59 protein-coding genes (2 of these 59 only partly in view) are annotated in these 56,867 nt (G+C 47.3%); 25 read left to right on the top strand and 34 right to left on the bottom strand.

Going from position 1 to position 56,867, the window contains the following annotated elements; translation table 11 throughout:
- From ACMXI2_RS12810 to ACMXI2_RS12820, 3 genes are all read right to left on the bottom strand, one after another.
- A protein-coding gene (locus ACMXI2_RS12810) for an RNA polymerase sigma-70 factor (RefSeq protein ID WP_483781960.1) crosses the window boundary here: on the bottom strand, window positions 1–511 show its 5' portion. It extends 56 nt beyond the left edge of the window; the window shows 511 of its 567 coding nt (coding positions 1–511); its start codon is at window positions 509–511; its stop codon lies beyond the left edge, outside the window.
- Window positions 512–646: 135 nt separating this feature from the next.
- Complete coding sequence (locus ACMXI2_RS12815; protein WP_106531455.1) at window positions 647–976, bottom strand: DMT family protein; 330 nt, start codon at window positions 974–976, stop codon at window positions 647–649.
- Window positions 977–1,457: 481 nt separating this feature from the next.
- Window positions 1,458–2,129 carry a peptidase associated/transthyretin-like domain-containing protein gene (locus ACMXI2_RS12820; protein ID WP_133256188.1) on the bottom strand — a complete coding sequence of 224 codons (672 nt, stop codon included), beginning with the start codon at window positions 2,127–2,129 and terminating at the stop codon, window positions 1,458–1,460.
- Window positions 2,130–2,380: 251 nt separating this feature from the next.
- Between ACMXI2_RS12820 and ACMXI2_RS12825 the strand changes: the two genes are divergently transcribed.
- The 3 genes from ACMXI2_RS12825 to ACMXI2_RS12835 all read left to right on the top strand — a co-directional run bounded on the left by ACMXI2_RS12825 (window position 2,381) and on the right by ACMXI2_RS12835 (window position 7,390).
- The gene (locus tag ACMXI2_RS12825) at window positions 2,381–2,923 is read left to right on the top strand and encodes an RNA polymerase sigma-70 factor (protein WP_079471963.1); all 543 of its coding nucleotides are present in this window, start codon (window positions 2,381–2,383) and stop codon (window positions 2,921–2,923) included.
- Window positions 2,924–2,995: 72 nt separating this feature from the next.
- Complete coding sequence (locus ACMXI2_RS12830) at window positions 2,996–3,982, top strand: FecR family protein (protein WP_483781961.1); 987 nt, start codon at window positions 2,996–2,998, stop codon at window positions 3,980–3,982.
- 21 nt (window positions 3,983–4,003) lie between these two features.
- Window positions 4,004–7,390 (top strand): SusC/RagA family TonB-linked outer membrane protein, encoded by a 3,387-nt coding sequence (locus ACMXI2_RS12835; protein WP_483781962.1) that lies wholly within the window; start codon window positions 4,004–4,006, stop codon window positions 7,388–7,390.
- Between the two features lie 29 nt (window positions 7,391–7,419).
- Here ACMXI2_RS12835 and ACMXI2_RS12840 read toward each other — a convergent pair whose 3' ends face one another.
- Together ACMXI2_RS12840 and pyrR are read right to left on the bottom strand one after the other, a co-directional pair.
- The gene (locus ACMXI2_RS12840) at window positions 7,420–8,349 is read right to left on the bottom strand and encodes an aspartate carbamoyltransferase catalytic subunit (RefSeq protein ID WP_483781963.1); all 930 of its coding nucleotides are present in this window, start codon (window positions 8,347–8,349) and stop codon (window positions 7,420–7,422) included.
- 51 nt (window positions 8,350–8,400) lie between these two features.
- Window positions 8,401–8,931, bottom strand: coding sequence for a bifunctional pyr operon transcriptional regulator/uracil phosphoribosyltransferase PyrR (pyrR, locus tag ACMXI2_RS12845; RefSeq protein WP_483781964.1), 531 nt, complete (start codon window positions 8,929–8,931; stop codon window positions 8,401–8,403).
- Between the two features lie 105 nt (window positions 8,932–9,036).
- Between pyrR and ACMXI2_RS12850 the strand changes: the two genes are divergently transcribed.
- The gene (locus ACMXI2_RS12850; RefSeq protein ID WP_483781965.1) at window positions 9,037–9,555 is read left to right on the top strand and encodes a peroxiredoxin; all 519 of its coding nucleotides are present in this window, start codon (window positions 9,037–9,039) and stop codon (window positions 9,553–9,555) included.
- 1 nt (window position 9,556) lies between these two features.
- On the opposite strand, the gene ACMXI2_RS12855 is transcribed toward ACMXI2_RS12850, so the two are convergent.
- From ACMXI2_RS12855 to prfB, 3 genes are all read right to left on the bottom strand, one after another.
- Window positions 9,557–10,015, bottom strand: a complete 459-nt coding sequence (locus ACMXI2_RS12855; RefSeq protein WP_483781966.1) for a hypothetical protein — start codon at window positions 10,013–10,015, stop codon at window positions 9,557–9,559.
- A gap of 3 nt (window positions 10,016–10,018) precedes the next feature.
- Window positions 10,019–11,650, bottom strand: coding sequence for an L-glutamate gamma-semialdehyde dehydrogenase (gene pruA / locus ACMXI2_RS12860; protein ID WP_483781967.1), 1,632 nt, complete (start codon window positions 11,648–11,650; stop codon window positions 10,019–10,021).
- 151 nt (window positions 11,651–11,801) lie between these two features.
- Window positions 11,802–12,897 (bottom strand): peptide chain release factor 2 gene (gene prfB, locus ACMXI2_RS12865; protein WP_143313671.1). Its coding sequence is split into 2 segments (ribosomal slippage): window positions 11,802–12,836 and window positions 12,838–12,897, totalling 1,095 coding nucleotides; the frame shifts between segments, so codons are not numbered across the junction.
- A gap of 137 nt (window positions 12,898–13,034) precedes the next feature.
- On the opposite strand from prfB, the gene ACMXI2_RS12870 reads away from it, so the two are divergent.
- Both ACMXI2_RS12870 and pgi read left to right on the top strand, forming a co-directional pair.
- Window positions 13,035–13,838, top strand: coding sequence for a hypothetical protein (locus ACMXI2_RS12870; RefSeq protein ID WP_483781968.1), 804 nt, complete (start codon window positions 13,035–13,037; stop codon window positions 13,836–13,838).
- 44 nt (window positions 13,839–13,882) lie between these two features.
- A complete protein-coding gene (gene pgi / locus ACMXI2_RS12875; protein WP_483781969.1) occupies window positions 13,883–15,538 on the top strand; it encodes a glucose-6-phosphate isomerase in 1,656 nt (551 codons plus the stop codon).
- A gap of 294 nt (window positions 15,539–15,832) precedes the next feature.
- On the opposite strand, the gene ACMXI2_RS12880 is transcribed toward pgi, so the two are convergent.
- From ACMXI2_RS12880 to ACMXI2_RS12920, 9 genes are all read right to left on the bottom strand, one after another.
- Window positions 15,833–16,273 (bottom strand): DUF3276 family protein, encoded by a 441-nt coding sequence (locus ACMXI2_RS12880; protein WP_079471974.1) that lies wholly within the window; start codon window positions 16,271–16,273, stop codon window positions 15,833–15,835.
- 157 nt (window positions 16,274–16,430) lie between these two features.
- A complete protein-coding gene (locus ACMXI2_RS12885) occupies window positions 16,431–18,227 on the bottom strand; it encodes an ABC transporter ATP-binding protein (RefSeq protein WP_483781970.1) in 1,797 nt (598 codons plus the stop codon).
- Window positions 18,228–18,337: 110 nt separating this feature from the next.
- The gene (locus ACMXI2_RS12890; protein WP_483781971.1) at window positions 18,338–18,913 is read right to left on the bottom strand and encodes an LpqN/LpqT family lipoprotein; all 576 of its coding nucleotides are present in this window, start codon (window positions 18,911–18,913) and stop codon (window positions 18,338–18,340) included.
- Window positions 18,914–18,966: 53 nt separating this feature from the next.
- Entirely contained in the window at window positions 18,967–19,896 is a 930-nt protein-coding gene (locus tag ACMXI2_RS12895) for a phosphoribosylaminoimidazolesuccinocarboxamide synthase (RefSeq protein WP_483781972.1), read from the bottom strand.
- A 297-nt stretch (window positions 19,897–20,193) separates the two neighbouring features.
- Window positions 20,194–21,549, bottom strand: a complete 1,356-nt coding sequence (locus tag ACMXI2_RS12900; RefSeq protein WP_483781973.1) for an exonuclease domain-containing protein — start codon at window positions 21,547–21,549, stop codon at window positions 20,194–20,196.
- Window positions 21,550–21,570: 21 nt separating this feature from the next.
- Complete coding sequence (locus tag ACMXI2_RS12905) at window positions 21,571–22,728, bottom strand: ABC transporter permease (protein WP_483781974.1); 1,158 nt, start codon at window positions 22,726–22,728, stop codon at window positions 21,571–21,573.
- Complete coding sequence (locus tag ACMXI2_RS12910) at window positions 22,721–23,887, bottom strand: ABC transporter permease (protein ID WP_483781975.1); 1,167 nt, start codon at window positions 23,885–23,887, stop codon at window positions 22,721–22,723. Before ACMXI2_RS12910 ends, ACMXI2_RS12905 begins: the two co-directional genes overlap by 8 nt.
- Window positions 23,887–24,876 carry an HlyD family secretion protein gene (locus ACMXI2_RS12915; protein ID WP_483781976.1) on the bottom strand — a complete coding sequence of 330 codons (990 nt, stop codon included), beginning with the start codon at window positions 24,874–24,876 and terminating at the stop codon, window positions 23,887–23,889. The genes ACMXI2_RS12910 and ACMXI2_RS12915 overlap by 1 nt, the downstream gene beginning before the upstream one ends.
- Window positions 24,877–24,888: 12 nt before the next feature.
- Complete coding sequence (locus ACMXI2_RS12920) at window positions 24,889–26,343, bottom strand: TolC family protein (RefSeq protein ID WP_483781977.1); 1,455 nt, start codon at window positions 26,341–26,343, stop codon at window positions 24,889–24,891.
- A gap of 319 nt (window positions 26,344–26,662) precedes the next feature.
- Between ACMXI2_RS12920 and ACMXI2_RS12925 the strand changes: the two genes are divergently transcribed.
- The 8 genes from ACMXI2_RS12925 (at window position 26,663) to ACMXI2_RS12960 (ending at window position 30,815) form a co-directional block, all read left to right on the top strand.
- The gene (locus tag ACMXI2_RS12925) at window positions 26,663–27,199 is read left to right on the top strand and encodes a YceI family protein (protein ID WP_483781978.1); all 537 of its coding nucleotides are present in this window, start codon (window positions 26,663–26,665) and stop codon (window positions 27,197–27,199) included.
- A gap of 64 nt (window positions 27,200–27,263) precedes the next feature.
- Window positions 27,264–28,196: a ring-cleaving dioxygenase gene (locus tag ACMXI2_RS12930; protein ID WP_483781979.1), complete on the top strand. Its 933-nt coding sequence runs from the start codon at window positions 27,264–27,266 to the stop codon at window positions 28,194–28,196.
- Window position 28,197: 1 nt separating this feature from the next.
- Window positions 28,198–28,827: an alpha/beta hydrolase gene (locus tag ACMXI2_RS12935; protein WP_483781980.1), complete on the top strand. Its 630-nt coding sequence runs from the start codon at window positions 28,198–28,200 to the stop codon at window positions 28,825–28,827.
- 9 nt (window positions 28,828–28,836) lie between these two features.
- A complete protein-coding gene (locus tag ACMXI2_RS12940; protein WP_483781981.1) occupies window positions 28,837–29,238 on the top strand; it encodes an OsmC family protein in 402 nt (133 codons plus the stop codon).
- A 2-nt stretch (window positions 29,239–29,240) separates the two neighbouring features.
- Window positions 29,241–29,471, top strand: coding sequence for a (4Fe-4S)-binding protein (locus ACMXI2_RS12945; RefSeq protein ID WP_483781982.1), 231 nt, complete (start codon window positions 29,241–29,243; stop codon window positions 29,469–29,471).
- Window positions 29,472–29,524: 53 nt separating this feature from the next.
- On the top strand, window positions 29,525–29,797 hold the full coding sequence (locus ACMXI2_RS12950; RefSeq protein ID WP_363436219.1) for a GNAT family N-acetyltransferase: 273 nt from the start codon (window positions 29,525–29,527) through the stop codon (window positions 29,795–29,797).
- A gap of 30 nt (window positions 29,798–29,827) precedes the next feature.
- Window positions 29,828–30,403, top strand: a complete 576-nt coding sequence (locus tag ACMXI2_RS12955; protein WP_483781983.1) for a YeeE/YedE family protein — start codon at window positions 29,828–29,830, stop codon at window positions 30,401–30,403.
- A 1-nt stretch (window position 30,404) separates the two neighbouring features.
- Window positions 30,405–30,815 (top strand): DUF6691 family protein, encoded by a 411-nt coding sequence (locus tag ACMXI2_RS12960; protein WP_483781984.1) that lies wholly within the window; start codon window positions 30,405–30,407, stop codon window positions 30,813–30,815.
- A gap of 62 nt (window positions 30,816–30,877) precedes the next feature.
- Here ACMXI2_RS12960 and ACMXI2_RS12965 read toward each other — a convergent pair whose 3' ends face one another.
- The 7 genes from ACMXI2_RS12965 to ACMXI2_RS12995 all read right to left on the bottom strand — a co-directional run bounded on the left by ACMXI2_RS12965 (window position 30,878) and on the right by ACMXI2_RS12995 (window position 37,888).
- Window positions 30,878–31,450, bottom strand: a complete 573-nt coding sequence (locus ACMXI2_RS12965; protein WP_483781985.1) for a DUF4142 domain-containing protein — start codon at window positions 31,448–31,450, stop codon at window positions 30,878–30,880.
- 231 nt (window positions 31,451–31,681) lie between these two features.
- On the bottom strand, window positions 31,682–32,806 hold the full coding sequence (locus ACMXI2_RS12970; RefSeq protein WP_483781986.1) for a TFIIB-type zinc ribbon-containing protein: 1,125 nt from the start codon (window positions 32,804–32,806) through the stop codon (window positions 31,682–31,684).
- A gap of 60 nt (window positions 32,807–32,866) precedes the next feature.
- Window positions 32,867–33,976 carry an SPFH domain-containing protein gene (locus ACMXI2_RS12975; RefSeq protein WP_483781987.1) on the bottom strand — a complete coding sequence of 370 codons (1,110 nt, stop codon included), beginning with the start codon at window positions 33,974–33,976 and terminating at the stop codon, window positions 32,867–32,869.
- Between the two features lie 83 nt (window positions 33,977–34,059).
- Window positions 34,060–34,905, bottom strand: coding sequence for an alpha/beta hydrolase (locus ACMXI2_RS12980; RefSeq protein ID WP_483781988.1), 846 nt, complete (start codon window positions 34,903–34,905; stop codon window positions 34,060–34,062).
- Window positions 34,906–35,087: 182 nt separating this feature from the next.
- A complete protein-coding gene (locus tag ACMXI2_RS12985) occupies window positions 35,088–35,585 on the bottom strand; it encodes a lipocalin family protein (protein WP_483781989.1) in 498 nt (165 codons plus the stop codon).
- A gap of 114 nt (window positions 35,586–35,699) precedes the next feature.
- Window positions 35,700–36,455 (bottom strand): SGNH/GDSL hydrolase family protein, encoded by a 756-nt coding sequence (locus ACMXI2_RS12990; protein ID WP_483781990.1) that lies wholly within the window; start codon window positions 36,453–36,455, stop codon window positions 35,700–35,702.
- A gap of 74 nt (window positions 36,456–36,529) precedes the next feature.
- A complete protein-coding gene (locus ACMXI2_RS12995) occupies window positions 36,530–37,888 on the bottom strand; it encodes an acyl-CoA dehydrogenase family protein (RefSeq protein WP_483781991.1) in 1,359 nt (452 codons plus the stop codon).
- A 581-nt stretch (window positions 37,889–38,469) separates the two neighbouring features.
- Here ACMXI2_RS12995 and ACMXI2_RS13000 point away from each other — a divergent pair.
- From ACMXI2_RS13000 to ACMXI2_RS13015, 4 genes are read left to right on the top strand one after another with little or no spacing between them, the layout of a single operon-like run.
- Window positions 38,470–39,033, top strand: coding sequence for an RNA polymerase sigma-70 factor (locus tag ACMXI2_RS13000; protein WP_483781992.1), 564 nt, complete (start codon window positions 38,470–38,472; stop codon window positions 39,031–39,033).
- A gap of 47 nt (window positions 39,034–39,080) precedes the next feature.
- The gene (locus tag ACMXI2_RS13005; protein ID WP_483781993.1) at window positions 39,081–40,058 is read left to right on the top strand and encodes a FecR family protein; all 978 of its coding nucleotides are present in this window, start codon (window positions 39,081–39,083) and stop codon (window positions 40,056–40,058) included.
- A 31-nt stretch (window positions 40,059–40,089) separates the two neighbouring features.
- Window positions 40,090–42,696, top strand: coding sequence for a carboxypeptidase-like regulatory domain-containing protein (locus ACMXI2_RS13010; RefSeq protein ID WP_483781994.1), 2,607 nt, complete (start codon window positions 40,090–40,092; stop codon window positions 42,694–42,696).
- 2 nt (window positions 42,697–42,698) lie between these two features.
- Window positions 42,699–43,724 carry a DUF4249 family protein gene (locus ACMXI2_RS13015; RefSeq protein ID WP_483781995.1) on the top strand — a complete coding sequence of 342 codons (1,026 nt, stop codon included), beginning with the start codon at window positions 42,699–42,701 and terminating at the stop codon, window positions 43,722–43,724.
- A 4-nt stretch (window positions 43,725–43,728) separates the two neighbouring features.
- On the opposite strand, the gene ACMXI2_RS13020 is transcribed toward ACMXI2_RS13015, so the two are convergent.
- A complete protein-coding gene (locus tag ACMXI2_RS13020) occupies window positions 43,729–45,588 on the bottom strand; it encodes a M1 family metallopeptidase (protein ID WP_483781996.1) in 1,860 nt (619 codons plus the stop codon).
- A 68-nt stretch (window positions 45,589–45,656) separates the two neighbouring features.
- Window positions 45,657–46,019, bottom strand: a complete 363-nt coding sequence (locus ACMXI2_RS13025; protein WP_483781997.1) for a hypothetical protein — start codon at window positions 46,017–46,019, stop codon at window positions 45,657–45,659.
- Between the two features lie 273 nt (window positions 46,020–46,292).
- On the opposite strand from ACMXI2_RS13025, the gene ACMXI2_RS13030 reads away from it, so the two are divergent.
- Complete coding sequence (locus ACMXI2_RS13030; RefSeq protein WP_483781998.1) at window positions 46,293–47,363, top strand: ParM/StbA family protein; 1,071 nt, start codon at window positions 46,293–46,295, stop codon at window positions 47,361–47,363.
- Window positions 47,364–47,372: 9 nt separating this feature from the next.
- Window positions 47,373–47,846 carry a bactofilin family protein gene (locus tag ACMXI2_RS13035; RefSeq protein WP_483781999.1) on the top strand — a complete coding sequence of 158 codons (474 nt, stop codon included), beginning with the start codon at window positions 47,373–47,375 and terminating at the stop codon, window positions 47,844–47,846.
- A 66-nt stretch (window positions 47,847–47,912) separates the two neighbouring features.
- Here the strand turns inward: ACMXI2_RS13035 and ACMXI2_RS13040 are convergent, their stop codons facing one another.
- On the bottom strand, window positions 47,913–48,146 hold the full coding sequence (locus ACMXI2_RS13040) for a DUF3820 family protein (protein ID WP_483782000.1): 234 nt from the start codon (window positions 48,144–48,146) through the stop codon (window positions 47,913–47,915).
- 96 nt (window positions 48,147–48,242) lie between these two features.
- Here ACMXI2_RS13040 and ACMXI2_RS13045 point away from each other — a divergent pair, with 96 nt between their 5' ends.
- The gene (locus ACMXI2_RS13045; protein ID WP_483782001.1) at window positions 48,243–48,680 is read left to right on the top strand and encodes a nuclear transport factor 2 family protein; all 438 of its coding nucleotides are present in this window, start codon (window positions 48,243–48,245) and stop codon (window positions 48,678–48,680) included.
- Here the strand turns inward: ACMXI2_RS13045 and ACMXI2_RS13050 are convergent, their stop codons facing one another.
- Window positions 48,681–49,325 (bottom strand): DUF4136 domain-containing protein, encoded by a 645-nt coding sequence (locus ACMXI2_RS13050; protein WP_483782002.1) that lies wholly within the window; start codon window positions 49,323–49,325, stop codon window positions 48,681–48,683. It abuts the gene before it with no gap.
- 142 nt (window positions 49,326–49,467) lie between these two features.
- Between ACMXI2_RS13050 and ACMXI2_RS13055 the strand changes: the two genes are divergently transcribed.
- Entirely contained in the window at window positions 49,468–49,887 is a 420-nt protein-coding gene (locus tag ACMXI2_RS13055) for a response regulator (RefSeq protein WP_483782003.1), read from the top strand.
- Between the two features lie 4 nt (window positions 49,888–49,891).
- Here the strand turns inward: ACMXI2_RS13055 and ACMXI2_RS13060 are convergent, their stop codons facing one another.
- Window positions 49,892–50,764, bottom strand: a complete 873-nt coding sequence (locus ACMXI2_RS13060) for a class I SAM-dependent methyltransferase (protein WP_079472009.1) — start codon at window positions 50,762–50,764, stop codon at window positions 49,892–49,894.
- 166 nt (window positions 50,765–50,930) lie between these two features.
- Between ACMXI2_RS13060 and ACMXI2_RS13065 the strand changes: the two genes are divergently transcribed.
- Entirely contained in the window at window positions 50,931–51,404 is a 474-nt protein-coding gene (locus ACMXI2_RS13065; protein ID WP_483782004.1) for an Lrp/AsnC ligand binding domain-containing protein, read from the top strand.
- A gap of 116 nt (window positions 51,405–51,520) precedes the next feature.
- On the opposite strand, the gene ACMXI2_RS13070 is transcribed toward ACMXI2_RS13065, so the two are convergent.
- Window positions 51,521–52,693 carry a THUMP domain-containing class I SAM-dependent RNA methyltransferase gene (locus tag ACMXI2_RS13070; protein ID WP_483782005.1) on the bottom strand — a complete coding sequence of 391 codons (1,173 nt, stop codon included), beginning with the start codon at window positions 52,691–52,693 and terminating at the stop codon, window positions 51,521–51,523.
- Window positions 52,694–52,771: 78 nt separating this feature from the next.
- On the opposite strand from ACMXI2_RS13070, the gene ACMXI2_RS13075 reads away from it, so the two are divergent.
- Entirely contained in the window at window positions 52,772–53,803 is a 1,032-nt protein-coding gene (locus ACMXI2_RS13075; protein WP_483782006.1) for a sialidase family protein, read from the top strand.
- A gap of 2 nt (window positions 53,804–53,805) precedes the next feature.
- Here ACMXI2_RS13075 and map read toward each other — a convergent pair whose 3' ends face one another.
- The 4 genes from map to ACMXI2_RS13095 form a co-directional block, all read right to left on the bottom strand.
- Window positions 53,806–54,570: a type I methionyl aminopeptidase gene (gene map, locus ACMXI2_RS13080; protein WP_483782007.1), complete on the bottom strand. Its 765-nt coding sequence runs from the start codon at window positions 54,568–54,570 to the stop codon at window positions 53,806–53,808.
- A 180-nt stretch (window positions 54,571–54,750) separates the two neighbouring features.
- Window positions 54,751–55,281, bottom strand: a complete 531-nt coding sequence (locus ACMXI2_RS13085) for an RNA 2'-phosphotransferase (RefSeq protein ID WP_483782008.1) — start codon at window positions 55,279–55,281, stop codon at window positions 54,751–54,753.
- Window position 55,282: 1 nt separating this feature from the next.
- Window positions 55,283–55,828: an NADAR family protein gene (locus ACMXI2_RS13090; protein WP_483782009.1), complete on the bottom strand. Its 546-nt coding sequence runs from the start codon at window positions 55,826–55,828 to the stop codon at window positions 55,283–55,285.
- The gene (locus ACMXI2_RS13095; RefSeq protein ID WP_483782010.1) at window positions 55,815–56,282 is read right to left on the bottom strand and encodes a TIGR02452 family protein; all 468 of its coding nucleotides are present in this window, start codon (window positions 56,280–56,282) and stop codon (window positions 55,815–55,817) included. The genes ACMXI2_RS13090 and ACMXI2_RS13095 overlap by 14 nt, the downstream gene beginning before the upstream one ends.
- Before the next feature lie 283 nt (window positions 56,283–56,565).
- Between ACMXI2_RS13095 and ACMXI2_RS13100 the strand changes: the two genes are divergently transcribed.
- Window positions 56,566–56,867: the 5' portion of an organic hydroperoxide resistance protein gene (locus tag ACMXI2_RS13100; protein WP_483782011.1), read on the top strand. 124 nt of this gene lie beyond the right edge of the window; only the first 302 of its 426 coding nucleotides appear in the window; the start codon lies at window positions 56,566–56,568; its stop codon lies beyond the right edge, outside the window.

A 56,867-nucleotide genomic window follows, 5' to 3' on the forward strand; every position in this document is an offset into this window, starting at 1 on the left:
GGGCCATGTGAACATCGATGGTGTTCACAGAAATATCGAGGATCTGGGCTACCTCTTTATATTTAAGACCATCTTCGCGGATCAGTTTAAAAATCATCTTCCTTTTGGGTGGGAGTGCATTTACGGCGGCTTCTATCCTTTTCACCATTTCCCCGGAAATGAAGATCTGCTCCGGCGTAGCGTAGCTAACGCTAATGTCTACCGTTACTTCATCGAGACTGAAATGCTGGGTACGGGCTTCCTTATTTAAGTAGTTAAGGGCTATATTTTTTGTAGATACATAGAGGTATACCCGGAGATTCTCTACCTGGAGCAGGCGTTCCCGCTGCTTCCAGACATTCATAAACACATCTGACGCAATTTCTTCCGCAGACTCCCAGGACTTCACAATGGAAAAGGCAAACTGACTCAGCGGTTTGTAAAACAACCTGAACAATGCTTTATAAGCCTGTTCATCCCCTAAAGATGCCACCCGTTCCACCAGTAGCTGTATATTAGCTTCTTCCCTCAATGATTTGGTTTTTGGTTGAAAGTTGATCCCTAAAGATAATACAGATTTTTTTTTAATTTGATCTTGTCTTACATCTTTTTTTGTATAATATGAATTGATTCTAAAGTATATAGACTTTACTGCTTTATTACCGCACTACTTTTTAAACATAAAATATACCGCGCCGATGAGGAAAAAAAACGAAACCAGGTAATTCCATCTCAGGGGTTCTTTGAGGAAAGTGACTGCAAAAATGCTGAAAACGGTGAGGGTGATCACTTCCTGGATAGTTTTGAGCTGGAAGCCGCTAAAACCCTCCTGGGCGCCGTAGCGGTTGGCAGGCACCATAAAGCAGTATTCAAAGAAGGCAATACCCCAGCTGATGAGGATCACTTTCCAGAGGGCAACATCCTGGTGTTTGAGGTGGCCGTACCAGGCGAAAGTCATGAAGGTATTAGAGATAGTGAGCAGAATGATGGTGCGCATGTGTGATTAAAAGTTTGCCCAAAACTATTATTTTTCTGGTTTCCAGGGAGAGATAGTGCATGGGGAGTGCATTAACAGTGCATCAATAGTGCATGAGGAGTGCATTGGAACAGTATTGATAGTGCATGGATAGTCCATGAGATACCCAAGTCCGAAGTATTGCAGAAGCATCCGGGAAGTAACTGGGATAGCACCCTGAGTGAGCGAATGAAAGTGCTGTCCTGCTTTACAGCGTTATACCGGTTAATAGAGGCCGCGTTTGTCATCTCCCAGAAAAAATAAGCACCCACCTGCAGCTAACCCAATCAATGCTCCAAAAATCAAAAGTAAAATCAGTATAATCAGCGTAATCCTGAGAAAGACAACATCCGCGCGCGCAAAAAAAAAGAGGGACCGTAAGAGGCCCCCCTGCATCAAACCAAAATGGGTTTTCCATCATGGACTGATTTTGTGTTGTTGGTTGCTATTTCATTATTAAAGACTATTGTTCTAATTTGATTTCGCCCAGATCGGTAGCTTTACCGTCTTCAACTTTTACATCTTTGATTACGGCATTTTTGTAAGGGCTTTTACCGAGAATAGTGATAGTATAAGCACCTGCTTTTGCAGCCGGGATGGTGAATGCACCCTGGGAGATAGCGCCTTTCAGCTTATCTGTGCCATTGTCTGCTTCTACTTCGGTAGCACTGTCGGCAGGCGTGATTTTACCAGTGATAGAACCACCTTCTACAGCCAGTACTTTCAGGGAATCTTTACCTTGTAAAGAGTCTACCTTCTGTAATGAGTCGATTCCGGTTAAAGAATCTACCTGCAAGGAATCCATTCCACTCAGGGAATCTACCTGTAAGGAGTCCATTCTCTGCAATGAGTCAATTCCGCTCAGGGAATCTACTTTCTGGAGAGAATCGATTCCCATTAAGGAATCTACTGTCATTAAGGAATCAAATCCTTTTAAAGAATCCAGGCGCTGTAATGAATCAACACTGAAAACCTTTACTGAATCGAGGCTAACAAGGGAATCTGTTGCAATTGAATCTACCATTGCAGCAGTGCTGTCTACAGATTTTACTGCGGTTACATCAGCACTTTTAAAAGCAGACATTCCGATTACCATTGTTGCTAAAGCGAGCGTTCCTACAATTGATTTTTTCATGGCATCAATTTTTTGTATGGTTAATATTTATGATGAATATCCCCGGCCCGGATGAATGTGCATGGTTTTTGTTATATGCCCTCATCGTTGGCTACCGTATATTAACAATACATCCGACAATTCACTTACCATTAGTCAAAGAAATGTTAAAGTGAAAAAAAGAATTATGAGACAGTATACTGGCTGCTTTCGTAATTAGTAATTTTAAAAATTATCTTCGCACTACGGAAACAAGACAAAAGATCAAAAGCATGTTGCAATTGAGTAACGACGAAATAGTAAAAGGCATCCGGAGCAGAAACAAAGATGTATTCGAAGCTGTTTTTAAACAGTTCGCCCCTTCTATGTATAATATAGCGGTCCGGTATGTAAAAGATGAAGACGACGCGAATGATATGGTACAGGATGTTTTCCTCAACTTGTGGAAAGGTGCGGAAAACCTGGATGAAAGAGCCCCTATTAATCATTATCTCGCAAGAGCTACTGTTAACACCTGTTTAAACCGCATAAAAAAAGAACAACGGAAAGAAGTATACGCAAAGGAGCAAATGCAAACCGCCAGCCCGTCAGAAAACAATCATTCCCTGCTGGAACACAAGGAGCTGGAAGCCAAATACCGCTCTGCCCTGGAGAAATTACCGGAACAATGCCGCCGTGTTTTTGAAATGAGCCGCCTGAAAGGCTTGTCGCCAGCCGAAATCGCCGAACAACTGAATATCTCTATCAATACAGTATACGCCCATTTGACCACTGCTTTAAAACGATTGCGGGTAGACCTTATTAATAAGTCGTAGAATGCGCCCGAAATTTTTTTTATTATCGCTTAATGGTATAACGTTCTCTGGTTGTATTACTAATAAGAAGCCATGAATAATCAAACAGACATAGATATAGTGATCCGTTACCTGGAAGATCCGGACAATGAGCAGCACAAAATGCAGCTCAACGAATGGATTCAACAGGATGCTGGTAACCTGGACATCTTCCTGGATATGAAAGGCATGTGGCACGGCGATCCGCTCCCTGCTGCCTCTGCTTTCGACACCCAGGGACAATGGCAGGCACTGGATACCATGCTGGATAAGGTTCCTGTAGTAGCTGCTGCGCTTCCTGCACAAAAGAAAAATACCCGCGTAATCAGGATGAACCACAGGTACTGGTGGGCCGCCGCCGCTGTGCTGCTCATTGCCGGCACCTGGACCTGGCTGGGGCCCGGCGGGTATAAAACCTACGCCACCGCCCGGCAACAGGATAGTTTGCGCCTGCCCGACGGTTCTATGCTGTACCTCAACGCTCATACACAGGTACGCTACGCCCGCGGATTTGGAAAAGATAACAGACAGATTAAAATAGATAAAGGAGAAGCCTTTTTTGATGTTACCAAAAACGATGCCCTCCCCTTCATTGTAAATGCCCCCGAAGTAGAAGTACAGGTACTGGGTACGGCCTTCAACGTAAAAGCCGCCAATAGTGGCGTTAAAGTATTCGTGCAGTCTGGAAAAGTAAGCGCCGCCTACAAAGGCACAGAGAAAAAGGTAATCCTTACCCCCGGTGTGGAAGCTTCTCTGAAACATAATGCCCGCGAAATAGATACCCGTATCCATAAAAAGAACAACAATATTCTGGCCTGGAAAACCCGGACCTTAACGTTCGACGATACCCCGCTCACAGAAGTGGCGGATGCCCTCGAAGATTTTTATAATGTACAGATCAACATCAGCAATCAGCAACTGGCTGATAAAAAACTGCTGGCTACCTTCCCCAACATGTCGCTGGATGAGGTACTGGACATTATGAGAAAAACCCTTCAAATTAACATTTCGCATAAAAACGACCTGGTAGACATCTACTAATGCGCGCCTGACCTTTTATTTATGCAGCAATTATTGCTACAGGCGCGTATCTCCAATTCCAGGTTTGGATGCGTGCCTGATTTTATTTTCGTTGTTATCCTGGTATTAGCCAATGCTGTAGCTATGGCGCAGAATCCTAATGCCCCTCCCAAAAAGATTTCCCTTCAGTTTACAAATGCCAGCCTGAAAACCGTGATCCGGGAAATAGAAAAACAAACAAAGTATACCTTTGCTATTTCTTCCGGAGAACTGGAAACCCGCCAGGGCGTTAGCTTACACGTTCACAACAGCCCCCTCCGGGAAGTACTGCCCAAGATATTTCCTCCTGCAAAATATAAAGTAGAGATAAAAGACGGACAAATCATCGTTATCCCGCTCAACGCCACTGCGGCTGATCTGACACCTCCCCGTAATAACAATTCCGATACTAATAAGTGGATCATTACCGGCTCCGTTTCAGATGGTATGCAGCCTTTAAGCGGCGTATCTATCCGGGAAAAAGGCACTACTAACGGTACCGCCACTACGGAAAATGGCAGCTTCAAAGTAGACCTGGCCAGCGGGCAGGCCATCCTCCAGGTATCCCTGATTGGCTTTGAAACCAAAGAGATTGCCGTGAGAGACAGAAGGAATATATCAGTATTGCTGCAACCCGATCTGCGCAAGCTCAACGAGCTGGTGGTACTGGGTTATGGCCTGCAGAAACGCGCCAACATCACCGGCGCCATTGCGCAGGTAGACGGCGTACGGCTTAGAAGTCGTCCGGTGGCCAACGTCATGGCGGCTTTACAGGGCACTGCCACCGGGCTGGTGGTAACGCGCAGTAACGGTCAGCCTGGCCGCGAAGGATTTAACATACAGGTACGCGGCGTGGGTTCTTCCTCCGGCAGCAATACCCCCGTGATCATCGACGGCGTACCCGGCTCCCTCGCCGTACTCAACCCCGACGATATAGAATCGGTATCCATCCTGAAAGATGCGGCTGCCGCCTCTATTTATGGCGCCCGCGGCGCAGGCGGCGTAGTGCTGGTTACCACCCGCACCGGGAAACCCGGCAAGCTGAAAGTGGATTTCAATACCCTCGGCGGATTTGAAACCCCTATCCGGTTGCCAAACCGGCTACCCTCCTGGCAATCGGCCGCCATGCAGAATACGGCCGCCGAAAATGCCGGTCAAACCGCCCCCTGGGACCCCCTGGAAATAGATTTGATGAAGAAAGGGAACCATTATGCGATCGACTATCAAAATCCTGACTACTACAAATACTATTACAACTACAATCCTTTACCGGTGCTTACCAAAAGCAGAACCGGTATCGAAAACTATAACCTGTCGGTAAAAGGCGGCGACAGCGCCAACCAGTTCTCCGCATCACTGGGCTATTTCGGCCGACAGGGACTATTTGCCGTTGGCCCGGACCGTACCCACCGCGTGAATGCCCGGGTGAACATGAACAACCGCTTCAGTAAACACTTCAGCCTGGAAACACGGCTGTCGTATGCGCAAACCAATACCTTCTCCCCTTCCCAGCCGGTAGAAGGCCCTAACGGCTTGCTGGCAGGCATTTTCCGCGGACCAGGGAATGTGCCGGTGTATGTACCCAACACCAGCAACTACGCCTATGGCGGCGCGTCGGGATACGCTGTTTTAGAAGATGGCGGCGAACGTGATGAAAAGAATAATTATATCGACGCAGTATTTACGTTGCGGGCCGACAGCCTCGCAAAAGGACTCACCCTCCGGCTTATTTACAGCCCGCAAAAACACACCCTGCAGGACAACCTGGGCCGCAACACCATTGCCCTATGGAACCGTGTGGATACCGCCATGCTGATACAGCCGCATAATATGCTGCAGAAGAGCAAGCTGGAGGCAAAAGGCGGCAATCTCCAGCTGCTGGCCGATTACGATATAAAAGAAGATAAACATAATATCCACCTGCTCGGCGGCGCCACACAGGAAACATATAACACCACGCAGAACACAGCAGCATCTTACAATATCACTCAGGCTGAAGTCAATTCCAATCACTTTAATAACGCGCCCGAATACACGCAGCTACTGGCCGCCAGCGGTTCTTTACTGTCGATATTTGGTAAGATGAGCTATAACTACGACAACCGCTACCTGCTGGAAGCAAACCTCATCGCATCGCGCTTATCACAGTACAGTACTTCCTTTATCGGCGGCGAACAGTGGCAGGCATTCCCGTCGTTCTCCGCCGGCTGGCGCCTGAATAACGAAACATGGTTTAACCGCGCGTTGCCTTTTTTCAATGAGTTCAAACTGAGGTGGTCATGGGGCAGATTGGGGAATATCAACAGCTGGAACAGTATCCCCAATGATGAACGGTTACAAACTTTCAGCTTTAATACCCTTCCGCGTTTTCTGCCCTTTGTATATAAGAACCCCATCATCCAGGCACAGGGATGGGAAAACATTTCTACCAACAACTACGGCTGGGATGCTACCTTATTCAGGGGCAGGCTGACTATCGCAGCAGATTACTTTATCAAACATAACCGGGACATGCAGATCCCGGTACTCACCGCCTCCACAGACGGCGCCTGGCCGCTGGATTTTCACCGTGGTGAAATGAAAACCTGGGGCTGGGAAATAAATATAGGCTGGCGGGACGACCAGGGCCCCTTTACCTGGTATATCAACGGGAACCTCTTTAACAGCCGGAATAAAGTACTAAGGAATGATAATGTGGCGCCACAGGCAGGCTGGAACCAGGGCATTGCCGGGTATCCTTACTCCTCCCTGTTTGGCTACGAGTCTGATGGCTACTTCCAGTCGGCTGCTGAAGTGAGCGCGCACGCCTTTCAGCATGAAAACACCGGTCCGGGCGATCTTCGCTACAAGGACATCAACGGCGACAACAAAATAGACAATGCCGACCTGGTATACCTGGGCAGCACCGATCCGCAACTCTCCTACGGTATCGACGCGGGTTTTGCCTGGAAAGGGTTCGACTTCTCTGTTTTCTTCCAGGGGGTGGCTCACCGCAAGGTGATGCCCGATCCGCGCTATAATCTTCCTTTTACCAGCAACTGGCAGCAGCCCTGGGATATCAACCAGGACTACTGGACGCCGGAAAACCCTCATGCGTTATTTCCACGGCTGTATCTCAACGACCAGCAGAATACCGCCCCTTCCTCCCACTGGGTGATGAACGGCGCCTATATCCGGCTGAAAAACCTGCAGTTAGGCTATACCTTACCTGCCAGCTGGCTGAAGAAAATATGGATTACTAACCTGCGTATTTATTTCTCCGGGCAGGATTTGTGGGAAACCACTAAAATGAAGATTAAATATTATGATCCGGAACAGGCGGGAGGTTATAACGGGAACGTATATCCGTTTTTCAGATCATATACACTGGGGTTGACTGTTGGCTTCTGATAATCAGAAGCCAACAGGGAATATTTTTACTACTCTGTTTTCTTTCCTGCGAGGAGGTACAATGCCGCCATACGTATAGCCACACCGTTTTCCACCTGGTCGAGGATGATGGACTGACCGGAATCCGCCACATCAGAATTTATTTCCACACCGCGGTTAATGGGTCCGGGGTGCATGATCACAATTTCTTTATTCAGACTATCGAGCAACTCGCGGTTTACACCGTATGCGAGGGAGTATTCGCGGAGAGAAGAAAACAGCGGGGTGTTTTGTCTTTCCAGCTGAATACGCAGCACATTCGCTACATCGCACCATTGCAGGGCTTCGCGGATATTGTAGCTCACATTTACGCCAAGTGCGGCGGCCATGTATTTCGGAATCAGTGTGGGCGGGCCGACCACCGTTACTTCTGCGCCCAGTTTTTTGAGGCAGTAGATATTGGAGAGGGCAACCCTGGAGTGCATGATATCGCCACAAATGGCCACCTTCCTGCCTTCCACGCTACCGAGCCTTTCCCGGATGGAGAAGGCATCGAGCAATGCCTGGGTGGGATGTTCATTGATGCCGTCGCCTGCATTGAGGATGGGCACGTTGATGTGCCTGGCCAGGAAATGCGGCGCACCGCTGGCAGAGTGGCGCATCACCACCATATCCACTTTCATGGACAGGATGTTGTTCACCGTATCTATCAGCGTTTCTCCTTTGGATACGGAAGATCCGGAGGCAGAAAAGTTAACCGTATCTGCACCCAGGCGCTTTTCCGCTAACTCAAAAGAGATGCGTGTGCGGGTAGAGTTCTCAAAAAATAAATTTACAATTGTTGTATCGCGTAGCGTAGGCACCTTTTTAATAGGTCTTTGTAAAACCTCCTTAAACTGGTCGGCTGTTTGAAAAATAAGCTCTATATCCTGGCGCTGCAGATCGCGAATTCCGAGTAAGTGTTTTACAGAAAGTGACATTAATGTGCAAATATAAAGGGTGAAATCTGAATTCTGAAATCCGGATTCATATTAGTCAATCAAAACTACTTCGTCTTTACCATCTCTTTCGTTCCACAACACCCTTACTTTCTGGGAAATGAGGGCATCAATGGTACGTCCGGTATAGTCCGGCTGAATAGGCAGCTGCCTGCTGAAGCGGCGATCGATCAGCGTGAGCAGCTCTACAGCCGCAGGGCGGCCAAAATCCAGCATCGCATCCAGCGCCGAACGGATTGTACGGCCGGTATACAATACATCATCTATCAACACTACCTTTTTATTTTCTATGGAAAAATCAATACTCGTTTCGTTGGGTACATGCAGGGTTTTACTCTGGTTAAAATCGTCCCGGTAAAAAGTAATATCCAGCTTACCGTAGTCGATACGCGCTCCTGGTAGCAATTTCAGCAAGGTCTGATGAATTCTGCCGGATAAATAAATTCCCCGGGGCTGTAATCCAATCAGCACGGTTTGCTCAAACTGTAAGTTATTTTCTATCAACTGATGACAAAGCCTGTCTATTGTAATAGCCATTTGCCTGCCGTTTAGTATGGTTTTCAAAACACAACGTTTTAGGGGCCAAAAATAATGATTAAATGCTACAGATAAAAATATGACAGGTTGCTGCCCTTCTCTTCGTACTTTAGTAGTATCAATAATCGGGGTATGAAACTTTTAAAGATCATTTTCGCTATGACCGCCTTTCTGCAATTATGGGGATGTAAATCCCAGGGACAACTGAAAACAGGAGATAAAATTCCGGCCTTCTCCTTACAGGATCAGAACGGGAAAACTTTTGATATCAATACAGTACTCGGTAAACAACCATTGGTCATTTACTTCTATCCAAAAGACGAAACCAGTGTATGTACAAAAGAAGCCTGTTCTTTCCGTGATTCGTACCAGGACTTCCAGAAATACGGCGCAATGGTAATTGGTATCAGTGCGGATAACGTGGCTTCGCACCGCAGTTTTGCCACGCATCATAACCTTCCCTTCACTTTGCTCAGTGATCCGAAAAATGAAGTGCGCAAATTATTTGGCGTGCCTAAAACCTTTGTGATACCGGGCCGGGTAACTTATATTGTAGATAAGAATGGCGTGATTGTGCATGAATTTAATTCGCTGCGCGATGGAGAGAAACATGTAACAGAGTCGCTGGCGGCGTTGCAGAAGTTGCAGTAAACTACAATTTCCTCATATCCTTAAACGTAGAAATCTCTTCTTTAAGCGCAAACAGCTGCATGCCCCATATGATCCCAAGTACCAGCGCAAAAGCTACCAGCGCCAGGGATAAAGATACCTGCATAAAGCTACCTTCTTCGCGGTTTGTAAGGGTAATAACGCGGATAAGGGCAATGAGGCCCACGCCAAAAAAGATGGCTGCTTTAGTGCCTTTCTTACGGAGTTGTTTCTTAAAATACTCATCAAAAGCGCCGGCGGCAGCGATACTGGCGTCGGGTTGCGGCGTTCCGTCGGCAAGCAGTAATTGTTCGAGGTCTGCTACGCGGTAGTGCTCATGGTGTTCTGAGAAGTATTTTTGTAAGATATCTGCCTGCATAATTTCCTGGATACTGAATGAAGATGCAAGGTACAAAAAAGGCGATGGATATAAATCCACCGCCTGCATATAAATCATGAACATTTACTAAGCTTCTTTCAGGAACGGGTACCGGTAATCGGTAGCCGGTACAAAAGTTTCTTTGATGCTTCTGGCGCTTAACCAGCGATAGAGGTTCAGCATGGAGCCGGCTTTATCGTTGGTTCCGGAAGCGCGGGCGCCGCCAAATGGCTGCTGTCCTACTACTGCGCCGGTTGGTTTGTCGTTGATGTAGAAGTTACCGGCACTATTTACGAGTGTGCGGGTGGCCAGTTCTACTGCGTAACGGTCCTGTGCAATAACTGCGCCGGTTAAAGCGTACCCGGAAGTACTGTCTACCACCTGCATGATTTCTTCAAATTTCTCTGCGTCATACACGTGGATCGTTAATACTGGTCCGAAGATTTCCTCACACATGGTGATGTATTTCGGATCGGTAGCTTCGATGACGGTTGGCTCAATAAAGTAACCTTCCCCTTTGTTGTAATTACCGCCGGCAATGATTTTTACGGCCGGATCTTTCTTCGCATTGTCGATGTATTGGGCGATCTTATCAAAAGAGCGTTCATCGATCACTGCGTTGATGAAGTTGCTGAAATCTTCTGTGGTTCCCATTTTCATGGTTTTCAGTTCCGCAACCAGTTTGGATTTTATATCGTCAGCAAGATTGTTTGGTATGTATGCGCGGGAAGCGGCAGAGCATTTCTGACCCTGGTATTCAAAAGCGCCGCGGGCGAGAGCGGTAACGGCAATATCAACGTCCGCTGATTTGTGGATCAGTACGAAGTCTTTACCACCTGTTTCACCAACGATGCGTGGGTATGCTTTGTATTTGTGAATGTTTTCGCCGATGGTTTTCCACATGGTCTGGAATACGCCGGTAGAGCCGGTGAAGTGGATACCTGCGAAGTGAGGATCTGCGAAGCAAACGTCGCCTACAACGGGGCCATTAGCATACACAAGGTTGATAACGCCACCGGGCAGCCCTGCTTCTATCAATACCTTCATGATCACCTGTGCTGCAAACACCTGTGTATTGGCTGGTTTCCATACTACTACGTTACCGCACATAGCGGCAGAAGCAGGCAGGTTACCGGCAATAGCGGTGAAGTTGAAAGGAGTAACGGCGAGTACAAACCCTTCCAGCGGGCGGTATTCTACCCTGTTATGGATGCCTGGAGCGCAAACCGGTTGCTGGCGGTAAATTTCACTCAGGAAGTGTACGTTGTAGCGGAGAAAGTCGATCAGTTCACATGCGCTGTCAATTTCAGCCTGGTAAGGATTCTTACTCTGGCCCAGCATGGTGGCGGCATTGATATGATAGCGGTATTTGGTGGCCAGGAGTTCGGCAGCGCGCAGGAAGATGCCGGCGCGTTGTTCCCAGTCCATATTGGCCCATTTTTCACGTGCCTCCAGCGCTGCTGCGATGGCGGATTTCACATGAGAAGCGTCGCCCATATGGAAGTGACCTAATTTGTGTTTGATTTCGTGTGGTGGGCGCAGATCAACGGTGTTTCCGGTGCGGATTTCCTTACCACCGATATACATAGGTATATCTGCTACTTCGCTTTTAAAGGCGGCTAATTGTTTCTTTAATGCAATTCTCTCAGCAGAACCGGGTGCATAAGATAACACAGGCTCATTAGCAGGCGCTGCGTACTCAAAGTATCCTGTATTCATGGTATCCTAATTTTTATATTTGTTTATTTGATCATTTGTAAACCCGGAGGCAAACAAACAATCAAATAAACAAATGACTACGAGTATTGTTTCCGCAGCAAAATTAAGTGATACAACGCCTACGCGCTTATTAATAATTAGTCGATACTTATTAATTATTGTCCTCTTCCTTCTGCATCATCAGGTATGCTTTCACAAATCCGTTCAGATCGCCGTCCATTACAGGTCCTACATTGCCTACTTCAAAGTCGGTGCGGTGGTCTTTGATCATCTTATACGGATGGAATACGTATGATCTGATTTGTGATCCCCATTCGATTTTACGTTTGTTGGCGTTGGCTGCATTTTTCAGTTCTTCCCTTTTGCGGATCTCTTCTTCATACAGGCGTGATTTCAGCATGGTGAGCGCTTTTTCGCGGTTCTCCCCCTGCGTACGTGCCTGCTGACATTCGATGATGATACCGGATGGGATATGTTTCAAACGTACGGCTGTTTCCACCTTGTTTACGTTCTGTCCGCCCTTACCGCCTGAACGATAAAATTCCCATTCCAGGTCTGCCGGGTTTACTGCAATCTCGATAGTATTGTCTACTAACGGATAAACATATACGGAGGCGAAAGAAGTATGTCTGCGTGCATTGGAATCGAAAGGTGAAATACGAACCAGGCGGTGTACGCCGCTTTCCGCTTTCAGGTGGCCATATGCAAAGTCGCCATCAAATTCCAGCGTAGCGGATTTGATACCGGCGCCGTCACCATACTGCGTATCAATTTCTGATACTTTCCATCCCTGCTTTTCACCATACATGCGGTACATACGCAGCAGCATTTCGGCCCAATCCTGGCTTTCCGTGCCGCCTGCACCGGAGTTAATGGTTAATACAGCGGGCATTTCATCTTCCGGCTGGTTGAGGGTAGATTTAAATTCCAGGTCGTCCAGCGCTGCTACTGCAGCATTGTAAGCCTGTTCTACCTCTTCTTCCGTAGCTTCTCCTTCTTTGAAAAAATCGTTCAGTACAGCGCTGTCGTCAATAGCAGCGTTTACCTGATCGTAAAGGTCTACCCAATATTTGTTCACCTTTATTTCCTTCAGAATCGAAGTGGCCCTTACGTTGTCGTCCCAGAAACCAGGCGCCAGGCTTAATTGTTTGTCGTTTTCTATTTTTGCTAATCGGTCAGGTACGTTAAAGAAAACCTCCCAGGACATATAAACGGTCCCTCATAGCTTTAAGTTGCTCAGCTGTCATAGCTGGCAAAAGTATGGAAAAAATGGAGATATATACTAACGGCCTTCAAACTTTGTTTTGATTGTTTACTTTAGCATAATTTTTGTGTTGTAACATGGTAACCATGTCAATAATATTATAAAAAGCACCCATCTGTTATGGTGAGCCACGAAACCCTCCACTTTAAGAACCGGTCCATCTTCAACACACTAGGTTTTATTATTATGATAGCTGCAAACGCGCTGGCAGTGCTGCTTCCCATCAATGGTAGAACCACTGCGCAGATTTCGGAAGAATATCCTAACCTGTTTATACCGGCAGGAATCACCTTTTCTATCTGGAGTGTTATCTATCTTTCTTTAACAGCTTTTATCATATATCAATTATGGTTATCTTTTTCCAATAAAGAACCGGCAACGCTGGCATATGTGATGCGGCGTATGAAAGACTGGTTCCTCATTTCCTGTGTGGCCAACGCCTGCTGGCTGTTTGCCTGGCATTATCATCTCATACCGGTGAGCGTGGCTATCATGGTAATCCTCCTGATTTCGCTGATCATCATACATCTCAACTTTGGTATAGGCATCGCTTCTGCTACGCTGACGGAGAAGATCTTCATTCATATTCCTTTCAGCATCTACCTCGGGTGGATCTCTGTTGCCACCATCGCCAATATCACCGCGCTGCTGGTATACGCCGGATGGGAAGGCAACCGTCATGCCCAGGTGCTGTGGGCCATTGCCATGATCAGCCTGGGCACCCTGCTGAGTATAGGCATGGTACTGCTGCGCAACAATATCACCTATGCCCTTGTTATTGTGTGGGCTTTCTATGGCATCCTGCTGAAAAGAAGGGCCGCTGATGTAATGGACGAGAACTCCATCATCCATACCTGCATTATTGCTATTGGCGTGATCGCTATAACAATTTCCTGGCAATTTTACAGGAAACAGAAATCATAAATCTAAAAGATTATTTTTGATGCGCATTTAATATATACACGACTATGTTTCCATCTACCAATCCAACAACCACCAAATCGTGGGACGCCTTAAAGAAACATGCTGAAGAAATGAAGAAGGTACATATGCGTGCCTTGTTTATGGAAAACAAAGAACGCTTCAGCGAGTTTTCCCTGAAATTTGAAGACATCCTTTTCGATTATTCCAAGAATATTATTACGGAAGATACCCGCAGCCTGTTATTAGGACTGGCAGCAGAGTGCGGCGTAGCCGATGCGATCAAAGCAATGTTTGGTGCAGAAAAAATAAACGTTACAGAAAACCGTGCCGTGCTGCATACCGCTTTACGCAACACCTCCGATAAACCTGTTTTACTCGATGGCCGCGACGTAATGCCCGATGTAAAAGCAGTGCTGAACAAAATGGATCATATCTGCCGCCAGATCCACTCCGGCGAATGGAAAGGATACACTGGCAAGCCTATACGTTATATCGTGAATATTGGTATCGGTGGTTCCGACCTCGGCCCGGTAATGGTTACAGAAGCCCTGAAACCTTACTGGAAGCCTAACATACAAACCTATTTCGTGTCTAACGTAGACGGTACACACATCGCGGAAACACTGAAAAAAGTGACACCGGACGAAACCCTGTTCCTCATCGCCTCCAAAACGTTTACCACGCAGGAAACGATGACCAACGCACACACTGCACGTAACTGGTTCCTGGAACACGCGGAAGATGAAAAATTTGTGGCTAAACATTTCGCCGCTTTATCTACCAACGAAAAAGCGGTAACCGCCTTTGGTATCGATCCTAAAAATATGTTTGAATTCTGGGATTGGGTTGGCGGCCGCTATTCCCTGTGGTCTGCTATCGGCTTATCTATTGCACTCACCATCGGGTTCGACAACTTCATCCAGTTACTCGATGGCGCCCATGCGGCAGACAGGCACTTTGCCGACACTCCTGCGGAACAAAATATACCCATTATCATGGCGCTGATCGGCCTGTGGTATGGCAACTTCTTTGGCAGCGCCACAGAAGCCATCTTGCCGTACGACCAGTACATGCACCGCTTTGCCGCTTACTTCCAGCAAGGTAATATGGAAAGCAACGGTAAGTCCACAGATCGTACAGGCCATACCGTTAGTTACGAAACCGGTCCTATCGTTTGGGGAGAACCAGGCACCAACGGTCAGCACGCGTTCTATCAGCTTATCCACCAAGGTACCCGCCTGATCCCGTGCGACTTCATCGCACCTGCCATCAGCCACAACCCTATCGGTGATCATCATGTAAAACTATTGTCGAACTTCTTTGCACAAACAGAAGCGTTGATGAATGGCAAAACAGAAGCAGAAGTACGTGCAGAACTGGAAAAGTCCGGCGCCCCTGCAGCAGAAATTGCGAAGATCCTGCCATCGAAAATTTTCCCTGGCAACCGTCCCACCAACTCCTTCCTGGTAAAGGAAATAACACCGCGCTCACTGGGCTCGCTGATAGCGCTGTACGAACACAAGATCTTTGTGCAGGGCGTGATCTGGAACATCTACAGCTTCGACCAATGGGGTGTGGAACTTGGTAAGCAATTAGCCAGCAAGATATTGCCGGAACTGGAAAACAACGACATCATACTGAACCATGATGCCAGTACGAATGGACTGATCAACGCTTGGAAAGGCATGCGTACGGCGTAGTTGTTCGCCTTCGGCGAACGCGGATTTTGTCTTTCCCGGGATTACGCTGATTATACTGATTTAGGGATTTGATCATTTGGATTCTAAAGGATTCGGGGAGATATAAGCGAAAATATCCGCTTGTATCTCCCCGAATTCTTTAAAATCCTTATAAAATCAAAAAAAGTAAAATCAAGGTAATCAGTATTATCAGCGTAATCCCGGGAAAGACAAACTTCGCGCGCGCAATAAAAAACCCCCGGAGAAATCCGGAGGTTGCCTATTATTTTTTGTGAAAATCTCTAAGTAAAAATCTTACCATTTGTCTACCTCATCAGAGCTATGTGAAGCCGGGGCGGCTACTGACGCCTCAACAGGTACTTCCACCTCTACAGGGACTACTGAAGCGCGAACTTCAGATCCATCTGCTTCTGTTTCGTCCTGTTCTTCCTGCACATAATCATGGTTGTAGGCATCAAAGTCGAAATCGGGCATCAACTCAGTTTTAACATAGTTGATGGTTTCGGTTAGTGCGTTCAGGAACTTGTTGAAGTCCTCCTTGTACAGGAATACCTTGTGCCTGTCATAACCGTTGTCATTAAAACGCTTCTTACTTTCTGTTATAGTAAGAAAATAGTCGTTTCCCCGAGTGGTCTTTACATCAAAGAAGTACGTTCTTCTTTTGCCCGCTTTCAATCGTTTAGAAAAGATGCTATCATTGTTTCTTTCCTGTTGATTGTTGTTTTCGTACGCCACAGTTGATAGATTTAAGTGTTAACGAATCAAATCCTGTTACAATAAGAGACAAATATACTATTGTTTTACAAATATCAAAATATTTTTAAATGATTTTGAAAAATCATAAAAGCCGCGTGTAACGGGCTGCGGCAGGGCATATACAAGCACATGATTGCTATTCACTTACACTTTCATCGTCGCCGGATTGCTGACGCGCGTACAGCTCTGCGTAGTATCCATTCAATGACAGTAAATCATTATGTGTCCCCTGCTCTACAATCTTTCCTTCATCGAGTACGATTATGCTATCGAACTCAAACAAGGCAAAGATCCGGTGAGTGATAATAATGGCTGTTTTGTTTTTCAGATAGGCATACAGGTTACCTATAATCTCTTTTTCGGTGCGGGCATCTACGGCCGACAGGCAGTCGTCGAAAATAAGGATATTGGGGTCCTTGATCAGCGCCCTTGCAATGGAGATCCGCTGTTTCTGTCCCCCGCTGAGCGTTACGCCCCGCTCCCCGATGGCGGTATCAAAGCCCTCGTTAAAGCCCAGGATGTCTTTCTCCACAGAAGCCTGCCTGGCAGCGGTTTGCACCGTTTGGATGCTGGCGCTGGGGTCGCCAAAGCGAATGTTATTGGCAATGCTGTCGGAAAACAGGAACACATCCTGCGGCACATAACTGATCTGGCCACGCAAATCGGCCAGCCGGAGGTGACGGATATCCTGGTCGTCTACCATCACCGTCCCCTCCTGCGGATCGTACATCCGGATCAGCAGCTGCGCCAGCGTACTTTTACCGGAACCCGTTCTCCCAATAACCGCCACCTTCTGCCCCGGTTTGATATGCAGGTTAAAATGGCTGATGGCGGTAATCCCCGTATGCGGATAAGTAAAGGTTACATTCTCCAGGCGCACCCCTCCTTTCAACTTCACCGTTTTCGCATCCGGTTCATCTTTAATAGCAGGCGCTATCTGTAAAAATTCGTTTATACGTTGCTGTGAGGCCGCCGCACGCTGGATCATAGACGCTACCATCCCGATAGAAAAGAACGGGAACATCAGCATGTTTACGTAGATCACAAACTCCGCCAGGTTACCCACCGTAATATTCCCCTGGATCACCTGGATACCGCCAATGAAAATAGTAAGGATCACACTCAGGCCTATCATCAGCGCCATTGTGGGTTGAAACAGGGCGTCTGTTTTGGCAAGACTGATAGAGCTGTCTTTATACGCTTCACTGGCTTCCTCAAAATGACGCGCGCTCGCATCTTCCTGGATATATGATTTTATTACGCGGATACCGGAATAAGATTCCTGCGCAATGGAAGTAATATTGGATAGCTGCGCCTGGATCCGTTCACTTTTGCGGTGAATGATCCTGTTCACATAATAAATGGTTAAGGCAAGAAAAGGTAATGGCGACAAGGTATACAGCGTCAGCAACGGGTTTACCTGCAACATCAGGTATACAATGATCACAATAAGAAATAAAGTACGGGATGCGTACATAATAGCGGGCCCTACGTACATACGTACCCGTGATACATCTTCCGTAATACGGCTCATCAGGTCACCGGTACGATGCATCTTAAAAAAGTTAAGATCCAGCTGCTGATAATGCTGGTAAATTTCATTCTTCAGATCATACTCGATATGACGGCTCATCACAATCAGCGTTTGCCGTTGCAGGAACAAAAAGAATCCGCTCAGTAATGCAAAGAGCAGGATGCTCACCCCGTAAAACGCCAGTACATGCGTGAAATCCGCCCGGAATGCCACTTTCAGCGTGGTATTATCCAGCAACCGGTACTCGTCGATATTATGCGCCAGCAGGTCAAAAATCTGGCGTACCATGATAGGCTGGAAAACACTGAATACAATGGATATAGCAGAAAACAACAATCCCAGGATCAGCAGCCATTTATTGGTAAGAAAGTATTTATTAAGTGCGGCAAGGTGTTTCAATGGTTGTCAATTTGCAAACAAAAATAAGGCATTCAAAGCATATAGCTATAAAGGAGAAGACCCGGGCAGATAATCGCTCCGCCCGGGTCTTCTCTCAAAAAATATATATTTTACTTCGCAGTGAAAGATCCCAGGATCTCTTCCAGCGCCGGTTCATATTTCACCAGGTCGTTGGCGGATGTAGTGAGAGTAATAGCGTAAGCGATATTATTTTTTACCAGGATGGTTACCTCTCCGTTAAGCAGGGTGCCACTTTCGCGGTGGGCATACTGGCATTTCATCCATTTGGCTTTTACGCCGGTAACGGTACGTTCGCCGGTAGCCATCTTTTTATAATCCATGAAGAAATTCTCCATTTCTTTTTGGGTGCTTTCCATCACCTTATCCAGCGTAAATCCTTTCTTCAGTTCCTGTGTAACGATATTTACATTGGCCTGAAAGGTGCTGTCGCCGGTGACCGGCGCCATCATAAAGGTGTATTCAATCCGGCTCATCACGGTATCTATCTTCGTCCAGCCGGTGGGAGTATTTACCGTAAAGGTGCCTCTGCCGGCATTCATGCCCGGCGATTTTCCCGCCAGTTCCAGTACTTCTTCGCTGCTTAATTCTTTAGGGGATTTGGACACATTGTTGCAGGCTGCAAAGCTTAACAAACAAACTGCTGCGGAGATCAATTGTAGTTTCATCGTGCACAAAGGGATAAAAACCGCTCCGGCGTTGCTCCGGAGCGATTGAGTGATTATAAACTTTTTAGTGCAGCTATTATCCTGGATTCTGCATCCGCAGCCGCTACTTCTTCTTTCACAAATTTCTGACCGGTTATATTTTCAAACAGTTCGATGTAACGTTCGCTTACGCTTGTTACAAATTCATCTGTCATTTCCGGTACCTGCTGACCATCTTTACCCTGGAAGCCGTTTGCCATCAGCCATTCACGTACAAATTCCTTGCTGAGCTGTTTCTGCTGGGCGCCGTTTTTCTGGTTCTCTTCATAACCTTCCGCGTAAAAATAACGGGAAGAATCAGGGGTATGAATTTCATCGATAACATAGATTGTATCGCCGATCTTACCAAATTCATATTTGGTATCCACCAGGATCAGTCCGCGTTTGGCGGCCATTTCCTTACCTCTTTCAAATAATGCGAGGGTATACTTTTCAAGTTGTTCGTAGTCTTCCTTACTTACCAATCCCTGTGCAATGATCTCTTCACGGGAAATATCCTCATCATGTCCTTCATGCGCTTTGGTAGTTGGAGTGATGATGGGCGACGGGAAGAAGTCGTTTTCCTTCAGTCCTTCCGGCATGGTTACACCACACAGTACACGTTGACCGGATTTGTAAGTTCTCCAGGCGTGACCGGTGAGGTTACCGCGTACCACCATTTCCACCGGGAAAGTTTCGCATTTCAGCCCGATAGTTACATTTGGCAGCGGAGAAGATTTCACCCAGTTAGGAACGATATCCTTAGTCGCTTCCAGCATAATGGCCGCAACCTGGTTCAATACCTGTCCTTTGTAGGGAATCGGGCGTGGCAGTACCACATCAAATGCAGAGATACGATCGCTTACTACCATTACCATCAGCCTGTCATCAATGGTGTAAACATCACGTACTTTCCCTTTGTAAAAGGCAGTTTGACCTGGTAATTTGAAACTTGACTCTAACATGAATAAAAAAATATTAATAATTAAAGATGAAAATCACGAGATGCAAAAGTAATCAGGAATCAGGTGAATTATTACGATGACGCGTTTTTTTTCTTAGCGGATGTTGTCTTTCTCAGGATTACGCTGATTATACTGATTACCTTGATTTTACTTTTTTTGATTTTATAAGGATTTTAAAGGATCCGGGGAGAACAAGCGGATATTTTCGCTTATATCTCCCCGGATCCTTTAAAATCCAAATGATCAAATCCCTAAATCAGTATAATCAGCGTAATCCTGAGAAAGACAATATCCGCATCACAACTGCCGGCTGTTGCCGGCGTAAGGCCGGAGCAGGCTGATGATCACTTCATTCTCGGCGTAAGGGGTAAGATAATCCCGCACGTGTGCTGCTTCGGCGGTATTTACTTCTGCCGGCACATAACCCATTCCGTAGAAACGGCCTTTCTCCATCAGGATACAGCTTTTCTCGCTGCTGTTGCGGCCTTTGTCAACGATAATCACAGAGGGCTGCTGTTCCTGTAAAAATGCAATCGCCGCTTTCATGCGCTCATTGTAGCTTTCGGGCAATTCTACCTTTTGGCAGGCGCCCTTGCACGTACCGGCAGTAATGCCTGCACAGGTACCATCGCCCTTTTGCAGGAAGCAGAGCCTGGGGCACAGCTGGAATTCCTTTATCAGGGAACGTAACAGGCGGTGGCCATCTATCAGCAGGTTAAAGCTATGTACCGGGTGCGAATACTTCCGCTTCTTTTCTATGGCCAGCCGCAGGTATCCCTGTTGGTCTTCAAACAGGTAAAATCCATACCTGAACTCCACCCGTTTCTGGGCGTAGTTGAAAACAGGCCACAAGCGCTTTATTTCCACCGACTCCAGGATGCAGGCCATCAGCTCTGTAGCCGTTTCCTGGCAGGAAATGCGATGGATGGTGCGCAGGAAATTCTGTCGCTGGCGGCTGGTACTATGCCCGGTAAAGTGGCTGTTCACCCGTTTAGCCAGGTCCTTTGCTTTACCTACGTATACTACTTTGTCTTTGTGGTCGTGGAAATAATAAACACCGGGGTGAGCCGGCAATCCCTTCACCTGTTCCGGTGGCAGGTTAGGCGGCAGGAACTGTTCCTTTGATCCCACTTTCAGCATGGAAGCAATCACCTTCTCTTTATCATTGGCCAGCAGCATTCCAAAAAGCACGGTGGTGGCTTCCGCATCGCCACCGGCCCGGTGCCGGCCATTTACCGGTATGCTGAAATGACGGCAGATATTACCCAGGCTGTATGATTTCAGCCCCGGGAATATTTTGCGGCCCAGCCGTACCGTGCACAGCTTCTTTGATTGCAGATCGAAACCTGCATTCCCCAGCTGGTGCTTTATAAAGGAGTAATCGAAGTTTACGTTATGGGCTACAAAGATCCGGTCTTTCAGCAGATCATATAATAAAGGAGCGATGGCCTCAAAAGGAGGTGCATCCGCTACCATGCTGTTGCTGATACCTGTTAGTGATTCTATATAATATGGAATGGGGATTCCGGGGTTTACCAGGGTTTGGTAATGCTGCGTCACTTCGTTCCCGTTATACAGGAAAACGGCGATCTCCGTTATACCATTGGCGCTGGCATGCCCGCCTGTCGTTTCAATATCTACAATTGCATACATCAGCTACAAATATATGGATTGTTACCGCTTATTCAAGCGCCTTAATCCAAGTAAGGCCAGCAGGGTATAAAACCCGGAGAGCGCCACCAAATGCAATACGGAAGCCACATTATCCCCCAGGGTACCGCCCATTTGTACGATGGACTGGTACACCCTGAGAAAGGGTGTGGTGGGCACCATCGACGATAACCACTGCAGTGGTACCGGCAGCGATTCATACGGCCACGCATAACCGGCGATGAGGAATACCGGGTACGTGGAAAACACCATCATCTGTGCCGCCATCAGCTGGCTGCGGAACATGCTTCCCAGCCATATCCCCAGCGGGATCAGCGTAAAAAAGAAAAGAAAGAAAACCACCGCCACATCCAGCACCCGTCCGCGGAACGGGATGTTCAGGGTGGTATAGTTAACGGTCATAAAGAAAAAAGCATAACAGCAGAAAAGCAGCATATAAAAAAGCCCTTTCCCCCAAAGAGTGGCCGACAGGCTGCCACCGCCGGTTTTCACCAGTTCCGGTACGCGCCCTTTTTCTTTGTCGAGCGCCATACTTTCCGAAAGGCCGATCAGCAGCGTTTGTTGTAATATCAGCGCCAGCAGCCCCGGTAAAAGGAATGCCCCGTAACTGGAGCGGGCATTATACATTGGCCGGTAGTCAAGATTCACCGGCTGGGTTTCCCGCAAAGCCATCTGTGCATTCAACCCCTGCATTTCATTATACTTCAGCCGTATCCCCGCCCCTACGGTGAGCGCCAGCGTGGTAATACCACCGGCCAGTTCGCTGGAAGGCAGGAACCGCGCAGCATTCACAGCCAGCACAATATCGGCCTGTTGCAGGGCCAGTACTTTTTTCTCTACGCCGCGGGGAATATACAGGTAGCCCTGGCATTCGCCATAGTACATTTTGTCCTGTGCATCCTGTAAGTCCCTGGCGCCTGTTATCGCTGCAATCTGCATTTTATCCAGCTGCTGCAGGAAGGCGCGGGATAGTTCACTTTTGTCGTCGTCCGCAACGGCCAGTAATACTTTCTCTTCTACCTTATAACTATAAATACTGCCATAGAAAAAAGCATACAGGAGCGGCGCTATCAGCAGGGTAAGCAACAAACTGTGGTCGGTAGCCACCAGCCTCACTTCCCGCAGGAACAACCGGCTTATATGTTGAAAAAAATCACGCATGCTGTAAAGAGCGTTTATTCAGTTTCCGTTGCAGGAACAATAATGCCACCGGGAAGGTAACTGCTATATAAATCAGCAGCTGCCCGGCTTCCTTATATACATAATGCATAGGCAACTCCATAAAATACGCTTTAAAGAATCCATCCAGGAAAGGCGTAAAGGGCATCAGCCAGGCGTAGTACTGGTCGTACCACGGCATGGCCCAGCGGGGAAAAGTAAAACCACTGAATACAAAAGCCGGGGAAGTATAGAACAGCCCCAGATCGCAGGCCACCATTACATCGCTCACAATGGCAGACACCATCAGGCCGATGCTGATACAACCCATAATCAGCAGCGTAAATAGTAGGAACAACGGCCATGAGCCACCTATCTTTCCGTGTGCAAAAAGCGGGAATACGATACAAGTTACCAGGATGTAATGCAGCCATCCCACGCTGAGGTGCGCCAAACCCTTGCCCAGCAATACATTGGAGGCAGAGCCATTGGCCATTGCATTCAGTTCTGCAAAGGTGCCTCTTTTTTCTTCGAGGTTCAAAGCAAGCACCGTTACCATGATGATCATCATCTGAAGCGCTACCGCTATTAATCCCGGCACCAGGTATTGCTGGTAATTGTACTGCGGATTATAAAGCAGGTAAGACGTGAGCCGGATGGGTTGTACCAGCGCCATCGCCTTACCGGCGGGCATGCCTGTTTTTACAAACTTCTGTAACGTAACGCCCGAACCGGCTGTAATCAATACTTTGGCGGCATCTTTATAGATCAGTTTAGCCGTTACTACGGCGGCGGTATTGGTGTACACGGTAATATATACCGGTTGACGGCTTTTGATATGGTCATCCATTTTCTCCGGGAAATGGATAGCGCCCTGGATGATGCCCTGTTCCATCATCTTCTGCAGGGTGGCTTCATTATCTACCTGCTGCGTGATGTGGATGCTCTCCGTTTGCTCCAGCATAAACGAAAACTTACGCGACAAAGGCGAATGCGATTCATCCCAGATGGCCACCGGCAAATCGCGGGCAAACTGGTTATTATAGATATAACCATACAGCAGGCATACCAACGGCGGCAATACCAGCAATACAATGTAGTGCTCCGGGAGGGTAAGTATGCGCTTCCATTCCCTGATCATGATATGGATGATGGAACGCATCATGGCAAATTCATGGAGGCAGTCATACCAGGGCGTAAGCCTTTGATAGCCGCCTGGTTAACGGGTTTCAGATCTACCGTAAAAGTGCGCAGTTCAAATTTGCCCTGTTCTTTTACCGGTACCCAGTTGGCGAAAGTGAGAGAGGGCGCTACTTTATATACCTCGGCCTCAAAATTTTCAGGATCACATCCCGGTACCCGCACGGACATGCGGGCGCCTAAAGGGAAACGCTGCATATCATCCTGGCGCACATTATACGTAATATGATAGGTGGCCGGTTTCTGGATCGTCATCAGCGGATAACCGATGGCCACTATTTCGCCTTCTTCTATTACCATAGAAGTGATAATGCCATCTGATGGCGCATGTATATAAGTATTGTCAGATAGTGCTTTGGTGAGTTCATAGCCCTGTTCCGCCTGCCGTACAATGGCTGAAGCGGTGGTGATCAGTTCCGGCCGGCTGCCCTGTTGCAACATATCCATATTTAGTTTGGCCGTTTCCATTTCTTTTTTGGCGGCCTGTAATTTGAAATATACCAGGTCTTTTTCCTGCCCTGAAATTACCTCATCATTAAAGAGGTTTTGCATACGCTGATAGGTTTTCTGCATCAGCTCATACTGCTGCTGGGTAATATTGTAGAGGTTATCGGCTGCTTTGATGGCTTCCGGGCGGGCGCCTTTCTGCAACAGCGTGAGCTGTCCTTTTGCCGCATCAATGGCAGCCTGCGCCTGGTTGCGGATGGCATTGATTTCGGTAGAGCGGAGCACACCCAGCAACTGTCCCTTGCGGATGGTATCGCCCTGTTTTACCAGGAGACTATCCAGGCGGCCGGGGAATTCTGCCGCCACATCCACATAATCGGCGTCCACCATGCCTATCATTGATTTATCTGCAGCTGCAGGCTTCTTTACAAAGAAGATCAGTGCGATCACCAGGATAGCAATGGGGATCAGCAGGGCCCAATAATTTTTTAATACAGCTCTCATGAAAAAATCTGTTTATCTGTCAACATACTCTGCAAATTGTTCCGGTGTACCTATTACATTCCAGTATTGCGCCAGTGCAAGGTAGTAGCCCATCACGGCGGTGTAGTAGATCTTCTGCATTTCCTCTTCCTGCAGGAGTGCATCATTTACATCTTTTACAGATGACAACTGGTTCTGCATACGGTCGGTTACCAGCGTAGTGGTGAGGTGCGCCTGTTGCCGTGCGCTATCGAGCGATGCCACATCATTCTGCAGGGCTTTCATTTTATTGATCGCTACTTTCAGCTGCAATTCCAGCGAGGTTTTGGTGTTCAGGGCGGCCATCTGTGCCTCTTCCACCAGCATTTTACTGGCTTTGGTGCGCTTATATTTCTGGAAGCCGTCGAAGAGGTTCCATTGCATTTCCACACCGATGAGCCACGGCGGTATAGTTACCGGCAGATCTTTCTGATACAGGTTCAGGCTGCCGATGGCAAAAATATTTGGCAGGGCGAGCGACCGTGAAGCTTTCACTGCTACATTCGCCAGGTCCGTTTTATTTTCCACCAGGCGATAGGTAGGGTTATTGCGGAGTAATTCCAGTTGGCCCGTTTCCGTTACCGGCTTTAGTTCATATTCCAGTGTGTCGTTAATTGCTATAGGCGTTTCAATCGGCTGTCCTAGCAGGTCGTTCAGTTCCAGCAGCGCATTTTCCTTTTCCAGTTCCAGGTTGTTGTAGCGGTTGGTGGACTGCACAAAAGACACCCGTGCCCAGTTGAGCAGGTAAGGTGGTAAGATCTGGTTATCTTTTAACGAGATGGCATAGTCGCGGTTCTTTTTAAAAGATTCCACGATCACCGCTTCATGGGCAAGAATAGTATTCAGGTAAAGGATGCGGAGGTACTGCGCGCTGATGGCAAAGAATAATCCTTTTTCCACTACCTGCTGGTTAAACTGCCCGGCGGTTACCTGTGTTCTGGCCAGCTGTTGCGCGGTGGCAATTTTGCCGCCCAGGTAAATGGGCTGCCGCAGTGCGAGCGCCGCGGTGAAATAAGACTGTTTGGTCAGTTCCGGGTTATAATCGGGGTATACCGTATTGATGATCCCTTTGGTGGTATTATAAATAACGTCCTGCACATTTTGCGGAAGCGGCTGCCCGGTAATTTGCTGGTAAACGGTATTGGCGGTATTCACGCTTTGTGCTGATGATCCGTTCACCACCCCGTCTTTCACCTGTTGCAGATTTATTTCCAATGGTTTGCCGAGGTAATTGTAGCCGGCCAGCAGATCCACTTTGGGGTAATACGACCTGTTTTCTGCCTGCAGGTTATACTCACGGGCTTTCAGGGATCGCTGCGCCTGCTGCACCAATGTATTTCCCTGTTTGGCAAGCCGGTAACATTCCTTTAAAGTCAGCTGTTGTCCGTTTTGCCGACCGTGTGCACACAATACTGGCAGTAACGGAATTAAAAACAAGTAATATCTCATACGGTTTTCTTTACATCAGGAAGGTTTCCGGTTTGACCTTAACACCTCAAAACAATCTTTCATGAATAATGTTTGAAGTATTTGAAAAAAATTATACATCAATTGATAATAAAGAGCTTATCGTAATATTTATTACCTTTAACGCTACACAAAAAGTACATCATTATGTGTATTTGATCCATTTGAACCCAGCTGTTTTCACCCGATATTTGTGATACAAAAGATTGAACAATAAGTTCCTGATCTTGTTAAAATAAAGTCCTGCAGCGGTTTACGCGGCATTACAATTCTTTGATTCATTATAAAAATACATTTACTTATGGCAAAACAACAATGGGTAGCCGACGGCAGTCACAGTGAACTTGGATTCAAAATCCGTCACCTGATGATTACCAATATCAATGGTAAGTTCAACAACTTCACCGTGGACGCAGAAACAGAAGGAGAAGATTTTATGACTGCTAAAGTAAGAGTAGCGGTAGATATAGATTCTATTTCAACAGGCAGCGCCGACAGGGATCAACACCTTCGTTCTCCCGATTTCTTTGATGTAAACACCTACAAGGATATCATTTTCGAAACGACCAGATATGAGAACGTTGACAACGACGGCTCTTATGAACTCTACGGAGATCTGACCATCCGCGGGATAACCAAAAACATCAAACTTGCCGTAGAATTCGGCGGTGTGGTAAAAGATCCCTGGGGTAATACCAAAGCCGGTTTTACCATTAACGGGAAAATTAACCGTAAAGATTTTGGCCTTAACTGGAACGCGGCTACCGAAGCGGGTGGCGTGCTGGTGGGCGACGATGTAAAAATTTACGGAGAAGTGCAACTGATCAAGAAGCAGTAAGATTATCAGCTGTTAGTTTTTGCACCCGCAAAGACTAACAGCCAACTTTTAAAAAGGGGGAATTATGAATGAAATAACAGGCCTGCATCATATCACGGCCATTTCAGGCAACGCGAAAAAGAACTTTGATTTTTATACCCGTGTGATGGGATTACGTTTTGTAAAGAAAACGGTGAACTTTGATGATCCCCACACCTATCACTTTTATTATGGAGATGAAACCGGTACACCCGGTACTATCCTCACTTTCTTCCCCTGGGAAGATATTATGGCCGGCCGCAGAGGTACCCACATGGCTACCGAGGTAGGCTATAGCATTCCGGAAGGCAGCATTGACTTCTGGTTAAAAAGATTTGAAAAAGAGAACATCATCTATAATAAACCATCTTCCAAATTCGGGGAAATATACCTGACCTTTATTGACCCCGATGGATTGAAAGTGGAACTGACCGTTCCGGAAAAGGCGGACAACCGTACACCGTGGATAACCGGTGAAGTGGGTGAAGAAAATGCTACCCGTGGCTTCCATCATGTTACCCTTACGCTGGAGGATGTGCAGCCTACTGCCGACCTGCTGGTATCTGTGTTTGGTTACAAACTGGATAAACATCATACTAACCGTTACCGCTTTGTGAGTCCGGCCGGCGATACCGCCAATTATATTGACCTGGTAGAAGCCAAAGGAGAACCCCGCGGGCATGTTGCCGGCGGAAGTGTGCACCACATTGCTTTCCGGATGAAAGATGACGACATGCAAATGCATTACCGTCAGCTGCTGGAAGACCGTGGCTTAAACGTTACGCCACAGCTGGACCGTAAATATTTCCGGTCTGTTTACTTCCGGGAACCGGGCGGCGTTTTGTTTGAACTGGCCACCGATGTACCTGGCTTCACCGTAGATGAGCCGGCAGCCGAACTGGGCACGCACCTGATGTTGCCGCCGCAGTACGAGGCGCAGCGCGAAGAGATTGTAAAAAAACTGATTAAACTGGACTGATATGGATTTCAAACCTATGCAGTATGTATATGAAGCGGTGGGTAACCCCACCGCCTATACGCTACTGCTGTTGCATGGCACCGGCGGAGACGAACGGGATTTATTACCACTGGCAGGATCACTGGGACAAGGTTTCAATATCCTCAGCCTGAGAGGCAACGTACAGGAACACGGCATGCCACGTTTCTTCCGTCGTTTAGGCATGGGCGTATTTGATGAAGAAGATGTACATTTCAGGACGCATGAAATGGTGCATTTCCTGAAACAACTAGCCACAAAAGAGGGCTTTGATATCAATAAACTGATTGCAGTTGGCTATTCCAATGGCGCCAATATTGCAGGCGCCGTGCTTATTTTATACCCGGAGCTGCTGGCCGGCGCCGTATTGTTCCGTCCTATGCAACCATTGGGCGGTATAGAAGACAGCTTTGAAACACCCCGGCAACAGCCGGTGTTTATGAGCTCCGGCACGCAGGACAGCACCGTAGATCCCGCAGCCACGGCCGCCTATGCCACCCTGCTTAACAGCAATGGCTTTAAAGTAAGCACATACGATATTCCTGCCGGTCATAACCTGGTACAACGCGATATTACTTTGGCAGCAGCATGGATGAAAGATAATTTTCAGTAAAAAAAACATATGGACCAGGAAGTTAGAGTAAGTTTATCCGGCCGTCCTTACCAGGTGTCAATAGATACAAGAGACCACCGCTGGCTGGCCGATGAGCCAATAGAAGCCGGTGGCGGCGACACCGGTCCCCAGCCCGGGGAATTACTGCTGAGCAGCCTGGGCTCCTGCACGGCCATCACGCTTAAAATGTATGCCGACAGGAAGAAGTGGCCCGTGGAAAACATTGAAATTGAGCTGCGCTTTAACAGCGCCGCAAAGCCGGATCCGCTTACTACCGTAATCGATATCGACATGCACTTTACCGGTAATCTCAGTGAAGAACAGATCGCCAGGCTGGAGCAGATAGCCCGCTCCTGCCCTATTCATAAAGTATTAAGCCATCCCATTATTATGAACACAAAAGCTATATAAAGATGAAAGACATCACCAAACACTACTCCAACGGAGAGGTAACCATTGTATGGAAGCCCAATGTGTGCATCCATTCGGAGATGTGTTTTCACGGGCTTCCGTCCGTATTCAATCCAAACGAAAAGCCCTGGATCAATGCCCAGGGAGCCACCACTGAGCAGATTATATCACAGATCAAACATTGCCCTTCAGGCGCGTTGAGCTTCTTTATGAATGCAGACGCGGAAGAATAGAATGGTACGCATACTAAAATCAATTTTCCAGACAAATCCTAATCAACCTTTATATGGAACTCACCATCAGGAACAACACCGCAAAGAAGCAGTTTGAAACGGAAGTGGAAGGCCATACCGCACTGGTAGCCTATACCCTGTTTCCCGGCGGCATTGCCTTTATGCATACTGAAGTGCCACCGGAACTGGAAGGCCGCGGCATCGCCGGACAGCTGGCCAAATACGTGCTGGAATACGCCCGGGAAAACCACCTGAAAGTAAAACCTTACTGTCCTTACGTGAATGCCTATATGAAAAGACATCCCGAATACAATGATCTTTTATAATAACTTTGCCATCTCCTAAATTCCTTTTCTATGCAATTTTTAAAATTCATTCAGCAACCCTGGCACTGGTCGGTATCGGGGTTGCTGATTGGTCTTACGGTACCCGTGCTGTTGCTGCTGGGCAATAAAGCCTTTGGTATTTCTTCCTCACTGCGGCATATCTGCGCGGCATGTTTCCCGGCGGATATCTCCTTCTTTAAATACGACTGGAAAAAAGAGGCATGGAACCTCTTCTTTGCAGCCGGTATCCTACTGGGCGGATTTATTGCGGGGTACTACCTGCAGGATGGTAACGATATTCAGGTGGCAGCGGCTACACAGGCCCGGCTGGCCACTTACGGCGTGCATGATTATTCGGCCCTGCTGCCGCCGGAAATATTCAGCTGGTCCAACCTGTTTACCTGGAAAGGACTGGTATTCTTTGTTCTTGGCGGTTTGCTGGTGGGCTTTGGTACCCGCTATGCCAACGGTTGTACGTCCGGTCACTCTATTATGGGACTATCTAATTTGCAGTGGCCGTCGCTCGTGGCTACATGTTGTTTTATGGCCGGTGGCTTCTTCAGCGCCAACCTGCTTATTCCTTACCTCTTTAAATGGCTGAACTAACATGAAAAATATCAGGTACCTGGTTGCAGGAACTTTCTTTGGTATTGTGCTGGTAAAGGCGCAGGTGATCAGCTGGTTCCGTATCCAGGAAATGTTTCAGCTTACGTCCTTTCATATGTACGGCGTAATTGGCACCGCGGTAGTTACGGGAATAATCTCCCTGCAACTGATTAAACGGTTTAATATCAAAACCATCGGGGGCGAACCCATTTCAGTAGCGCCTAAAACTTTTAATAAGGGACATATCTTCGGAGGGTTGATCTTTGGCGTGGGATGGGCCATCACGGGGGCTTGTCCGGGTCCGCTGTTTGCACAGATCGGCATCGGTTTCCCAGTGGTAGGTATTACTTTGCTGAGTGCTATTGCAGGCACCTGGATATATGGTGCGTTAAAACCGAGACTTCCACACTAAAAAATAGCTTCAAGGTACTGGCCCTTGAAGCTATAGTTGCTATTCTCTACATGCACTGATAGTTATTTTTTCAAAGCATCTTTAATTGCTTTCGCGGAATCCTGGTGCGTCTTCAGTGTAGGCAATGTATTTCTTGCCCAGGTTTTCAGGTCTTCATCCGTTACATTGTCTCCTGCTTTCTCAAATTTGTTCACGTCTTCATCGTGGTCGTCCACCATCATACTCATATACTCCTTGTCAAACGCCTTACCGGTTTTCTTGCCCAGATCCTCTATATGTTTCTTTGTTTCCGTGGATAATTCTGCTGGTAAAGTAATGCCTTTTGTTCCGGCCAGCGCCTTTAATTCATCCACTGCTTTAGAGTGATCGTTCACCATCATGGTAGCAAAAGCCTTAACCCTTGTATTTTGTGCTTTCTCCTGTGCCAGCTTACCCATTTCTACTTCCATCATACTACCATTTGCAGCCTCTACAGCAAATTCAGATGATTTTGCATCTACCGGCTTAACAGTTTCATTAATATCTTTCGCACTGTCTACCGGTGTTTCCGATTGTGGATTCTTCGCGGTATTGTTACACGACGGTGTCATCCAAACGGTTAAAAATGTTGCTGATAAAATAAGTAGCTTCTTCATTGTACATTGTTTTGGGTTTGTAATAGGTGTGCCTGTTTTACATAGTTTAACTTTGCAAAAACGGTACCCTGAAAACAAATATCCTTCAAACATAATACAGCAAAGGATTTCAGAGAAATTTAAAAAGCGGACTGACACAAGAAAAATGTAGATTGTTTTCCCCGTAACGCGCAGGCAAAAAGGTTATTTTAACTATTACGATAACCTTTTTTGCTTTATAAACGCCTTCTCTTATTGAGATTGAGCGAACTGATAAATAATAATGATGGCGGCAATGATAGCGAGAATAAGGCCCACTATTTTTATCCAGCTGTACGGACGATCGCCGGTTACTTCGCCGGTACATGCATTTACCACAAAATGATAGAGTTTACCCTTGTACCGGTATGCGCTGATCCAAACCGGCAGCAGCAGGTATTTCAGGCCAAGCTGATTGTATTCCACGTCGTAGTCATCGATGCGTTGTTCGTCGCCGCCAATATCATTACAGATCTCATCACGGATCACCGGGTCCATTCTTTTTTTGGCGATGACCAACGCCTGTTCCGCATTGGTTTGGTACAGTTCCGCCCGGAATCCGCTGAGATAGCGGCCATCGTACTTCTTTAGCTGATCGAGGTGCCAGGGCTCCAGGATCTGCGCCATTTTCAGGGGTAAAGAAGGACTGGCAGATACCAATACGTCGCGGAAGTTATTGTTTACATTGCCGGAAGCAGGATACCATGCGGTATGTCGTACCTGCCGGGTGCGGGATTCCGTCCGGCCGTTTACTTCTACCGTATAACTTTCCGTGGTATAATAATATTCACCGCGGGAACCGGCGTATTCGGTATAGGTATCTGTATCATAGCTCCAGTGCGGGATGTACACGCCTTTCAGTTGCCGGGAGGAGTTGTCTTTTACTTTCTTCACCAGGTCGGATGGGGCAAACCAGAGTTTTTTCATCCAGGTTTGAAAGTGGTCCACTGCGGTTTTGTCGCTCACCACAAAAGGCAATACATAATGCGGTTGCAGGATGGACGTGGTTTGCGCGGTATCCACCACCAACGGGGACGCGCAAAACGGGCATGAATCGGCGGTTACATTGGGCAGCATGGTAGTGGAAGCGCCGCAACCAACGCATTTCACTACTACCGCCTGTTGGGTAGCTTCTGTATGATTTTGTTGTGAAGCAATAAAAGCGTCATAATTTATGGGCTGTATAGCAGCGGGTTGCGTGTCATCCTCTATCTGATTCACCGTACCGCAGTATTCACATTTCAGGCTGTTGGTGCCTGGTGCATAATGCAGTATAGCGCCACAGTTCTGGCATTTCAACGAGTTAACTGTTTCGCTTGTTTTTTCCTCAAAAGACATAGGAACGTATAGATATATAATGCTCGCCGGCATCCCATGATGCCGGCGGGCCTGCTTTTGTTAAGGTAATGGTGGTGGTACGGTGGCTAATACCGGCGCCAGTTCAGGCACTGTATTGGCGGCGGCCCATGCGGCCATACCGGTTTTCCACACAAGGGTTTGGGCATTCAGATTGCCCGCCGCGGCCAGCTGCCGGAGTTGATCCGCGTCAAAGGGGCCGGTTTGTTTGCCATCCACCGCCACAAAAAATGGTGCAGCGCCGGGTAACGGAGGGGGTGCGCCACCGCCTGCGTTGGCCTGCTGGTTATTATTCTGGAAGATGTTACCTACCTGTCCCATCATAGCTGCGCCCATGCCGGCGCCTAAGCCTGCAGCTGCGAGCCCGCCGCCGGATGGATTTTCCGCTGCCTTTTCCATCGAGTTGGCAGCCTGGAATTGCGCATACGCGCCCAGGTTACCTACGATACCCATGCTGCTGCGTTTGTCCAGAGCGGCTTCCACTTCCGGTGGCAGGGAGATATTTTCTATCAGGAACTTCGTCAGTTCCAGTCCGAGTTCAATAAATTCAGTGCCTATTTTCCCGGTGATCTGGGTGGATACCTCATCATAATTGGCTGCCAGGTCCAGTACCGGCACCTTTGCTTCTGCCACAGCTTCCATACCACGCGATACTGCGAGATTACGCAGTTGCTCGTTGATACCTTCCACCGTGAATTCGGGATTGGTAGCTGCTACTTCCTTCAGGAACTGTGCAGCATCCTTTACGCGGAAAGCGTAGCTGCCGAATGCGCGCAGCCGTACCGGTCCAAACTCTGCATCACGCAGCATTACCGGGTTCTTGGTACCCCATTTCTGGTTGGTAAACTGCCGCATGCTCACAAAGAACACGTCGGCCTTAAAGGGGCTGTTGAAGCCATATTTCCATCCCTGCAAGGTGCTGAGAATAGGCATATTCTGTGTAGTAAGCGTATACATGCCGGGCTGGAATACGTCGGCAATCTTACCTTCATTCATAAAAACAGCCACCTGTGATTCACGCACGGTAAGTTTGGCGTTCATTTTTATTTCATTCTGGTAGCGGGGAAACTTCCACACAATGGTATCTGCGGACGGGTCGGTCCATTCAATAATGTCAATAAATTCATTCCTGAGTTTATCAAAAATTCCCATAGTAAACAGGTTTTAGCATGGATCAAATTTAGCCAATTATTCCCTCGAAAAGTTACTTACGAAAAGTTATAATTTATGTAAACTTACTTCACCGCGGTTTTTAGCCATTTTTCCATCAGCGAAGGCCAGGCTTCCCCTGCCGGGTTGCCGTTACGCAAACCATATCCGTGGCCGCCTTTGGCATAAAAATGCAGCTCTACAGGCACTTTGGCATCGCGGAGGGCGCCGGCCATCACCAGGGCGCTGTTGCCATAGGGATCGTCGGCGGTGGCAAAAAGAAACATGGAAGGCGTTTCACCGGTTAATGTCAGTTCCGGGGTGAGCGCCCTGTTTTCTCCTTTATCAAGATAAGCGGGGTAAATAAGTGCGCTGAAGGCCGGGCGTGCCGATAAGGAATCAGCTTTGTCAATTGGCGTATAGGTATGCACGTTATATTGCGCAGAGGCTCTGGCGGTAAGACTTCCTCCTGCCGAAAAGCCCATCATTCCTATCTTGCCGGGTTGCAGCTTCCATTCTGATGCCATGCTGCGCACCAGGCGGATAGCCCGTTGTGCGTCCTGCAGGGCGCCGGCTTCTTTTTTAGGCACCCGGTATTGCAGTACAAAAGCAGTGTAACCCAGTTTATTGAGCCAGGCGGCTATTTCGTATCCTTCCAGGTTAATGGCCAGGATATTATAACCGCCTCCGGGACAGATGATGACGCCGGCGCCATTGCTGTTAGAAGCTTCGGCCGGAAATACTTCCAGTACCGGGTCGGTAACATCGGTGAGCCGGGTTACATTATTACTGCCATCTGCCGTTACCTTTGCGGTTTGTTTGGCGGCTGTTTCACCGGGTACCGCAGCGGGCCAGAGATGGATCTGCCGCTGTTGTGCGGAAATGGTTGTATTTACTCCTAACATCATTAATAAGATAACTATTTGTTTCATAACCGGATTTTCAAATTCATGTAATGAAACAAATGTAATAAAAGAAAGGAGCAGATAAAAGGACAGCTTCCCAAAAGGGAAGCCGTGTTCGGATCTAACCGGCAGGATATGCAGATCCTGTCGGTGTTTATGCTAATGAAAACAGCACTGTAACAAGAGTTATTGGTTCCTGACCTGGTTGACTAAATAGCGTTGCAGGTAATTACAATGGTCCGGGTTACGGTATCATCACTGAATTTGCCGGTACCTGTAATAGTAAATGACGTGGCGCTTGTTTTCACGGCTTTAAAAGTTCCGGTAAAATCATCTTCTATCGGTTGTTCCAGTGTGCCGTCTGCCTTCAGGCTCCAGTTAAAGGTGCGCGTTTGTGGCATATTCCCGTCGCATTTGGTAGGGCCTTCATCTTCCACACCTGTGCCATTTGCATTATAGATCACGTAATCATCTTTTGTGCATGCGGGAAAATCTTTATAAAGATCCTGCACTTCTTCGTCTGAACCGGGACTAACAGTCATGGCTTTGACCTGCCATTTTTTGCCCACCAGGAAAGCAGCGTTCATTCCTTCTGTGTTGCCTGGTTTGTTCTTCTCTTTTTTGCATTGCGCAAAAAACAATACGCTCATAAAAGCAACCAGTAAGAGGGCAACACGCTGCCGGGGGAACATTAAAATTTTTCTCATGATTAAATATAAAATTGTGAAACAAAGGGTTAATGGGTGCAAAGCTAGTGTACACCTGCGTTTCACATCTCAGTATAAATACTTAATCAAAAAAATGAGGGGAAGGACGGAATTTTATTTTATACACTGCAGCCAGGCTTCCGCCATCAGCTGGGCGCCGGCTACGCTGGGATGTACACCATCGCCGGTCCAATAGGCGGCCGGCGCCGATTTCTGTGCTTTATCAAAAACAGACTGATAAGGAATAAAAGTAGCCTGGTACTTATCTGCCAGCTCCCGTGCGGCAGCGCGGTATTCATCAAAAGCGGGATACCACTTATCATCTACAGCCTTCACACCTTTTACAGCAAAGGGTTCACCGATGATCAGCTGTACACCGGGCAATTGTTGCTGTGTACGCGCCAGCAATTTATCATAGTCATCGCGGTAGGTTTGTGCGGTGCCTTTATAGTTGTTGCTCAACGTGTGCCAGTAATCATTTACACCTACCAGGATGCTCAGCACATCCGGTTTAATCACCAGGCAGTCGATATCCCAGCGGTCCGCGAGTTGAAATACTTTATTTCCGCTGATGCCTTTATTATATACCTTCAGATTCTTATCTGCATTTTTCAGCAGCATGGCTGATGCGGCCATCAGCGCGTAACCGCCGCCCAGCGCGCCACCTGCATTAGGTTGATCGTTATCCCGTTTACGGCCTGCGTCGGTGATGGAATCGCCCTGGAACAATACCACGCTTTCTTTTTTCAGTATTATCTTCTTAGGTTTTTCTGTTACCGTTGCAGCGGCAACAATATCTGGAATGCTGATGGCAGCAAGGGTTCCCAGGGAAACGTTCCTGAGGAAATTACGTCTGTTTGATGAATTCATAACGATCCGGATTAAATGTTAGTTGCGGCATAGTCCGCAATCAGGCACTTAAACTATAAAAAAGAATTGATATTTTATACAAATGCGCTGAAACCGGTTATTGCCCTGCCCACAATAAGGGAATTGATTTCCTTTGTACCCTCGTACGAGTAAATGGCTTCTGCATCGGCCACAAAGCGTGCTACATTATATTCCAGCAAAATACCGTTGCCGCCCATCACTTCACGCGCGCGGCTTACCACATCGCGGGTACGGAGTGTACAAAACACTTTGGCCAGTGAAGCATGTTCGTCCTTTAACCCACCGGCATCCTGTATTTCCGATAAGCGGAATACCATTGTTTGCATGGCAGTAAGATTAGACAACATTTCCACCAGGTGTCCCTGGATCAGCTGAAAGGCGGCAATAGGCTTTCCGAACTGCTTACGTGTTTGCGTATACGCCAATGCATTTTCATAAGCGCCGCGGGCGCACCCCACTGCTTCCCAGGCCACACCCGCGCGCGTCATGCGAAGTACGCGGGCTGTATCTTTAAAGGAGGACGCATTTTGTAAACGGTCGGATTCTGCAATGCGGCAATCTTTCAACGTGATCAATCCATTCTGCACAATACGAAGCGCCATTTTATCATGGATCTTTTCCACGCTGAAGCCGGGGGTATCTTTTCTCAGCAGGAATCCTTTTACCTGGTTATCGTCCACATCTCTCGCCCATATTACAATTACATCCGCGAAGGTGGCGTTGCCAATCCATTTCTTCCGGCCATTTAATATCCAGGTATCACCTTCCCGTTTAGCCGTGGTGGTTAGTCCGCCTGCTGTACCGGAGCCTACTTCCGGTTCGGTGAGACCAAAGGCGCCGATAATATTCAGCTGCTGCATGCCTGGCAGCCATTCCTGTTTCTGTGCGTCGGAGCCTAACATATAAATAGATCCCATTGCCAGCCCGCTTTGAACGCCGAAGAAAGTTGCCACGGAAGCGTCTATCCTGGCCATTTCCATTGCAATGATGCCTTCCATCAGGAACGACCGGTTAGGGCACCCATATCCGTCGTAAGTAACTCCGCAGATATTCAGCTCCCTGAATTTGGGAATGATTTCAAAAGGGAATGCTGCTTTCAGCCAGTATTCATTAACGATGGGCTTGATTTCCTTTTCCATGAATGCGCGTACTTTCAGTTGCAGGGCCCTGTCTTCCGCATTAAGTTTTGCCCCGAGGTCGTAGAAGTCGCCTTCAATAGGCGGCGGTTCTTTCTTTTTACTACCGCTGGTGAGCATTTTCATTAACCCGTTCAGTTGTGTATCATCCATTTTTCCTACTGACTCCATTACCTTTGGCAGGTCTACTTTTTCGGAGAGTTTGGCCAGCATGGCGAAATCAATGCTCTTCAGCAGGTGGTATGCATTCTTCAGTTTGGTGAGAGGTCCGGACATCTGACATGGTTTTGCTTAAAAATACGGAATCTGAGTGATTTACGCGGGGGGATCGCCTTCGGCGATTTTAAATTGTCTTGGAGCATGATTACGCTGATTATACTGATTACCTTGATTTTATTTTCTGGAATTTTAGATTTTAAATGATTGGGGAGATAGGTGCGGATATTTTCGCTCCTATCTCCCCAATCACTTAAAAAAATCCAAAGTAATCAAATCCGAAAAATCAGTATAATCAGCGTAATCATGCTCCAAGACAATTTAAAATCGCCGAAGGCGATCCCCTAGATAATTTGGGGTTGTAGTTTTAACGGGGACGACTTAAAATAGGGTTGCATAGAACCATATGCAACCCAGGTTTAAAACACAACTAAAAAAAACTAACTTCTAACAAACATATAGGGATAACTATTATATTGCTGACGCAGAAAATCCCATATCCCTCTATTTCTCTCAAAAAAAATATTAATCTTTTCTTCTAAATAAAAATATTATCTGTAATGTATAAACTGTAATTGTTTTCAAAAAGATAGTTACTTTCGCAGCGATCATTTCATATACTAAAACTTCCTGAAGGTTAAATGATTACATCACCTTCTTACCAGGCGTATAAAGAATTATTTCATTCACAATACAATGACTTATGTAACTATGCCTATAGTTTTCTGAAAGACGATGCAGCGGCAGAAGATGTGGTACAGGAAACCTTTATTAAGCTTTGGGAGAAACACCGGCAGCTGATAGACATACCTAATATAAAGGCATACCTGTTCCGTGCGGTACGGAATAATTCTATTTCCGTACTACGTAAACAAAGTACGGAGGAAGCCGGTAACAAGGGCTTTGAATGGCTGGCGGAAAGGGCGGAAGATCCTGATGCAAAAGAAATTGAAAACGCAAAGCCTTACTATGAGCAACTGGTATATGAAGCTATTGCCAACCTTCCCCCGCAATGCCGGGAAGTATTCACCTGCTGCAGGTTGCAGGGAATGACACATCAGCAGGCGGCCGCCAAACTCGGACTTTCGGCCAAAACAGTTGAAAATTACATGGGACGGGCATTGAAGCTGCTGCGGAAATATTTGCAACAGTATGGACTGCCCGTAAGTATCCTGTTTTTACTAAAAATATTCATGCCCCTATAGAGGGTTGTTATATTAATGAGCGTTATTTAAGTAGAGCACACTGTATTATGGAGCATTTTGATACCTACCTGCATGAGATAATTGCCAAAAATCTGTCTGGTCAATGTACGGAAGCTGAATCTGCTGCCCTGCAACGATGGCTGGAAGCTTCTCCTGAAAACCGGGCAGAATATGAGCTACTTGCAAAACTATGGCAGGACAGTCCAGCTGCAGTTCTGCCAAAACGGGAGTACAACACAGCTGCCGCCTGGGATAAAACAGACCAGGCCATACAGCCGGCGCCATCCCGTGTAAAGGTACTTTACACCAAATATGCCGCCGCTGCGGCTATCCTGATATTGCTGACTGCCGGCGCCTGGTGGCTGGAAACACGCTCGTCGCTGAAGAAACATGAACTGGCAGCGAACGATGGTAAAATAAAAAGCCTGGAATTACCTGATAAATCAATGGTAACACTCCGGCAGGGCGCTATGATCCGGTATATCAACGGTTATCACCACAACAAGCGTATCGTGGAACTGGAAGGGGAAGCCTTCTTTGAAATAGCCAGTGATCCGGAACATCCGTTTTTAGTAAAAACACCCAATCAATCGGTGATTGAAGTACTGGGTACTTCCTTTACTGTACAAACGGGGAAAGACAGTACCGCCGTTACCGTTGCTTCCGGCAGCGTAAAACTCGGTGTGGAAGGCGATACCGCCGCTGTTATCCTGAATAGTGGACAGCGCGGCGTGTGGGGCAACGGGCAGCTGTATGCCAACAATAACCACAACCTGAATTTCATTGCATGGAAAACGGGTATTTTGCAATTTAATGACCAGACACTACTTGAAATATTGCCACAATTAGCCGACTTTTACGCAAAAGATATCAGGGTTGATGAAAAATACAGGGAAACCGCATCGCAGCAAAAAGCTACGATTACATTCCGCAATCAGTCCTGCGATGATGTTTTGCATGAATTACAACTATTGCTTGGGTTCCACTATCAACAGGACGGCGATTCCATCGTCATCAGCCAGTAGAACAACAAACCCTCTTTTCCTTATTTATGGTATGCTGTTGTTGCTGTTCCCGTTTCAATTCCTGCAGGCACAGCACAACGGAAAGGATATTCTCCATCAAAGCTATACCCCTGCTTCCAGGCAGGGAACCATCTTATTTTATATACAGGATCTCCAGAAAGTAACCGGTATCAACGTTTCCTATAGCTCCAGTTTTTTACACCTCAATAAAAAAGTACAGCTCAGCGGCACAGAACATACCACCGGCGACGTACTGAATGCCATCCTCCAGGGTACCGGCATCCAGGCCGCCGCACTGAACGGGAAAATATTCCTGCTCCGCGAAACTTCCCAGGTACAATACTATACCATCAGCGGATTTGTAAAAGAAGTAAACAGCAATGAACTGATTATTGGCGCTTCCGTGTACGACCCCGTTACCCGGAAAGGAACTGAAACCAATGCCTATGGCTTCTACAGCCTGCAGGTACCGGACACCTGCCTGGGCGTGGTGTTTTCTCATATCGGCTACAAACCCGTGTTCCAGCGCCTTCCGCCGCCCGACGACGGGCAGCTGGACATACACATGGAAGCCCGCAGTATGCTGCAAACGGTGGTAGTAAACGGCGAAAAGGAAACCGTTAATTCCCAGCCCGGCTACATTAATATGCCCGTTGGATATGTATCCAATTTCCCGGCCCTGATGGGGGAAAAAGATGTATTGAAATCACTGCAGCTGTATCCCGGCACCGGCAGCTCCCTGGAAAGCAGCAGCAACCTGCTGGTAAGAGGTGGCGGCGCAGACCAGAACCTGTATCTCCTGGATGGTGTTCCCCTTTATCATACCGGTCACCTGTTCGGGCTTTTCTCCATCTTCAACGGAGACGCTGTGAAAGATGTATCGCTTTATAAAGATGCCTTCCCGGCCCGCTATGGCGGCCGCCTTTCTTCGGTAGTGGATATCCATACAAAAGACGGGAATATGAAAGAGTGGCATGGCAGCGCTACCCTGAGTCCTGTTTCCGGCAGCTTCCTGCTGGAAGGCCCCATCGTAAAAGACCGCAGCTCTGTTTCTTTGTCTGTAAGAAGATCATTGGTAGATGCCCTTTATGGAAAAGCTTATCTGAAAGATTATGGCAAGTATTATCTCTACGATGTAAACTTCAAACTCAACCAGGTTATCGATAACAAAAACAGGATCTATGTGAGCTTCTATAAAGGACAGGATAAAATGTTTATCAGGAGCGAGAATCCCGTTATCCAGCTGTTCGATGATTACAATTTTGACTGGAGCAATATTACCGCTGCCGTTAAATGGACCCGTGTAGTGAATCCACGAATATTTTCCAGCACCACCGCCACCTACAGCCGTTTTTATAACCTCTTTACGCAAAATTCCATCATCCCCCTCTCCTTCTACGACTCCCTGTTTGTAAGAGGAAAAGGCGTTTCCAGGATCAGGGACGTAGCCATCAGAAATGAAACGGAGTATGCGGTGAGCAACAGTCACCATATTTCCTTCGGCGGCGCGTATACCTATCACAACTTTGCGCCAACAGCCTATCATAATAACATCTCCGCGGGAGAAGCCACACAGCGCAAGGCGCCCATTTATTATATGTCGGAGTTCTCCGCATATGCAGAAGATGAACTCAGCTTACTGAACGACCGGCTGATTGTGCGGCCCGGACTGCATTTCGGCGCGCTGGCGCAGCGTACCTCCTTTTATGCCAGCTTACAACCCCGTCTGATGCTGCGGTGGGAACTGCCCCATTCTCAATATGTACAGGCTTCGTTTGCTGAAATGACACAGTTTGTGCATCAGCTGACTACCCCGGTAATCAATCTCCCTACCGACCTGTGGGTACCCAGCACCGAGAATATTAAACCGGAGCATGCTTACTCCTACAGCCTCGCCTATCAGCGGCAATGGAGCAACCAGTGGCGCTTTAATGTGAACCTTTATTATAAACAACTGAAAAATATTGTTACCACCAATACCGTACTGAATATCTTCGATAACTCTGATCTCTGGGAGAAAAAAGTGATCGCCGGCAACGGCTATAACTACGGCAGCGAATTGCTGCTGGAAAAAACACAAGGCAAACTGACGGGGATCTTCTCTTATACCCTGTCGTGGGCCTGGCGGCAGTTCGACCGGCTGAATGCCGGGAAGATGTTTCCTTATAAAGAAGACCGCCGCCATAACCTTTCCCTGGCGCTCAAATACCGGTTTAATCCGAAATGGAGCCTGTCCGCTTCCTGGAAGTTTGCCTCCGGCGCACCTTTCACCCTGCCGGTGCAAATATTCCCGGATTTCGACTGGAGCCGCAATATCAAAGGGTACCTGGATGAGCGCTATTCACCGTTTTCCACCTACCAGCTAAACTATTTGCCTTACATCTCCCGGTTAAATAATTACCGCCTGCACCCGGTGCATCACCTGGATCTGGGCGCCACCTTAAACCTGGGCAATGAAAAACGCTTTCACCATGTGATCACTGCGGGTGTATATAATATTTATAACCGCACGAATCCTTTTATCGTAAGCTTTGACCAGTTCTCTTATTTTGATTACAGTGACGTATACCCGTTACAGTTATATCAATATAGTTTATTCAGAACATTGCCGTACCTGACTTATACGTTCAAATTTTAATCATGAAGTACCCGTTTATATTATTGCCGGTTTTGATCGTTCTGCTGCTAACAGCGTGTGAGCAGGAGTTGCCGCTTCCTCCCAACAATGCCGTTCCCAGGGAAGTGGTGTACAGTGAACTGGTAGCCAACAGCATACCGGAAGTACGGGTAGGCAAAAGTAAACCGGTAGGCCCTGGTATCAACACCGGTTTTGACCTGGTGGAAAATGCAGATGTACAGCTGATGGATAAAAACGGGCAACAGCTGGAAACACTTACGTACATGAAGGATTCCAGCAATGCCATGAGTGTGTACCGCGGTAAAACAATGCTGGATGCAGGCAAAAATTATAAAATACAGGTGATGGTACCCGGTCTGAAAACCGTTACCGCAATGGCTTCTATCCCTCCTCCTTTTAAAGTGGAACTACGGGATACCCTTCGTACATTGCTCAACGGACGGCCCGTGTTACGCTTTCATTTTACCGTGAATCCCATTCCCGGTGTAAAACAATACCTGGTAATGGAAGCAGTGAAGCAAAGCGTTACCACGGACACTACATTTTCGTATAGGGGTAACCGGTATAGGAAGAGCGAACACGATTCCCTCTACCAGAAAGTAAAAAACCTGCCCGGCTGTAATCCGAAAAAAGATAGCAGCTTCCTCAATGATTATCTCCGTATTCCCTGCTATACACAGGATGAGAATGCCGACAATAACCAGATTGGTGGTTTGAATGAAAACTATAACAGCATCCTGTTTACGCAATCGGGCAAGCCGCTTACCACTTATTTTTATATCAATGCCACCGCCCTCAGCTCCAATCCCGCTGAAGCCATTGCGCCGGTAGGAAGGGTGCTGGTATATGTAAAATCTGTCTCAAAAGAATATTATGATTTCCTGCTTACATATGAAAAGGTAAAGCGTAACCCTGGGCTGAACAGCCTTATACAGGCCATTCAGCTCAGGAGCAATACACAGGGCGGACTTGGTATTGTAGGAGGCAGTTACCAGAAATTGTACTATCTCTATTACGATAAACTATAACCGGTTATTTTACTTCGTAGGTGTTATCCCGTTGGTTGATGTCTGCTGTCCAGGTGCTTCCCAACGTTACTTTTTTTATTTTTTCGGGAGATGAAAACAGGAGTGAAATTGTTTTGTTGCCCTTCTCCCATACCGCGATACTCCGGTGTAATTTCCTGGTGCTGTTGTCATCAAAGTAAATGGTAACATCCACCGGAACCGGCTTATTCCCGACGGAAGTGATCTCAATAGTCCCTTGCTTTCCTTTTTGTGTTACCCGTGTGATACCGAGATCCGGGAAGCCGTTGTCGAAGAACCAGCTTTTCCAGAACCAGTCCATGTTCCTGCCGGCGCCGGTGTTCATACAGTAGAAGAAGTCGTACGGCTGCGGGTGTTTACCGTTCCATTGCGACATATAGTAATGCAGCGCTTTCCTGAAAAGGGCATCTCCCAGCATATCTTTTACATAAAGGTATCCCAGGGCTGGTTTGGGATAGGAATTGGTTACATAGGCATCCGTGGTTTGATTGGAGGGCGTCATAATGGGCAGGTCTGCCTGTTTGCCGGCGATGTAATTGTAAGGCGACATGCCATAATCATCCACGATGGAGCTGTCGATCAGCGGAGAAATGATCCATTCGCCGATGGTGGCCCATCCTTCATCCATCCAGGCGTATTGTGTTTCATTGGTGCCCATGTAGAAGGGAAAGAGCGTATGAAAAATTTCGTGGTCGGTTAGCTCGATGGTTTGGGCTTTATCGGCCAGTGGATTATCGTTTACCATCATCGGGTATTCCATCTGGTCCAGTCCGTCGAATACCGTTTCGTGCGAGTACGGGAACGGCCATTTAGGAAAGTGGTGGCTCATCTTGTCTACGGTGGCGCGGGCGTAGTGCACTACATCAAAGAAATCGGCATGTGCGGGGTTAAAGGCTACATCTACGCGGGTACGTCTTTTGGTGACAGCATCCACTTCCACGCTGGTGGCGTTCCAACAGTAGTGGTTGCTGATGGCGAATGCAAAGTCGGTGACGTTGGCGGCCTCATACTGCCAGGTATTGGAACCACGCTGGCGGGTGATGTTGCCTTCCCGCACATCGGTGCTATCTATTACCGCGATGATATCGTTGCTCTTTTCCGCGGCAGCAATGCGCTGCACATACTTATCGTTGTATATGGCGGCGGTATTTTTCAGATCGCCGGTAGCCCATACCTGGTAGTTGCCGGGCACTGTGATGGCTACACGAAAATCGCTGAAGTCGTTGTAGAACTCCTGGGTACCCATGTAAGGGATCTGGTCCCATCCGTTGATATCATCGTATACTGCAATGCGAGGAAAGAAGTAGGCGATGAAATAAGCGCCGGAGTCTACTGCGCCGGTTCTGATGTGCGTATTTTCGTTCAGGGTATAGGAAAAGCCGAGGTCAAACTGTACCGACTGTCCCGGGTAAAGATCGGGGATGTATACCGGCATATTGGTGCCGCGAATGGTAACCGGCATTGGTTTGGCTTCGCCGTTTACCTTCATGTTCTTTATAACTACGCCATTGGTAAGGTCTTCCGGGGACACCGCCATACTTCTCACGGCTCCTTTCTGGAAGAGGTTGGGAAACAGTTTAAAGTTAATGGCCCTTAATGTATCGGGGCTGTTGTTGGTATAGCGGATCTGTTCCGAGCCGGATACGCCGTTTGTAGCCGGGTCAAAGGCCACTTTAATATCGTATGTTGCTTTGTTCTGCCAGTACCTGGCGCCCGGGGCGCCGCTGTAGCTGCGGGTTTGATTGTCATATGCCTTTTTGATGGTCAGGGGCATATACAAAGGGGTTTGGGCGGTAGCCTGCTGAAACGCTGCCAGCAGCCACCATAAAATACAATATTTCCTCATAAGCTATATAAAAAGCGGTGGCTTCAAAAGTAGGGAATTACCTGGAAATGGCGTGGCAGAAGGAAGTGCTATGGGATATGGGTAGTATCCACCGGCGTCTTAACAGAATCTGCCGGGATATGTAAACTATCTGATGGGTTGGTATGCAAACTGTCGGCTGCTGAATTCGTACTGTCTTTTCCGTTGGCTCCTTTTCCGGGTAACGGAATTGTGGGCGCAGTATTGCGGCGTTTGGGGGAGTAAGCGCTTACGGAACCCTGCTTCTGCATATCATTCATTGTTTTTTTATCAAAGAGATATTTAGGGTGTTTCTCCGGCCGGAGTCCCCGCTCAAACTGGGCCTCCGCTCCCACTGCGGGCGCCTGGTACACCTTTTGGGAGGAATGACAGGCCCATAAACAGATACCGGCAGCCAATACGAGGTATTTCATACTAATAGAAAATAAGAATGAATACAGGCAAAGGGGGGACATCTTTTAAACGGTAAAACCGGGGTGTTTATTATCAGCGGGGAACGCTATGTTCAGATTTTACCGGCGATGATGCATTTTGAAATGTAACAACGCTGTATTAAATTTAGCAGAAATTCATTGGTTGTCATCCCCTTGTTCTAATATTTTATATCTTTAACCGCTATTTCAATCCCGATGAAAACCCTCCTTCACGGAGAGTCACGGCTACATTCGTTATTATAACAAAGCACTATGAAAGTATCAACAACCAGCTTCCCAAGCGTTTTTGAAACCGCATTCGGAAACACAGAAAATTCAAGTAAGGATCTTCTCAACGGATTAAAAATTAAAAAGGATGAAGCCTGGTACCTGGTAGGCAACCTGGCAAAACGGGGTGGGATCAATCCCGGCAGAGTTACCAATGCGTCGCCCACAGAAGAGGATTACGAAATACTGTTTAAAGCTGCTTTGCTGAATACCATTGATAAAGTACAACAACCTATTGCCCTTACCGTAGGGTTCCCCTTCTCTACTTACAATATCTACAAAAACGCTGCGGAGCAGTTTTTAAGTAAACGTCATTTCCTGATCGATTACGATACGCAGACTTACAATACCAAAGGTTCTTTCAAGAAGGCCATGTTTGATATTGAGAAGTATGAAGTGATCCCCGAAATTGTAGGTGGTATCATTGGGTTAAAGAAAAGTATCAATGAGCCCCAGCTGGACAACTTCATTGCCATCAGTTTTGGGTTTGGTACCATTGAAGGCGGCATGGCCACCGGCGATGGGCTGGTTCACCGTACTTGCTTCAGTTCTCACGGTATCCGTTATGCCATTAACAACCTTACCCGTGAGCTGAACCAGAAACACTACCTGGAAATGAAGAACGAGCACCAGGTGGATGATGCTTTCATGAAAGGTTCTATTTTCACCAACCGCAAACGGATTGATCTGCGTGAAATGCGTAAAGGTGTGCTTACGCAGTATTACCGGGAAGTGGTTTCTCCCCTGATGCGCAGTTATTTTACGGACCTGGATTTTGAAACCTGTGAAAAGATTTACCTGATGGGCGGTGGCGCTCACTATCGTGAACTGACAGATGCTTTTGTAGAAGAATTCCGTGATTTCATCCCGGTAGAAGTTGCTCCTGAACCTGAAAAACTCATGAGTATCGGTTATCTTTATAATTCATTAAGAATATCAGATAATAAACCTCAAAGAAGTGTGGGGCTTGACCTGGGTAACTCCAGTTCTATTGTGTCTACTTTTGAAGATGTAACACAGCATACCTCCGCTACACCTAATCCCATCACCCTCTAATTTATCCTTGTGATCAATGTCAGACATATTTTCCGAAATATAATTGTTCCCGGAGCCTTTCGTATCCCTAAAACAGTTTCCGTGAATGGTAGTATAGATGCTTCTGTTTCCGGTCGTATTGACGGGAACGTGAGAGGCGATGTAAAAACCAGCGGCAAGCTGGTGGTTAGTGAAACAGCGAGCATCCGTGGCCATATATATGCTGCCGACCTGGTGGTACACGGGAAAGTGTATGGCGATGTGTACATTACCAACAAAGCCCATATCAGCAATAAAGCGCTGGTAAAAGGCGATGTAAACGCGATGGTGCTGGAAATAGAAGAAGGCGCTGTAGTGGAAGGCGCTATCCGCAAAAACGTGCAGCCTGTTCTGAAAACCGATCTTAGTCAGACCCCGGTTGCGGAGGAAATCAAGGCGTCTGCCGTGGTAGATGCTGAAACCGGCGGCCATGAAGAAGAAGAAAAGAACACCAGCTGGTTCTGACAAGTATTACTGCCAATTTTATACCTCGTTCGGGCGGTTGTTACCTTTGACGGCAACAACCGCTTTTTATTGCGACTTCCTTTTCAGGGGGTCGAGCAATTGGGTAAGACCGTTCATTTTTATCACCAGCATAGTTTCAAGGAGCATCCCCAGTTTGCCTTTCGGGAAGCCCTTCCGCTGGAACCATTCCAGGTAACTCACGGGCAGGTCGCAGAGCACCACATCTTTATACTTTCCAAACGGCATTTTCATCACTACCAGTTGTTGCAACATTTCCGGATCGGGCTGTGACATCTCCATAAAAAACTGATTTATCATTAAGCCGGCAAATTAAAATTATAAATCCATTTTCCCGCGCTTCTTCGTAATTTGTAATAGTCTCAAACATAATCATGCATGAAAATTTCCCTGATACTGTTACTGGTACTTTCTTTTGCAGGATGTGTACAGCCCGGGGCTAAAATCAGCCTGGCTAATTCCAACACCCTGGTAGTAAAGGATCTCTTTGAGGCTTTTAATGCACACGACTGGCAAAAGCTGGCCGCCTGTTACAAGGATACCGCCACTTTCCTGGACCCTTCTTTGGGACCGGAACCTGTATTACGCACCCGGGAACAAACCGCCCGGAAATATAAGGAGCTGCAAGAGATGTTCCCCGACATTCACGATGAAGTGTTGAATGTATACGGCGATAAAAACCATATTACCGTAGAATTCATTTCCTCCGCCACCGGCCCTGATGGCAAAAAGTGGCGCCTGCCCATCTGTACGGTGTTTACCATAGATGATGGAAAAATTGAGAAAGACAACACTTATTACGATAACAGCCACTGATCATCTTTTCAATAGCCCTCCATTCTGCAGTGCGTCAGACACCTGGATAGCAAAGGCTTTCGCAAATGATTCCAGGCTATTGGGATTATAGGTTTCAGATTGACCGGACCATACCAGTTTGCCGTTTTGTTTCAGGTCGTACAGGTTGCTTTCCAGGAAGTATCTTTTATCGGTGGTATAATAACCCGGAGAATACACAGATCCGTACATATAGCCATAATATCCCCAGAATCGGCCATACCAGCCGTATGCCGGGTAAGGAGCATAGGAAACGGTGCCCGGCACATACCTGGTTTGGGATTCCTTATTTACCAGCGAGGTAGTTAACACGGCGGTATACCCTGCATCCATTATTTTTTGCGTGGCAGCGCTTTTATCCTGTTCTGTTACCGGATTGAATTTAGGCGGAAACAGGTCCAGCCCCTTTCCGGCCACGACGCCCCGTTTCTGAAGGGCTGCCGCCATCTGGGTTTCCACCACCTGCCGCGCCCCCATGTTTGAAGTCAGAGAGGCCACCAGCATATTATGATACCCTTCCACAGGGGCTTCCGGCGCTTTCCAGGTTCCGGTCATATGCACGGTGGTACCGCATGCACCCAATAATAGCCCCATGCCAACCAGCATGAATGTGATGATCGCTTTCATAAAATTTGTTTTATGCAGCTAAATGCTGCAATAGAACAACAAGGCACCCTGTAAAAAGTTTAGGCCAAAAAAATGACAATCCGGTTTTAACAATCCCGGCAGTATAAGTGTAATAAGGTGTACATTTATATGCCAGCACAATATGAATATGAACTCAGATAATAACCGGGAATTAACGACCCTGTTAATGGTGGATGATGATGAGGATGACCAGGAATTTTTCAAACTGGCGCTTGGCACCATCAGGGAAGAAATCACCTTTACCTCGGCTGGTAACGGGCAGGAAGCGTTTGATCTGCTCCATACCCGGACTATTATACCGGACATCATATTCGTAGATATGAATATGCCGTTAATGAACGGTTTTGCTTTCCTCGAAAAAATAAAAGCTACTCCTCACCTGGAGCATATCCCCGTGATCATGTTTTCTACCAGTGATGAGAAACATGAAATAGCCAGGGCAAAATCACTGGGCGCAGTAGATTTTATTACCAAGCCTGCCCGGTTCAATGAGTTGTGCCGGTTGCTGCAGGAAAAGCTGCACTTATATGCAAAGGTGTAAACGGCTACTCTCCTACGCGTTCTGCACAGGCTACCCTGTAAAATTCATATCCTTTTTCCGACCGGCCGGGTAAGTAGTGTTTCCGGTATTCGCTGGCGCCGAGATCCTCCAGCAGGTGAAAATTATACTGGTGCAGGTAAGCGGGTAAAGCGGCCGGTTCAAAGCCAAACGTCCACCGTTCTTCCAGCTCTGCTACGTCTTTAAGCAGTTTTTCGCCCCCATAAAATGCGGCAGGATTGTCCAGCACGGCCTGGTGCACATAGGTAAAAATGACCCTGGAGCCGGGTTCAAACCGTTGCAGAAATGCAAAGGTGCTGTCAATGGCTTCTTTGTTGAGGTAATTGGTTACGCCCTCCCAGATAATGGCGGTGGGCACAGTAAAATCAAAGTTATTCAGCGCGCTCAGCTGGTCAAGGCTTTGCCGGTTAAAATCTATCTGGTAATAATATACTTTGGCTGGCAGCTTATGTGCGCGTAATTTCGACAGTTTGTAGGCGGCCGTATTGGGATGATCGATTTCCACGACTTTCAATTGGCGAAGAAAAGGTAAACGCAGTCCGCGCGTATCAAAACCGGCGCCGAGAATATATACCTGCTGTGCGCCTTTATCTACCGCCTGCAACAACAGGTCATCTATATACTTTGTACGGGCAATACCGGAAGATAAGGCGCCCGGGATCTTCTTCCGGATAATCCATTCAGCGAACGACCTCCAGCCTGGTATCCGGCAAAGCCATACGCCTATTTTCAGCCTGCTGTCCAGGAACCAGGAGGCAAACTTATCGGTGAAGAGGCGCCGGTCCCGGGAACGGGTGGTTTCCAGCGCCCGGAATAAGGCCATATATTGCGCGGTTCTACTCGTGACGTCTTCCTTCATGGATAGTGTTTTATGAACTCCCCCTTTAATTTAATCAAAAAATACGAATATCATTTTGGCGCCTTCCCGTACCTGGCAGTTACGCGAAACAAGTGGAAGGATAATTTTTGCGATTATTTCAAAAAAATACCTATTTTTAGAAAATATTCTAAATCGTATCACCAAAATGAGTCACCCATTAAATATTGACAAATTAGACTTACAGATCATTTCGGAAATGTCAACCGACGCCGGTATCTCTTACGCAGAGTTAGGTAAGAAACTCTTTGTATCCGGTGGTACTATTCATGTACGCATCAAAAAGCTGCATGAAATGGGGGTGATCAAAGGCACCCGTTTACAGGTAAACCTGCGGGCAATCGGGTATGATGTACTGGCCTTTATTGGTATTTACCTGGAGAAAAGTTCCTTGTATGAAAACGTAGCCAAGCAGTTATTAAAGATTCCTCAGATCGTAAGACTGAACTACACTACCGGTTCTTACAGCATGTTTGCAGAAATCATCTGCAAAGACAGCGGGGAGCTGCGCAAAATATTGCAGGACGATCTGCAGCATATTAAGGGAATAGAAAGAACAGAAACAATTATTTCGCTGGAAGAGAGTTTTTCAAGACCTATTAATGTCAGTGAAGTAGTGTGATGATAAAATGCTTTGTTTATTAACGCTGCTTTATGAGCAGCGTTTTTTTTATGTTTTTCGTTAACGGATAAACGAAGTTTCCGGCAGCGCAACCAGTGCGCTGCCGGAACAATGAATTATAGTTTACGCGCATCGCGGGTACCGGCATATAGCTCATATTCCAGCAGGCGGCAATCGATGGTACTGTTATAAAACTCTATCCTGCGTTTGGCTTTGAGGCCTATCTTCTTTGCCAGTTCAAGGTTGCCGGTGAACACGTATCCAAAATAACCACCGCATTGCTGTTTCATGAAATCACCGATACGGCCATACGTTTCTTCCAGCGCTTCAATTTCTCCAAGACGCAATCCATATTCCGGGTTCATGTATACCACGCCGGCAGCGCCTTCCGGCACTTCTGTGCTGGCGAAATCGCATACGCGGAACTCAATCAGATCTTCCACACCGGCGGCCTTTGCATTTTTACGGGCGTTTACAATCGCCATTTCACTCAGATCGGTAGCGATAATGCGCAGCTCCGGCATTTCCACGATCTGTTTTTCCAGCAATCCTCTTTCATTGAGATATACATTTTCATCAAAGCCACGGAGGTGCATAAAGGCGTAGTTATCGCGGAAAAGACCGGGACGGCTGTTGGTAGCGATTAATGCGGCTTCAATGGCAACGGTGCCGGACCCGCACATGGGATTAATGAAAGGCGCTTTACGATCCCAGCGGGAAGCCAGGATAGTAGATGCCGCCAATGCTTCCAGCATGGGAGCGCGGCCAGGTATTTTACGATATCCGTGCCGTGCGAGGGAATCGCCGGTGGTATCTACGAATATTTCTGCATTTTCATTTTTCCAGAACAGGTGAATCACTGCACCGGTAAGCTCCGCACCGGTGGAAGGGCGCTTGCCTGTTTTTTCGCGCAGGCGATCTACCACTGCATCTTTTACCCTCAGGTTGGCAAACATGCTATTGTTGATCGTTTCATTCTGCACATTGCTGGTAATCGAAAAGTAACCATCTTCCGGGAGAATGGTTTCCCAGGGGTAGGATTTCAGCTGATTGTATATTTCATCGCCGTCGATTGCTTCAAATTGTTTCAGGCTGTACAGCACCTGGCTGCCGCAACGCAGGTTGAGGTTAAGGCGGATACACTCATTGAGAGAGGCATTCAACCGCACACCGGTAACGAATGTTTCGTCTACAGTAAAACCCAGATCTTTTACTTCCTGCTCCAGGTAAGGCGTCAGGCGTTTGTTACAGGTGATGGTAACGGTTCCCTTTGTTGTATATAATGACATAAGGCCGCAAATTTACCAATCTTTATGATAATCCCCCTGCATTCCTTATTTTAACAGTTCAAACATACTTCAGCACCCATGCGTTTTTATCTCTCTTTGTTATTGCCGGCGGTCCTGTATTTCCCGGCGAAGGCGCAAACAAAAGCAGTGCCTGTGCGTAATGAACTCATTATGCCGGCGCCGGTTACGCCTTCCAGTCATGCGTCTACCATTACGGCATTGTCTTCCGGAGATTTGCTCAGCGCCTGGTTTGGCGGCGATGAGGAAGGGAGTAAAAATGTAGAGATCTGGTCGTCGCGCTTTACCTCCGGCAAATGGCAGGCGCCCGTGAAGCTGGCAGATGGTATTATTAACGACACGCTTCGCTATCCCTGCTGGAACCCGGTACTGTTCCGTACCCGGGCCGGTTTGCTTTGCCTGTTTTATAAAGTAGGTCCAAATCCACGGGAGTGGTGGGGCATGGCCCGCTACAGCAGCGATGACGGCGGCAGTTGGTCATCTCCCGAAAAACTACCGGAAGGCATGTTAGGCCCTATCAAGAACAAATGTATACAGCTCCCGGACGGGCGCCTGCTGCACCCTTCCAGCACAGAGAGTGTGAAAGGCAATCAATGGGTATCTCATATGGAGATCAGCGACAGCACGGGGCATCAATGGCAAAAGGTAGCTATCGACTGCGACACGTTTGGCGTTATACAACCTACGATACTCACGCACCTCGACGGCCGGCTTCAGTTGCTGTTCCGCAGCCGCCAGCATGTAATAGCCACCAGTTGGTCGAAAGATCAGGGCGCCAGCTGGACACCCGTTACCGCGCTAAAACTGCCCAATCCCAATTCCGGCATTGATGCGGTAACCCTTCCCAATGGCGCAATGGCATTGGTATATAATCCAACAAAAGGCGGAAGCGACTGGTCAGATGGCCGCAATGAGCTGCGGGTAGCCATTTCAAAAGACGGTAGTAGCTGGAAAGATGTATATCAGCTGGAGAAGCGTGCAGGCGGCGAATACAGCTATCCCGCCATAATCGCCACCGCAGATGGTTTGGTGCATATCACGTATACCGACGACCGGAAAAATATCCGTGCAGTTACTTTACAATTGAAATAAACTTAGTTCCAGATTTCATTGGCAGCCGTAAGGATCACCGGTTCGCGGTCGGTAACCACTATGGTGTGTTCGTGTTGCGCAACAAAACCGCCCTTGTTTCCCACCAGTGTCCAGCCATCATTGCTTTGATTGGCAAAAGATGAAAGAGTGGAAATAAAGGTTTCTATTGCCACTACGGAATTCTTTTTAAAACGGGTGCGGTTAAAACGGACATAACAGTTGAGGATATCATCCGGTGATTCGTGGAGGCTACGGCCAACGCCATGTCCGGCGAGGTTGCGGATCACGGTGTAACCTGATTTACGCGCCTCGGTTTCAATCAGCTTACCTACGTCTGCCACGCGTGTGCCTCCTTTGATAAACTGGACAGCCTTATAAAGAATCGCTTTTGAAGCGCTCACCAGCGCCTGGTGCTGATGGATATCTTCCCCGAGCACAAAGGACCCCCCATTATCTGACCAGTAGCCATTCAGCTCCGCAGATACATCGATGTTCACCAGGTCGCCTTCCTGCAGTATTTTTTTGCCGGATGGAATGCCATGCGCAATTTCATTGTTCACGCTGATACAGGTCCAGCCCGGGAAGCCATAGGTGAGCTTTGGCGCCGACTTAGCGCCTAATGCGTTTAATATCTCTCCGCCATATTCATCTATTTCTTTTGCTGTCATACCCGGTTTGGCATAATTTCTCATTTCCTTCAGCGTAACTGCAACGGCTTCACTCACTCTTTTCATGCCATCGAGTTCAGCTTCTGTAGTTATAGACATAGTTATTTTTCTTTAAAAATACTGATAAAAAAACAAAGCTCACAGGTTATGCAGGCGTCGTCAGATTGTTTTAACAATGTGTTGATAGCGTTTTTTAAACATATAGGCTTATGTTATTAACGTGGCGCAAAGTAATATTTCTCCGGATCAATTCACCGGTACATCTTCACAAGATAAGATTTATTGGATATGCTTTGCAGGCACTTCGTCGGTAAGCCATACGTTGTTATCAGACAGGTAAAACAGGATGCCGCTCCGGTGCATGTCGCCGCTGCGGATGGTGAGGATGTGTGGCACGCCTCTCCTGCTGCCTACTTTCTCTGCCGTGGCCCTGTCATTTGTCAGATGTACGTGCTGCCGGTTCATTTTCTGCAAACCGGTTTTGCGTATCTGTACGATAAACCTTGCCACGGTACCGTGGTAGAGGAATTCCGGCGGTGTGGCCGGCGGCAGGTTCAGCGATACTTCCAGGGAATGTCCCTGGTTGGCGCGGATCATTGTTTTGTTTTCATTGAAAGAAAAACGTTGCTTATCATTTTCCGCCACTACAGTTTCCAGTTCTTCCATCGTGAAATGATGTCCGTTTGCCCTGCATTGCTGCAACAGTGTGTTCACGTTTGCCCAGCCGTGGGCATCGAGCGTGAGTTGTATAGCATCCGGGCTATGCCGGAGAATAAAGCTCAGTAGTTTACTGATTGATTTGTTGTTCATATTATTTAAGTTGATCCCGCGCTACCATGAGCGCATAACCGAGCAGGTTATGACCGCGCCACTGCAGGGGATTTTCCACATGTTCGCTGGAAGCTGCCATACCAATGCCCCAAATGCGGTCCATCGGGCTGGCTTCTACCAAAATACGGTCATGTGTATTGAGTAAAAAAGTTTTTAATGCCGGGTGTTGTGAAAATTTGTGATGATTTCCATTCACTACCAGGTCAAATTTATGCGTGTCCCAGGTGGCGGCATCGAAGTTTTTTACTTGTCTGCCGAGCTTTTTAGCTTCATCCGGTGTGTTCACCAGCAAGATCTTCTGCAGAGTAACATCATCGTTGAACAGCCTGGCTTTGCCAGCCATCATCCAGTGTTCCGCCGTTTTATAGGTAATGCCGTCCACGACGAAAGGAGCCTGCCACCACTGGCTGAAACAGCTTTGGGTAACGCTGCCATCTGCAGATGGCCGATGTCCCCAGAAGAAGAGGAATTTTATTTTTTCTTTAGACTGATACTTTGCGATCAGCCAGTTGTTATCGTACTTCATTGTAAGCGAATTTATGTTGAAAAGCCTGCCGGTTTACCTGTTTTTCGGACCTGTCATATACGGCGAATACAATATGGCGGAAGGCGTGTTTAAAGGAATCGTTATGCAGGATATGATGCGCAAACCATGCAGCGATATCGTTTGGATCGTTCCGGAATACGCCGCAGCCCCAGGCGCCCAGCACCAGGGTAGTTTGCCCATGCACCACTGCCACTGATAAAAGTTTTTCTATCCTGCCGAGCATCACGGATGCCATGTCTTTCAGCCGTTCCGGGTCATCCCGTTGTTTGAATACTTTATCAAAATCGTCCGGCTTGTATAATACAGTATGGTTAACCGCCGCCTGTAAATCGCCGCTGATATCTACTTTCTCATTGCGCTGGTTAAAGTAATGGCCTGCATCCATTATATCCAGTGTTTCGTAGGCGATGGCCATTCTTTTGTTCTTGTTCATGTTGTTTCAGTTTTTCACCGGGGCGCAGGAATGTTGGCGGGGTTAACAATTCCAATGCACAGGTGCAGGGTTCAAAATTCGTTTACGTCATTATGACGCAAAGTAAAGAAATATTTTGCTAACGTGTATATTTTTTTTCGGGAGATAGAAAACGGTGTGTTGAGATTAATAAACGAACCTGTGCGGAGAATGCTAAAAAAACCTGCTTCTTCTTTCTTTCCCAAAAAAAATTTGGTATTTAATTGCACACAATCTAATTTTACACAATAAATATAAAACACTCATGGAAAAGATTGAAAAATTATACACGGCACACGCCACCGCCACCGGCGGAAGAAACGGACATGTTAGCTCATCAGACGGCGTACTGGACCTGGAAGTAAGAATGCCAAAGGAACTCGGTGGCAGTGGCGGCGCCTACTCCAATCCTGAACAATTGTTTGCTGCGGGCTACGCTGCGTGCTTCGACAGCGCCCTCAACCTGGTAATCAGAACGCAGAAAGTAACCGCAGGCACTACGCAGGTAAATGCAGAAGTTAGCCTGGGCAAGAACAATAACGGTGGTTATGGGTTATCAGTAAAGCT

This window comes from Chitinophaga sp. G7 BAM 1005, from assembly GCF_057126945.1.

Bases quoted from the DNA above. Each gene is read 5' to 3' on its own strand.
- ACMXI2_RS12815 (WP_106531455.1), bottom strand. From the start codon at position 976: ATGCGCACCATCATTCTGCTCACTATCTCTAATACCTTCATGACTTTC.
- ACMXI2_RS12820 (WP_133256188.1), bottom strand. From the start codon at position 2,129: ATGAAAAAATCAATTGTAGGAACGCTCGCTTTAGCAACAATGGTAATC.
- ACMXI2_RS12825 (WP_079471963.1), top strand. From the start codon at position 2,381: ATGTTGCAATTGAGTAACGACGAAATAGTAAAAGGCATCCGGAGCAGA.
- ACMXI2_RS12830 (WP_483781961.1), top strand. From the start codon at position 2,996: ATGAATAATCAAACAGACATAGATATAGTGATCCGTTACCTGGAAGAT.
- ACMXI2_RS12835 (WP_483781962.1), top strand. From the start codon at position 4,004: ATGCAGCAATTATTGCTACAGGCGCGTATCTCCAATTCCAGGTTTGGA.
- ACMXI2_RS12840 (WP_483781963.1), bottom strand. From the start codon at position 8,349: ATGTCACTTTCTGTAAAACACTTACTCGGAATTCGCGATCTGCAGCGC.
- ACMXI2_RS12850 (WP_483781965.1), top strand. From the start codon at position 9,037: ATGAAACTTTTAAAGATCATTTTCGCTATGACCGCCTTTCTGCAATTA.
- ACMXI2_RS12855 (WP_483781966.1), bottom strand. From the start codon at position 10,015: ATGTTCATGATTTATATGCAGGCGGTGGATTTATATCCATCGCCTTTT.
- pruA (WP_483781967.1), bottom strand. From the start codon at position 11,650: ATGAATACAGGATACTTTGAGTACGCAGCGCCTGCTAATGAGCCTGTG.
- ACMXI2_RS12870 (WP_483781968.1), top strand. From the start codon at position 13,035: ATGGTGAGCCACGAAACCCTCCACTTTAAGAACCGGTCCATCTTCAAC.
- pgi (WP_483781969.1), top strand. From the start codon at position 13,883: ATGTTTCCATCTACCAATCCAACAACCACCAAATCGTGGGACGCCTTA.
- ACMXI2_RS12890 (WP_483781971.1), bottom strand. From the start codon at position 18,913: ATGAAACTACAATTGATCTCCGCAGCAGTTTGTTTGTTAAGCTTTGCA.
- ACMXI2_RS12895 (WP_483781972.1), bottom strand. From the start codon at position 19,896: ATGTTAGAGTCAAGTTTCAAATTACCAGGTCAAACTGCCTTTTACAAA.
- ACMXI2_RS12900 (WP_483781973.1), bottom strand. From the start codon at position 21,549: ATGTATGCAATTGTAGATATTGAAACGACAGGCGGGCATGCCAGCGCC.
- ACMXI2_RS12905 (WP_483781974.1), bottom strand. From the start codon at position 22,728: ATGCGTGATTTTTTTCAACATATAAGCCGGTTGTTCCTGCGGGAAGTG.
- ACMXI2_RS12910 (WP_483781975.1), bottom strand. From the start codon at position 23,887: ATGCGTTCCATCATCCATATCATGATCAGGGAATGGAAGCGCATACTT.
- ACMXI2_RS12915 (WP_483781976.1), bottom strand. From the start codon at position 24,876: ATGAGAGCTGTATTAAAAAATTATTGGGCCCTGCTGATCCCCATTGCT.
- ACMXI2_RS12920 (WP_483781977.1), bottom strand. From the start codon at position 26,343: ATGAGATATTACTTGTTTTTAATTCCGTTACTGCCAGTATTGTGTGCA.
- ACMXI2_RS12925 (WP_483781978.1), top strand. From the start codon at position 26,663: ATGGCAAAACAACAATGGGTAGCCGACGGCAGTCACAGTGAACTTGGA.
- ACMXI2_RS12930 (WP_483781979.1), top strand. From the start codon at position 27,264: ATGAATGAAATAACAGGCCTGCATCATATCACGGCCATTTCAGGCAAC.
- ACMXI2_RS12935 (WP_483781980.1), top strand. From the start codon at position 28,198: ATGGATTTCAAACCTATGCAGTATGTATATGAAGCGGTGGGTAACCCC.
- ACMXI2_RS12940 (WP_483781981.1), top strand. From the start codon at position 28,837: ATGGACCAGGAAGTTAGAGTAAGTTTATCCGGCCGTCCTTACCAGGTG.
- ACMXI2_RS12945 (WP_483781982.1), top strand. From the start codon at position 29,241: ATGAAAGACATCACCAAACACTACTCCAACGGAGAGGTAACCATTGTA.
- ACMXI2_RS12950 (WP_363436219.1), top strand. From the start codon at position 29,525: ATGGAACTCACCATCAGGAACAACACCGCAAAGAAGCAGTTTGAAACG.
- ACMXI2_RS12955 (WP_483781983.1), top strand. From the start codon at position 29,828: ATGCAATTTTTAAAATTCATTCAGCAACCCTGGCACTGGTCGGTATCG.
- ACMXI2_RS12960 (WP_483781984.1), top strand. From the start codon at position 30,405: ATGAAAAATATCAGGTACCTGGTTGCAGGAACTTTCTTTGGTATTGTG.
- ACMXI2_RS12965 (WP_483781985.1), bottom strand. From the start codon at position 31,450: ATGAAGAAGCTACTTATTTTATCAGCAACATTTTTAACCGTTTGGATG.
- ACMXI2_RS12970 (WP_483781986.1), bottom strand. From the start codon at position 32,806: ATGTCTTTTGAGGAAAAAACAAGCGAAACAGTTAACTCGTTGAAATGC.
- ACMXI2_RS12975 (WP_483781987.1), bottom strand. From the start codon at position 33,976: ATGGGAATTTTTGATAAACTCAGGAATGAATTTATTGACATTATTGAA.
- ACMXI2_RS12980 (WP_483781988.1), bottom strand. From the start codon at position 34,905: ATGAAACAAATAGTTATCTTATTAATGATGTTAGGAGTAAATACAACC.
- ACMXI2_RS12985 (WP_483781989.1), bottom strand. From the start codon at position 35,585: ATGAGAAAAATTTTAATGTTCCCCCGGCAGCGTGTTGCCCTCTTACTG.
- ACMXI2_RS12990 (WP_483781990.1), bottom strand. From the start codon at position 36,455: ATGAATTCATCAAACAGACGTAATTTCCTCAGGAACGTTTCCCTGGGA.
- ACMXI2_RS12995 (WP_483781991.1), bottom strand. From the start codon at position 37,888: ATGTCCGGACCTCTCACCAAACTGAAGAATGCATACCACCTGCTGAAG.
- ACMXI2_RS13000 (WP_483781992.1), top strand. From the start codon at position 38,470: ATGATTACATCACCTTCTTACCAGGCGTATAAAGAATTATTTCATTCA.
- ACMXI2_RS13005 (WP_483781993.1), top strand. From the start codon at position 39,081: ATGGAGCATTTTGATACCTACCTGCATGAGATAATTGCCAAAAATCTG.
- ACMXI2_RS13010 (WP_483781994.1), top strand. From the start codon at position 40,090: ATGCTGTTGTTGCTGTTCCCGTTTCAATTCCTGCAGGCACAGCACAAC.
- ACMXI2_RS13015 (WP_483781995.1), top strand. From the start codon at position 42,699: ATGAAGTACCCGTTTATATTATTGCCGGTTTTGATCGTTCTGCTGCTA.
- ACMXI2_RS13020 (WP_483781996.1), bottom strand. From the start codon at position 45,588: ATGAGGAAATATTGTATTTTATGGTGGCTGCTGGCAGCGTTTCAGCAG.
- ACMXI2_RS13025 (WP_483781997.1), bottom strand. From the start codon at position 46,019: ATGAAATACCTCGTATTGGCTGCCGGTATCTGTTTATGGGCCTGTCAT.
- ACMXI2_RS13030 (WP_483781998.1), top strand. From the start codon at position 46,293: ATGAAAGTATCAACAACCAGCTTCCCAAGCGTTTTTGAAACCGCATTC.
- ACMXI2_RS13040 (WP_483782000.1), bottom strand. From the start codon at position 48,146: ATGGAGATGTCACAGCCCGATCCGGAAATGTTGCAACAACTGGTAGTG.
- ACMXI2_RS13045 (WP_483782001.1), top strand. From the start codon at position 48,243: ATGAAAATTTCCCTGATACTGTTACTGGTACTTTCTTTTGCAGGATGT.
- ACMXI2_RS13050 (WP_483782002.1), bottom strand. From the start codon at position 49,325: ATGAAAGCGATCATCACATTCATGCTGGTTGGCATGGGGCTATTATTG.
- ACMXI2_RS13055 (WP_483782003.1), top strand. From the start codon at position 49,468: ATGAATATGAACTCAGATAATAACCGGGAATTAACGACCCTGTTAATG.
- ACMXI2_RS13060 (WP_079472009.1), bottom strand. From the start codon at position 50,764: ATGAAGGAAGACGTCACGAGTAGAACCGCGCAATATATGGCCTTATTC.
- ACMXI2_RS13065 (WP_483782004.1), top strand. From the start codon at position 50,931: ATGAGTCACCCATTAAATATTGACAAATTAGACTTACAGATCATTTCG.
- ACMXI2_RS13070 (WP_483782005.1), bottom strand. From the start codon at position 52,693: ATGTCATTATATACAACAAAGGGAACCGTTACCATCACCTGTAACAAA.
- ACMXI2_RS13075 (WP_483782006.1), top strand. From the start codon at position 52,772: ATGCGTTTTTATCTCTCTTTGTTATTGCCGGCGGTCCTGTATTTCCCG.
- map (WP_483782007.1), bottom strand. From the start codon at position 54,570: ATGTCTATAACTACAGAAGCTGAACTCGATGGCATGAAAAGAGTGAGT.
- ACMXI2_RS13085 (WP_483782008.1), bottom strand. From the start codon at position 55,281: ATGAACAACAAATCAATCAGTAAACTACTGAGCTTTATTCTCCGGCAT.
- ACMXI2_RS13090 (WP_483782009.1), bottom strand. From the start codon at position 55,828: ATGAAGTACGATAACAACTGGCTGATCGCAAAGTATCAGTCTAAAGAA.
- ACMXI2_RS13095 (WP_483782010.1), bottom strand. From the start codon at position 56,282: ATGAACAAGAACAAAAGAATGGCCATCGCCTACGAAACACTGGATATA.